Here is a 56412-nt window from a genome sequence, read left to right on the forward strand (position 1 = left end):
GTGCGCCGCCCGGCTCCAGGCGATCGAGCAGCTCCATGGTGCCGTCGCGGAATTCGCGGGCGGAGAGGATCTCCGGGGTGATCGGCGATACCAGGATGTCGGCGGCGAGAACCGCCGCATCCTGCAAGGGTCCGATGGCGCCCTGGGTATCGATCAGTACGCAGTCATAGGCCTCGACCACCGCCGGCGACTGCAGCGCGAAGCGCAGCCGAAAGCCGCGGTCGATGCGATTCAGCAGCCAGTGCGGCAGATTGCCCTCGGGATCGTCGGAGATCACGATGTCAAGATTCTGGTACACGGTCGCCGTGATGCACGACGTGTTGACCGCGCCGCGCACGATCACCTCGGTCAGGCCGGCAGCCGGTTTCGCCACCGCCAACGGGAAATATTTGGATAGCGAGGGTTGCACGTCGGCGTCGATCAGGAGCACGCGCAATCCCATGTCGGCGAGGAGCGCCCCCAGATTAGCGGTGAGCGTAGTCTTGCCGACACCCCCCTTGGTGCTGGTCACAGTGAATTTGATCATCGAATCGGCGCGGTTTCAGGTCATGGTTCAGTCATACGGAATTCCTCGGCAAAGTGTCGAATCAGGGCTGCAAATAGTCGTCCAGACCATGCTGGGCGAAGATCTTGCGGATGCGTTTGATTTCCTCGTAGAGCGTTGCGCGCGGGATTCGGAGCTTTTCTGAGGCCTCTTTGATGGACAGGCCTTGTGCGCCAAGCAGTTCGCACAGGCGCCGCTGCTCGGGCGTGAGCCGGTTCATGACCTCCGTAACGTCGATACGAATGTCAGCCGGATCGAAAGATTCTTGCCCACCCGACTCGCGCCCCTGTTCGGCATCCACCAGATCGGCATAGGTGGGTGCATCCTCGGAGTCACCCACCGTATCGTCTAGGGAAACGGTTTCCTGGTCACCCCGTCGCTTGTCGGTCTCCCGCTCGCGCGCCATATCGATCAGTTTGTTGCGCACGACCCGCGCCATGTAGGCGATGGGCGGACCGCCCGGATCGGGGACTAGTTGCCGCCGCACTTCAAGCCAGTGCATCAGGCATTCCTGTAGGAGGTCGTCGAATTCCTCCCGATACAGACTTCGTGACCGCCGGCGGAATTCTCCGATGAGTTTCTTGGTGACCGCGATTTCCCAACCCTGTAGACCATTGCCCTGTTTGAGCGCCATGGCGCCCCCCTTTCGTCAGATGAAAGGGCGGCAATGTGACCAATGACGTTGCTATTTAGCTAAATGGCATTGAAATAAATGTATCTATATGACCTAGGGCATAGGCGCCGACAGTTTTGAAGGCAATTCCGTATTCATGAGTCAACGCCTGCCAAGGTCACTCTGGTAGAGACACCCGCTGGGTGTCTCTAGAAGGGGCTATGGCAGATCTGCTGTGACAGCCCGATTAGCCGCGAACGCGCTGCCAGTACCGGGGTAAACCTGGCGAGCACAGCAATTAACTAGCGCGGGTACAAGGGTGGGAGCGGCGAGCTATGCGCAATACATCAACCAGACGATCACCCCAATACGTCGTATGGCCAGGTCCCACGGTGATGCTCTGCAAAGATCCGCTGAAGCGGAACAGCCAGACCGCGAAACCACAGGTTCTTTCGAGGGATTCGGTATGAGTCCCGTAATGACCGTGGCCGAAGCCGCCGCATTCCTAAAAGTCAGTGATGACGTTCTCTACCCGATGCTGGCTCGCGGAGAAATACCGGCCGGAAAGGTCAAGGGGCAATGGAGATTGATCGAGGATGACTTACTGAACTGGCTCAGATCGCAGTATCCTGTGAAGGCGAGAGCGCCTTCTGATGTGGAGGTTTTATGCCATACCGAAGGGAAGGAACCCGTAACTGGTGGATCGTTGTCAATGGAGTACGCCAGTCTTCTGGGACTGCCAACTTCGAAGACGCAAAAGCACTCGAAGGGAAGCTAAATCACGAAGACTGGTTGCAGCAAAGAATGGGGTTCAAGAAGCCACGAAGCTGGAAGGAAGCAGTCGTGAAATTTCTGAAAGAGAGTCAGCACAAGGCCAGTTACGACACCATCAAGCAGCGGCTTGGCTGGTGGAATGCGTTGCTGGGCGACCTGGCGGACATTCGGAAGATCGATCGTGACATGATTGACGACTACATCGCCGCCAATCGTCCAGTCACGGGAGTCGCCAGCAGTGCCAACAGCACCGCCAACAAGTATTCAAAGGTGGTGATGTCGATATTGAACCAGGCGCACGACGAATGGAAGTGGATCGATGGCGTACCAAAGCTCCGGTATTACCCAGAGCCGCCGCATCGTCGAGCATGGCTCAAGGTGGAGCAGTGGCGCAAACTGGAAAAACAACTTCCCGATCATCTGCGGCTGGCGGCAACCTTTGCGCTGGCGACAGGACTCCGAAAGGGAAAAGTGTTTGGGTTGGAATGGTCGCAGGTAGACCTTTCCGAGCGCACGTTAACGACCTACGGTAACGATGTGAAGCTGGGAGTCGTCATACCTCTCAACGACACGGCCATGAGCGTTTTGCGGGAGATTGCAAGCGAGCCTGTACGGCATCTGACGCGAGTGTTCTCCGTCAACGGAGAACCCATAAAGGGGTATGGGAAGGCGTGGTTCAAAGCAATGCACCGCGCCGGACTTGGCGAATACAAGCTATGGCGCGTCGATGGAAAGCTGAAATCTGAATGGACGGGCTTTACCTGGCACGGACTACGTCACACATTTGCATCGTGGCTCGGTCAGGCTGGAGTAGCAGAGATGTACATCGATCAGTTGTGCGGATGGGCAGAGAAGGACACGCGGGGAATCTACACGCATCTGGATGTAGAGCATCTGCGGCCATACGCGCAAATCATCGATGCCAAGCTCGCCGCCCTTCCTGCGCTATCGATTGCACAGTTTGCTACACAGTCGCAACACAGCGGAGTAGTTACTCTCGCTGCCACTGCCTGAAACTGGCCCGCCCGACAGGACTCGAACCTGTTACCCCCGGCTTAGAAGGCCGGTGCTCTATCCAGATGAGCTACGGGCGGTACTCGTTGATTGCACTGGACGAGTTTAGCGCAGGACGGAACAAACAGCGCTGACCGGGGCATAATTGCGCCTGTTACCCCCGGCTTCCGGTTTATTCCCATGGCTACCGATCAGACCTATTGCTATCACTGTCGCACGCATCATCCTCGCAACGAAATGCGTCTAATCGTTACCAAGACCGGCAAGCGCTGGCGCTGCATTCGCAGCATAGAAGCGACCCAACAGGGTCCGGAAGCACGCGAAGCCTATGGCCGCCAGGTGTCCGAGATCAACAAAGCGGAATCCAAGAGCCGGGCACAGCGCATGAACAATCTGCTGCAGGAAAAATAGCGTGCATGAAGCCGGGTAGCCCGTCGAAGCTCGACAATATCGTCGCCGACGCACGCCGTGCGGCCGAGGCGCGCGAGCGGGGCTACCGTGATCAGGCGCTCAATATCTACCCCTGGATTTGCGGTCGCTGCGCGCGCGAATTCAACCGCGCCAACCTGCGCGAACTGACGGTACACCACCGCGACCACGACCACAAGAACAACCCGGCAGACGGCAGCAACTGGGAACTCCTTTGTCTTTACTGCCACGACAACGAGCATCAGCGGCATATGGAGGCAGCCGGTTGCGGACCATCTGGGCAATCCAGCGAACCGGGAGCAACGCACTCACCGTTTGCCGACCTGAAGGCATTGTTGGCACGAAAAGACTGAACAGACCGGCGAACGCCGGCATGAAGCCAGAATTGGATCCCTGAGGTTTCAGGAGGTCGTTCCGCGCGGAGCCCTCGGAACAGGAAGAAGGGATGGTCGGGGTGGAGGGATTCGAACTCTCGACATCTTGCTCCCAAAGCAAGCGCGCTACCGGGCTGCGCCACACCCCGAACGGTTGCAATTTTACAGACCCCGCCCCATCGCGGTCAATCAGTTGGCACGGCGTTGCGCCGTGAAATGAAGTGTCGGGGATTCTGGACAGCAATTGATTGCACAGCACGCGGCAAGCCGTGCCGGACTCGCCACTTGCGGTCATCGTTCGTTTCGTTTATAAAGCCGATTCTCCGAAATCAGGAATGCTCCGCGATGGCTGAAGACCTGCTGCACAAGAAGCAATTCCCGCCCTACACCCCGAAAAAGGGCGAGGACTACATGAGCTCGAAACAACTGGCTCACTTTCGCGACATACTGATGTCGCTCAAGGATGAATTGAGCGAAGACATCGAGCGTACGGTGCATACCATGCAGGACGAGGCGACGGTGTTCGCCGACCCGAACGATCGAGCCAGCCAGGAGTCCGACATCGCCCTGGAACTGCGAAATCGCGACCGCGAACGCAAACTGATCAAGAAGGTGGAAGAATCGATCGCCCGCATCGAGTCCGGCGAATACGGCTACTGCGATTCCTGCGGTGTCGAAATTGGATTGAAGCGCCTCGAGGCGCGACCGACGGCGACACTTTGCATCGACTGCAAGACGCTTGAAGAACATCGAGAAAAACAGGTTGGAAAGTAATTCCAGCCTGTTTTCGGTGCAGGCTAACGTGAGCGCAGCGAACGTTACGCGTAGCGGCCGAAGCCAAAAGCAGGTCGGAAAATAAGGTACCGACACCAGAGGTCAACGAAAAAGGACGCCGAGGCGTCCTTTTTCGTTGACTGACAGATCCGTATTACTGCGTCGTCGCTGGAGCGGATACCTCGGCGGCAATGGCCTTCATCGACAGGCGCACGCGGCCCTTGTCATCGGTTTCGATGACCTTGACCTTCACAACCTGGCCTTCCTTGAGGTAATCGGAAACGGCATTGACCCGCTCGCTGGCGATCTGCGAAATGTGCAGCAGTCCATCCTTGCCGGGCAGCAGGCTGACGATGGCGCCGAAATCCAGCAGGCGCAACACGGTGCCTTCATAGATGCGGCCGACCTCGACCTCTGCGGTGATATCCTCGATGCGCTTTTTCGCGACCTGGGCCGCATCGGCATTCACGGACGAAATGGTGATCGAGCCATCGTCTTCGATGTCGATCACGCAACCCGTCTCCTCGGTCAGCGCGCGGATCACGGCGCCACCCTTGCCGATCACGTCGCGGATCTTCTCCGGGTTGATCTTGATGTGGATCATGCGCGGAGCGAAGGTTGAAACCTCCTCGCGATGAACGGACATCGAACCCTTCATTTTGTCCAGAATGTGCAGGCGAGCTTCCTTGGCCTGAGCCAGAGCAACCTGCATGATTTCCTTGGTGATGCCCTGGATCTTGATGTCCATCTGCAGGGCGGTGATGCCGTCTTCGGTGCCGGCAACCTTGAAGTCCATGTCGCCGAGGTGATCTTCGTCGCCGAGGATATCGGTCAGCACGGCGAAACGACCGCCGTCCTTGATCAGTCCCATGGCGATGCCGGCGACGGGCGCCTTGAGCGGAACGCCGGCATCCATCAGGGCCAGTGAGCCGCCGCAAACCGAAGCCATCGACGACGAACCGTTGGACTCGGTGATCTCGGAGACAACGCGCATGGAATAGCCGAATTCCTCGGGCGAGGGGAGTACGGCAAGCAGCGCGCGCTTTGCGAGTCGACCGTGGCCGATTTCGCGACGCTTCGGCGTACCGACACGACCGGTTTCCCCCGTGGCGTAAGGAGGCATGTTGTAGTGAAGCATGAAACGGTCACGGTACTCGCCCTGCAGGGCGTCGATGATCTGCTCGTCGCGACCGGTACCCAACGTGGCAACTACCAGGGCCTGGGTCTCGCCACGGGTAAACAAGGCCGAGCCATGAGTGCGTGGGAGGACGCCATTGCGGATAACGATGGGGCGCACGGTGCGGGTATCGCGGCCGTCGATGCGCGGTTCGCCATTGAGGATCTGGCTGCGCACGATCTTCGCTTCGAGTTCGAATACAGTGTTGCCGACGAGATTGGAGTCCGGGGGATTCTCAACGCTTTCGGTCAGCGCGGCGATGGTCCTCTTGGTGATTTCCCGTGTTCTCACCGTGCGGGCCTGCTTGCTGGTGATGCGATAGGCTTCGCGCAGTTCGGCTTCCGCCAGTTCGGCGACACGCGCGATCAGCGGTTCGTTCTTGGCGGGCGCCTGCCAATCCCATTCCGGCTTGCCGGCCGCTTCCACCAGTTCGTTGATCGCCTTGATCGCGGCCTGCATCTGGTCGTGACCAAAAACCACGGCGCCGAGCATGACTTCTTCGGAAAGCCTTTTTGCCTCGGACTCGACCATCAGCACTGCGGCCTCCGTTCCGGCGACAACCAGGTCAAGCTGGGTGCTTTCCAGTTGGGTCTTGGTCGGGCAGAGTACGTATTTACCGTCAATGTAACCGACACGGGCAGCGCCGATCGGGCCGCTGAAAGGAATTCCGGACAATGACATCGCGGCTGATGCACCGAGCATGGCCGGAATGTCCGGATCGATCTCGGGATTGCAGGACATGACGGTACAGACCACCTGCACTTCGTTGTAGAACGCATCCGGAAACAGCGGACGCAGGGGGCGATCGATCAGGCGCGAGGTCAGGATTTCCTTTTCCGAAGGACGGCCTTCGCGCTTGAAGAATCCCCCGGGGATGCGACCGGCGGCATAGGTTCGTTCCTGGTAGTCCACTGTCAGCGGGAAAAAGTCCTGCCCCGGCTTCGCATTGAGCGCCCCCACCACGGTTGCCAGCACCACCGTGTCATCCATTGTGACCATGACGGCCCCACCAGCCTGGCGAGCAATTTCAGCGGTTTCAAGGGTGACGGTATGGTCACCATAGGCAAAGCTCTTCTTGATCGGATTCAACACAACGATTCCTTTCGGCAATAAATAAAAGCCGGTACAGCCATCATGGCTGTACCGGCCTGTTCAGCAAGCCTGCGCAACACAAGGCGCAAAGCACATCGCGCGTTCGGGACAACCCGGACCGGCATCAGGTAAAAACTACTTGCGCAGGCCGAGTCGCTCGATCAGCGAACGATAGCCATCGGCGTTCTTGCGCTTGAGGTAGTCCAGCATCTTGCGACGCTGGCTGACCATCTTCAGCAGACCGCGCCGCGAATGGTGATCCTTGGTGTGGGCCTTGAAATGGCCGGTCAAATCGTTGATGCGCGCCGTAAGCAGCGCTACCTGTACTTCGGGAGAGCCGGTGTCACCCTGGGCACGCTGGTAGTCGGTGACGATTTTGGCTTTGTCGTTCGTGGAAATTGCCATTGTGGTTTCCTTGCTGATCCTGTGATGTTGGGCTCTTGGAGAACCGTGGATTATAGCGATTTGAATGCAATCTAATCAAGCATTGGTGACCAATCTACGTCAAACCCCCGCAACCAGCCGCTGCGGTCGCAACCACCCGTCGCCAGACTGCCGACAAAGGCCGATAAAACGCTGTTCATGGTCATAGACGCGCAATCGCGTGCCGCCTTCCGCCGACCAGCGAACCGCCTGACCTTGGCGCAGTCGTGCCGAGTCGTCCGGGTCCAGACACGCGGACGACAGGCCGGCCAGCAAGGCGTCCGGCGGCTTCAGAAGCGCATCACGCGCATCGCCGGACAACGCCGCGAGCGCCTCCAGGGAATGTGCCTGGGTGGCACCGAGGTCGCCGATGCCGGTACGGCGCAAGGCCGCGAGGTGCGCACCACAACCCAACCGGGCACCGATGTCGGCAGCGAGGGTGCGTACATAGGTCCCCTTGCTGCAGCAAACTTCGAAAACAAAACGATCGCCGGCAGGATCCGCCATCCATTCCAGAAGCCGTAATTCATGGATGCTCACACGCCGCGTGGCACGTTCCAGTTCGATTCCCGCGCGGGCGTATTCATATAGCGGCTTGCCGTCGCGCTTCAATGCCGAATGCATCGGCGGAACCTGCTCGATCTCGCCGACAAAGGCCTCCATTACCGCTGCTGCGCTATCGCGCGAGACGTCAACCGGACGACGTTCCAATACCATCCCCTCGGCATCCGCGGTATCGGTGGTGACGCCGAGCTGCACGGTTGCCACATAGCGCTTGTCGGCGTCGAGCAATTCGCCCGAAAATTTGGTCGCCTCGCCGAAACAGAGGGGAAGCAGACCGGTGGCGAGCGGATCGAGGGTCCCGGTATGCCCGGCCTTTTCCGCGTTGAACAGGCGGCGCGCCGCCTGCAGGGCGTGATTCGACGAAATGCCGAGCGCCTTGTCGAGCAGCAGCACGCCATCGAGGCGCCGTCGCGGGGGGCGACGAAACTGGACTCGAGGCTCGCTCACTCGTCACGCAGGTCCTTGTCCGACTCGACCGCCTCGTCGATCAGTTTCGACAGTCGTGCGCCCTCCTGAACGGAAGGATCAAAGACAAAGTGCAGTTCCGGAACATGGTGAATGCGGACCCGGCGCCCCAATTCACGACGCAGGAAGGTGGCCGAATGCCGCAGGCCCTGGGCGATCAGTTCGTTCGACGCCGGATCCGCCATGGAGGTATAGAACACCTTGGCATGTGCATAGTCGGGCGTCAGTTCGACCGCGGTAAGGGTTACCAGCATCAACCTGGGCGCAATGCGCAGATCCTTCAGGTGAAACCGGAGCAGATCGGCCAGCTCCCGGCGAATCTGCTGCGCAACGCGGTCGGACCGCTCGAATCCGTGACCCGTTCCGCGTCTGGTTGCCATCGTCGATCAGTTCAGGGTACGGGCGATTTCCTGGACTTCGAACACTTCGAGCTGATCGCCTTCATTGATGTCGTTGAAGTTCTTCAGGCTCAAACCGCACTCGAATCCTTCCTTGACCTCGCGCACATCGTCCTTGAAACGCTTGAGCGAATCCAGTTCTCCGGTATGGATCACCGTATTGCTGCGCAGCAGTCGAACCGATGCGTTGCGCTTGACGACGCCGGAAAGCACCATGCAGCCGGCCACGGCACCGATGCGCGAGATGCGGAATACCTGGCGTATCTCGACAATGCCAAGCACGACTTCCCTCTTCTCGGGCGCCAGCATTCCGGACAATGCGGCCTTCACTTCGTCTACCGCGGCATAGATGATGTTGTAGTAGCGGATATCGACACCAAGACTTTCCGCGGCCTTGCGCGCGCCCACGTCAGCACGGGTATTGAAGCCAATTACAACCGCCTTCGATGCCGCTGCCAGGTTGATGTCGGACTCGCTGATGCCACCCACGCCGGCATGAACCACCATGACCTTGACTTCGGCAGTGGACAACTTGTTCAAGGACTGCACGAGGGCTTCCTGCGAGCCCTGAACGTCGGCCTTGATGATCAACGGCAGGGTGCGGATTTCGCCCTCGGCCATCTGCTCGAACATATTTTCGAGTTTGGCGGCCTGCTGCTTCGCCAGTTTGACGTCGCGGAACTTGCCCTGGCGGAACAGGGCGATCTCGCGCGCCTTGCGCTCGTCAAGAATTACCATGCCCTCGTCGCCCGCGGCCGGCACATCGGTAAGACCCTGGATCTCGACCGGAATCGACGGGCCCGCAGAGTCGATCGACTTGCCGTTCTCGTCGATCATGGCGCGTACCCGACCGAACACAGCGCCCGCCAAGAGCACATCGCCACGGCGAAGCGTTCCCGACAGCACGAGTATCGTCGCCACCGGTCCCTTGCCCTTGTCGAGTCGCGCCTCGATCACGAGCCCCTTGGCCGGTGCGTCGACCGGTGCCACCAGTTCCAGCACCTCGGCCTGCAGCAACACCTGCTCCAGCAGGTCGTCAATACCCTGGCCGGTCTTGGCCGAGACGCCGACGAACGGTGAGTCACCGCCGTATTCCTCGGGAACCACCCCCTCCGCCACCAGTTCCTGTTTGACCCGATCGAGGTTCGCATCCGGCTTGTCGATCTTGGTGACCGCCACGATCAGTGGTACGTCGGCCGCCTTGGCATGGTGAATCGCCTCGCGGGTCTGCGGCATGACTCCGTCATCCGCCGCCACCACGAGGATCACCAGGTCGGTGGCCTTCGCACCGCGTGCCCGCATCGCGGTAAAGGCCTCGTGACCCGGCGTGTCCAGAAAGGTGATCATGCCGCGCGGCGTTTCGACGTGATAGGCGCCGATGTGCTGCGTGATGCCGCCTGCCTCGCCATGGGCTACCCGGCTCTTGCGAATGTAATCGAGCAGCGAGGTCTTGCCGTGGTCAACGTGACCCATTACGGTAACAACGGGCGCGCGCGGCAACTGCACCACGTCCTTGTGCTCGCCCTCGTCGGCTAGGAAAGCGTCCGGATCGTCGAGCTTCGCGGCGAAAGCCTTGTGCCCGAGCTCCTCGACCACGATCATTGCCGTTTCCTGATCGAGCACCTGGTTGATGGTGACCATCGATCCCATTTTCATCAAGGCCTTGATGACTTCGGTGGCCTTGACCGTCATCTTGTGCGCCAGATCGGCGACGGAAATCGTTTCCGGCACATGCACTTCGCGCACGATCGCCTCGACCGGTTGCGGTGCCTGGATCTCCTCGGTGTGGCCGTGTCGCCCGCCGTGACGGCCGCCTCCCTTCGAACCGCGCCAGCCGGACGTACCGGCATCGCCACGAGTCTTGATCGCGCGCCGCTTGGCGGCATCGTCCTTCCAGGCGTCCTTCTTGGCCGGCTTCGCCTTGCCGTCATCCGCCTTGGTCGCCGGTTTGTGGATGGTTCCCGACACGCCTGCGGCTGCAGCCGCCTGTTCCTTGGCTTTTGTCGCCTCGGCAGCGGCCAGTTGCGCCTGTTGCTCGACCAGACGAGCCTCCGCCTCGGCGCGGGCCCTTGCCTCGCGCTCGCTCTTTTCCTTGAATTCCGCCGCCTGGATCGCCGACAGCTTGCCTTGGCGCCTCGACTCGGCCTCCCTCAGGGCCTGCTGTGCCGGATCGATGTGCAATCGGACGGACGCGACTGGAGCCGCGACCGGCGTCTCGGGAGCAAGCTCGGCGACCGGAGCCGGCACGGAAACAGGCGCCTCTTCAATAGCGGGAGTCGGCGCTGGCGCTACGGCGACGGGCTCGGCCGTCACAACCGGAGCCTCGACAGGAACCTCGGCTGACGCTTCGGCAACAGCTTCTGCCGCGACTTCGGCCGCGAGTTCACTGGCATCGCGTTTGACGAACACGCGCTTCTTGCGGACCTCGACCTGGATTGTGCGTGCCTTGCCGGTGGAGTCCGAGGCCCGTATCTCGCTGGTCTGCTTGCGGGTCAGGGTGATCTTGGCCTTGGGCGCGGTTTCGCCATGCGACTTGCGCAGGTAGTCGAGCAGCCGCGACTTGTCCTGTTCGGACAGAGTGTCGTTGGAGGCTTCCTTGCTGACGCCGGCCTTGGCCAATTGCTCCAGCAGGGCCGGCGCCGGCATTTTCAGTTCGGTCGCGAATTGTGAAACTGTCATCAAAGCCATGCGGTACCTCTCATTCTTCTTCGGCGAACCAGTGCGCGCGCGCCAGAGTAATCAGCGCCGTCGCCCGCACGGCATCGATGCCGGTCATTTCCATCAACTCGTCGGTCGCCAGGTCCGCCAGCGCATCGCGATTGGTAACGCCGTTCTTGGCCAGCTTCGCGGCGAGCGGCTTGTCCATTCCCTCGATCGAGAGCATGTCATCGGCCACCTTTTCCATCTGTTCTTCGTCGACGATCGCTTCGGTCAGCAGCACGTTGCGTGCGCGCTCGCGCAGTTCCGTCACCGTGGCCTCATCGAACGCCTCGATTTCCAGCATTTCGGCCAGCGGAACATAGGCTATTTCCTCCAGCGTCGAGAAACCTTCCTCGATCAGGATATTGGCTACCTCCTCGTCGACGTCGAGTTTCTCCATGAACAGGGCGCGGATCGTGCTGTGTTCGGTCTCGGAGCGCTTCTGCGACTCCTCGATGGTCATCAGGTTGATGGTCCACCCTGTCAGTTCGGAAGCGAGCCGTACATTCTGCCCGCCGCGGCCGATGGCGATAGCCAGGTTGTCCTCATCGACCACTACGTCCATCGCATGCTTCTCTTCATCGACCACGATGCTCTGCACTTCGGCCGGGGCCAGCGCACCGATGACGAACTGGGCCGGATCGGCGGACCAGAGGATGATATCGACGCGTTCGCCAGAAAGCTCGTTGGTCACCGCGGTCACGCGCGAGCCGCGCATGCCGACGCAGGTACCGATCGGATCGACCCGCGGATCGTTCGACTTGACGGCAATCTTGGCGCGCATCCCGGCATCGCGGGCAGCGGCCTTGATTTCGAGCAGGCCGTCCTCGATCTCTGGCACTTCGAGTTCGAACAGCTTCATGATGAATTCGGGTGCCGTGCGCGACAGGATCAGTTGCGGCCCCCGCGCCTGCCGGTCGATCTTCATCAACCAGGCGCGCACCCGGTCGCCCGGACGCAGGTTTTCCTTGGGGATCATCTGGTCGCGTGGCAGGAGCGCCTCGATGCGGCCGGCCTCGATGATGGCGCTGCCACGCTCCATGCGCTTGACCGTACCGCTGACGAGGAATTCCTTGCGATCGAGGAAATCGTTGAGCAACTGTTCGCGTTCGGCATCGCGGATTTTCTGCAGGATGACCTGCTTGGCGGCCTGGGCGCCGATGCGACCGAAATCGATCGGTTCCAGCGCTTCCTCGATGTAGTCTTCAAGCATGATGTCGGGAATCTGCTGCTGCGCGGCAGTAAGTCCGATCTGCTGCTCGGGATCCTCGACCATGTCATCGGCGACTACCAGCCAGCGACGGAAAGACTCGTATTCGCCGGTATCGCGATCGATGTCCACACGCACGTCGGCTTCGTCGTTGGTGCGCTTCTTAGTGGCAGACGCCAGCGCCATTTCGAGGGCGCCAAAAACGATGTCCCGCGGAACATTCTTTTCGCGGGCCAGGGCATCGACCAACAGCAGCAATTCACGGCTCATGTGAGTTCTCCGGCATTTATCAGAACCTCAGCTCCGGCGTCACGCCCGCTCACGCGGGCATCAACCTTCACTGAAACTCAAATTCACAGTTCTAGCTCCGGCGTCACGCCCGCTCACGCGGGCATCAACCTTCACTGAAATTCCACTACAGTTCTAGTTCCGGCATAACGCCCGCTGACGCAGGCGGGCCTTCACTGAAACTCCACTACAGTTTTGGCACCAGGCGCGCCCGATCGATATTCTCGAACGCGAACCGATGCAGTGTTTCATTCACTTTCAGGCAGACCAATTCAACGCCGCCCTCTTCCTGCAATCCTTCAAGCACGCCGCTGAAATTCCGCTGGTTGCCCAGCGGCACGCGCAACTTCAACTGCACTTCCCTGCCGCTGAAGCGGCGGTAATCTTCTGGCTTCACCAATGGGCGATCCAGGCCCGGCGAGGACACCTCAAGCCGGTCGTAATCGACATTCTCCACCGTGAATACCCGGCTGAGCTGGTTGCTCACCGCAGCGCAGTCCTCAACGCTGATGCGACTCCTTTCCGCCTGCTCCGAATCCGGCCTGTCGATGAAGACGCGCAACAACCGGGCGCGCGGACTGGTTTCGAATTCAACCAGTTCGTAGCCCAAGCCGGTTACAGTCGTCTCAATCAAATCAGACAGTTGCATGAATACTCACAAACGCATCGCACAAATAGAAAATGGGCCAAAAAAGCCCATTCCTTCTCTCTCCCGAGAACGGTGCCAACCAAAGCCGAAAGATTATATCAGAGGCCTCATTTCTCTGCCAAATCAATTCGATCGCTGTCGCCGTCCGGCGCTAGAGCGTCAACGTCAGCTTCTTCGCCGTGCACCGCAAAACCAGCATCGGGTCCGATTCTTCGTTCCGGCGGCAGCAGTTTCAGCAGCGCCTGGACTTCGCCGGGTTCGAGGTCGCGGCATTGGCCGCGTTTCAGCCGCGGGGACAGATGCACCGGCCCGTAGCGAACGCGCATCAGACGGCTGACCATCAGCCCTACCGCTTCGAACATTCGCCGCACTTCACGATTACGCCCCTCGGACAGGACGACCCGGTACCAGTGGTTCGAGCCCTCGCCGCCGGCTTCGGCAATCAGGTCGAAGCGGGCCATGCCATCTTCAAGCTGCACGCCCTGTCGAAGGCGTTCCAGCATTTCCGGAGTGGCCGCGCCAAGCACTCTCACGGCGTATTCGCGATCGATTTCATAGCGCGGATGCATCATGCGGTTGGCGAGGCTGCCATCGTTGGTAAATAGCAGCAGGCCGCAGGAATTGAAGTCGAGTCGGCCGATCGAAATCCAGCGCCCGCTCTTCAGTCGAGGCAGCTTGCCGAACACGCTGGGACGGCCGTCCGGATCGTCACGTGAAACGATCTCGCCTTCAGGCTTGTGGTAGACCAGCACGCGCGGCAGGCGCGACTGAAACTTGAGCTGGACCAGCTTGCCATTGACGCGAATTCTATCCTCAGGCCCGACGCGCTGGCCAACGTGTGCCGGTTCGCCATTGACGCTGACGCGCCCGGCAAGGATCCATTCCTCGAGTTCGCGGCGGGAACCGAATCCAGCATCCGCGAGCGCCTTGTGCAGCTTCGGCGGATCGGCAAAGACTGCATCGCCACGCCGGGTCGGCCGCCGGGAAGCGACCGCCGCTTCACCACCGCTACGCGAATCAGTTGCCGGTTTCGTCGGTCCCCTGGGCGGACGGAAGGGGGTCGCCTTGCGCGGCTGGCGGCTCGATTTGCCGCGTTTCGGTTTCGACGAGGTCGAGTTGTCCGTCCCCTGACCGGGCTGGCCGCGGCCCGGCGTCGAGGCCGCCGGCGTCCGGTTTGTCGGTGACCGGCGGCCCGGCCGGGGAGGCTTCGGCGATTGCGGTTTGTCCAAGATCGATCACCCTTTCAATTTCAGTAAGTGGCGGCAGTTCGGTCAAACTGCGCAAGCCGAGGTCATCGAGAAACTTTCGCGTCGTGGCATACAAAGCCGGACGTCCTGGTGCGTCGCGATGCCCGACGGCATCGATCCAGCCGCGTCCTTCGAGCGTCTTCAAAATGTTCGGCGACACGGCAACACCGCGCACGTCCTCGATGTCGCCGCGCGTCACCGGCTGGCGATAGGCGATGATCGCCAAGGTTTCCATCACGGCACGTGAATATTTCGGCGGCTTGTCGTTCTTCAGCCGGTCGATGTAGGACTGGTATTCGGGACGGGTCTGGAAACGCCAGCCTGAGGCCAGTTGCACCAGTTCGGCTCCCCGACTCGCCCAATCGCGACGCAGGTCGTCAAGCAGCGTGCGCCAGGTGTCGTCGTCAAACTCCTGATCGAAAAGTTTCTTCAGCTCGGACAGGGGCAACGGTTCCGCCGCCACCAGAAGGACGGTTTCCAGCACTCGCTTGTAGTCGTCGGGCTTATATAGCGGCAGCATCGGGCAACTTCACGTAAATGGGCGCCATGGCCTCGTTCTGGGTAATCTCGACAAGCGACTCGCGCGCCAGTTCCAGCATCGCCAGAAAACTCACCACTAGGCCCTGCGTGCCCAGCGTCAGGTCGAACAACTGATCGAACATCACGTAGCCACCGCCCTGCAGGCGCCGCAGAATGATGCTCATGTGTTCGCGCACCGAGAGCTCCTCGCGGTGGATCTTGTGGTGCTGATGCACCCGCGCCTGTTTCATCAGCGACAGCCAGGCCACCTGCAGGTCGTGCAAGCTGACTTCCGGCTGGCGCTCGGCCACCTTGTCGGCTATCCACACCGTGAACCATTCGAAGTCGCGCCCGGCTTGCGGCATCTCGTCCAGCCTGGCCGCGGAAGCCTTCATGCGCTCGTATTCGATCAGGCGCCGCACCAGTTCCGCGCGCGGATCTTCGGGCTCGCCGTTTTCCGCCTTGGGCGGACGCGGCAACAGCATTCGCGACTTGATCTCGATCAGCATCGCGGCCATCAGCAGGTATTCGGCGGCGAGTTCCAGATTGCCCTTGCGCATCGCTTCGACGTAAACCAGATATTGCGCGGTGAGCGGCGCCATCGGGATGTCGAGCACGCTGATGTTGGCGCGGCGGATCAGGTACAGCAGCAGGTCAAGCGGACCCTCGAAGGAATCAAGGATGATCTCGAGCGCGTCGGGCGGGATGTACAGGTCGCGCGGCAACTCGGCCATCACCTCGCCATAGACCTTCGGCAGGTGATGCACCAGGGCCTCCCCTGGCGCAAAAGTCGGCGCGGGCAGAACGGCGGGCGGAACGACGGCGGCCCCCAAGTTGGTGTTTTCGATCACGTGTAATCGAGCCCGATTGCCTCGCGCACATCGCGCATGGTTTCCTGCGCGAGTTTGCGCGCTTTTTCGCAGCCGTCGGCAATGATGTTCTTGACCAGTTGAGGATCATCCTCGTACATCTTTGCCCGTTCCCGCATCGGCTCCTGTTCGCGCAACACGCCTTCGATCACAGGCTGCTTGCATTCGATGCAGCCAATGCCGGCCGAGCGACAACCGGTCTGAACCCAGCCACGGACCTCTTCACTGGAATAGATCAGATGGAACTGCCACACCGGACATTTTTCGGGGTCGCCCGGATCGGTACGCCTGGCGCGCGCCGGGTCGGTCTGCATGGTGCGGATCTTCTTGCTCACGCTTTCAGCATCCTCGCGCATCGTGATGGTATTGCCATAGGACTTGGACATCTTCTGCCCATCCAGTCCCGGCATGCGCGAGGCATGGGTGAGCAAGGCATCCGGCTCGACCAGGATCATCTTGCGGGTGCCCTCCAGCCAGCCGAAGAGCCGCTCGCGGTCACCCAGCGACAGACTCTGGGCCTCGTTCAGCAACCCGTGGGCCTGTTCCAGCGCGTCGTCTTCGCCCTTTTCCTGATAGCGGGTGCGCAACTGGTCATAGAGCTTGGCGCGTTTGCTCCCGAGCTTCTTGACCGCCTCGCGCGCCTTGTCCTCGAACCCGGGCTCGCGCCCATACAAATGGTTGAAACGGCGTGCGATTTCCCGGGTGAACTCGACGTGGGGTACCTGGTCGTCACCGACCGGTACGCGGTTGGCGCGATAGATTAGAATATCCGCCGCCTGCAGCAGTGGATAGCCGAGGAAGCCGTAGGTGGATAGATCCTTGTGCTCGAGCTTTTCCTGCTGGTCCTTGTAGGTCGGGACCCGCTCCAACCAGCCCAGCGGCGTCATCATCGACAGCAGCAGGTGCAATTCGGCGTGTTCGGGCACCTTGGACTGGATGAAAATCGTCGCCTGAGACGGGTCGACGCCCGCCGCCAGCCAGTCGATCACCATGTCTGTCGCATTGTCCGTGATGGTGCCAGGCTCATCGTAGGCGGTGGTCAGCGCATGCCAGTCGGCGACGAAAAAGAGGCAGGGATACTCGTGCTGGAGCTTGATCCAGTTGGCCAGCACGCCGTGATAGTGGCCGAGGTGGAGGCGCCCGGTCGGGCGCATGCCGGATAGAACTTTTTCCGCGTACATGTCAAAAACCAAATAGGGAGCGAATCAGGGTGTTGAACACCCGCAACAAGGGTCGCAGGATGGTATCCAGCACCCCAAGGAACAGCAGCGCGAGCAGGATGGGGAAACCCCAACGCTCGAGCTGTGCAAATTTCCAGGCCGCACGGGCCGGCAGCAGACTGACCGTGATCCGACCGCCATCCAAGGGCGGTAGCGGCAGCAGGTTGAGTACCATCAGCACGCCATTGATGCTGATGCCGACCCTCGCCATTTCCTTGAGCGCCTCCGAATACGCATGCTCGGGACCTCCTATCGCCAGTTTAAGCACCAGCGCCCAGAACAGCGCCATGACCAGATTCGCCCCGGGACCGGCAGCCGCCACCCAGAGCATGTCCTGCTTGGGGCGTCGCAGGTTGCCGAAATTCACCGGCACGGGCTTGGCCCAGCCGAACAATAGCCCGCCCGCTGAAACCAGCAGGATCAGGGCCGGAACCAGCAGTGTGCCGACCAGATCCACGTGCCGCAGCGGATTCAGGCTGATGCGCCCCATCTGCCAGGCGGTCGGATCACCAAAATGCCGTGCCGCGTAGCCATGCGCCGCTTCATGCAGTGTGATGGCAAATATGATCGGCAGGGCGGAAATCGCCAGCGTCTGGATGAAATTCATGGGAGTCGTCGATTTTAGCAGACCGGCTCACTCCAGCCCGAAGGGCGCCAGCGACCCCTGCCCGGCCCGGACCAGTTCCGGCTGCGCGCCGGTCAGGTTGATCACGGTCGTCATTGCCGTGCCGCACTGCCCGGCGTCGATCACCAGGTCAAGCAGCTTTTCCAGGTGTTGGCGAATTTCGTCGGGATCCGCCAGTGGTGCCTCGAAGCCCGGCAGGATCAGGGTCGAGGTCAATAGCGGCTCGTTCAACTCCTCCAGCAGCGCCAGAGCCAGCGGATGGTTGGGAACCCGCAGGCCGATGGTCTTGCGCTTCGGATGCAACAGGCGGCGCGGCAGTTCGCGTGTGCCTTCGAGGATGAAGGTATAGCTTCCAGGCGTGGTGGCCTTCAGCTGGCGGTACTGGGTGTTGTCGACTCGGGCATAGGTGGCGATTTCGGACAAGTCGCGGCACATCAGGGTGAAATGATGCCGTTCATCGACGCCGCGTATGCTGCGGATGCGATCCAGCAGCGGCGCATAGCCCGTCACCCCCGCCAGGGAATAGGCGGCATCGGTAGGCAGCGCGATCAAGCCCCCGCTTCGCGCGATCTCCGCGGCTTGTTTGATCAGCCGCGGCTGCGGATGCTCGGGATGGATATGAAATAGTTGGGCCATGCGGGCGACTGCGGACTATAGACGGAACCGGGAATTTTACCGGCGCTTTGCGCCGCTTTCACTACCCGTGCGAGTCTTTCCTCGTCACAACTGGGACCAGACCGGAACCAGATTGTCCGGCAGGTCAGGCAGGCGGCCAAGGTCGATCCAGCTTTCGCCCGGTCCGTGAAAATCCGAAGCGCGCGAGGCAAGAAAGCCGAATTCACGGGCGATTCGTGCGAATTCGCTTACTTCTTCGTCCTTCTGCGAGCCCGAGAGCACCTCAATGCCGCGCCCGCCCAGATCCTTGAACGCGCCGAACAGTTCCCGCCGCTCGGTGCGCGACAATCGGTAGCGCCCCGGGTGGGCGATCACCGCGATGCCACCGGCGCCGACGATCCAGTTCAATGCATCTTCGATCGTCGCCCAGGTGTGCGACACGTAGCCGGGCTTGCCCTTGGCGAGCCAGTAGTCGAACACCGACTTGGTGTCCTTGGCGTGGCCTTGCTCGACAATGAACCGGGCGAAATGCGAGCGGCTCACCAGCGCCGGATTGCCGGCATAACGCAGCGCACCCTCATAGGCGCCATGAATGCCTACCTTGTCGAGTTCCTCCGCCATGAGTCCGGCCCGGGCGTCACGTCCGCTGCGGATCTGCCGCAACCCCTCGCCCAGCGCCGGATTGGTCGGATCTATGCCAAGGCCCACGATGTGCACAGTCTGGTCGTCGCCCCAGGAAATCGACACCTCGACCCCGTCGACAAAACCCAGGCCGACCTCGTCGGCCGCAGCCCGCGCCTCGACCAGGCCGCCTAGTTCGTCGTGATCGGTCAGCGCCAGCAGCTCGACACCGTTGGCGTCGGCGCGCCTTATAAGGTCCGCGGGCGCCAACAGTCCGTCGGAGACGGTCGAATGGCAGTGCAAGTCGGCATTGAGCGGCTTCATGCGCGAAAGTGTTCCTCGACCAGGCGCGCCACCTGCTCCGGCTGGTCGTGATGCAGGTTGTGCCCGCAAGCGGCTATCGAAACTTCGCGTATATCGCGGAAACAGGCAATGCGCTCCCGATAGTCGGCGGAGTCATGGGTGAACAGCTGCTTGAAGACGAAAGAGTCCGGCGCAGTTACCCAAAGCACCGGCGCCGTGATCCGGCGCCATAGCGCCATGGCTTCCTCGACGCGGTAGATGATCGGGTTGACCCAGCGATGATAGGGATCGGCGGCAAGGCGCACGCCGCCCGCGCCATCGTCTTCACCCATGAATTGCGCCAGCAGCGCCGCCTTCTCGTCGGACAGCCGGGGGTTTTCCTGCTGCAAACGCGCGGCGAAGGCTCGCAGATCCGGATAGGAGCGGAAACTCGGCGTATCGCGCAACTGGTCCAGCCAATTCGCATACCTCTCGGGGGCTTCGTCGGATTGATAGCGACGCAGCCCCAGCCCTTCAAGATTGACCAGCCGCGAAACCCGCTCGGGCCTGATGCCGGCATAGATGCAGGTTGCGTTGCCGCCCAGACTGTGGCCGACCAGGCGCACGGGATCCCGTGGCGAATAATGCAGTAACAGGGCATCGAGGTCGGCGATGTAGTCGGGGAACCAGTAAACGTCGTTGTTCCATTCGGACAGGCCGAACCCGCGCCAGTCAGGAGCAACCACGCGCCAGTCTCCCCGCAGGGCATCGACCACGAACTGCCAGGATGCGGAGACGTCGCACCACCCGTGCAACAGCACCATCAACGGTGCCGAGTCGCTGCCCCAGATGCGAACGTGCAGGCGGCGGTCGCGAATCTGCAGGAACTCGGAATGGCTTTCTTTCATTGCGGCATTTTAGCTCCGGCCGCCGCGCTTAACGTCGATATGACTGACGTTGGCCTCCACCAAAACCTCGTTTTGGCAGCAAGACCCATTCAATCCGGGATGACGGCGGTGGCCTCGATTTCGACCCTGGCCGCATCCTCGATCAGCCCCGCCACCTGCACTGCGGTCATCGCCGGAAAATTGCGTCCGATGACTTCGCGGTAGGCGCGCCCCAATTCCGGATAGCACGCCAGGTACTCGCGCTTGTCGATCACGTACCAGGTCATGCGAATGATGTGTTCCGGCCGCCCTCCCGCCTCGGCCAGCACCGCGACGATGTTCTGCAGCGCCTGCTTGGCCTGCCCGGCGAAATCGCTGGTGTGAAAGCGACACTGGGCGTCCCAGCCGACCTGTCCGCCGACCACCACGGTGCGGCCACGCGCCGCGATTCCATTCGAATAGCCCTTCGGGGCCGCCCATCCAGCCGGTTGCAGTATCTGGATGGCCGGCTCGGCGGCGACTTCCTGTCGGTCGTTCTTCACTACTGTCTCCTTCTCAAGATCAAGGCCGGGAGCCGGTCGCGCCGTCCTTCAGCAACTCGCGGGCGATGATCAGTTTCTGCACCTCGGTGGCGCCCTCGTAGATGCGTAGCGCCCGGATATCGCGGTAGAGGCGCTCGACCGGCACCTCGCTGACCACGCCCAGTCCGCCGAAGATCTGCACCGCGGCATCGATCACCTGCTGCGCCGACTCGGTGGCCACCATCTTGGCCATCGCCGCCTCTTTCGTCACCGTCCGCCCCTGGTCGCGCAGCCAGGCCGCGCGATACACCAGCAGGGCGGCGGCATCGATGGCGGCCGCCATGTCAGCCAGCTTGGCCTGGGTCAGCTGGAAGTCGGCCAGGGTGTGGCCGAACATCTTGCGCGCCGTGGCGCGCTGCACCGCTTCGTCAAGCGCACGCCGGGCGAAGCCCAGCGCGGCGGCAGCGACCGAGGTGCGAAAGATGTCGAGGGTGCGCATGGCGAGCTTGAAGCCCTGCCCCGCCGCGCCGAGTCGTTGCTTGCCCGGAATCCGGCAGTCGTTGAAGCGCAGCCGTGCCAGGGGGTGCGGCGCGATGACTTCGATGCGTTCGGCGATTTCCAGGCCCGGCGTATCGGCATCGACGATGAAGGCGCTGATGCCACGCACGCCCGGTGCCTCGCCGGTGCGGGCAAACACCACGTAAAAGTCCGCAATGCCGCCGTTCGAGATCCAGGTTTTCTCGCCATTGAGGACGTAGCCGTCGCCGTCCGGGTGCGCGGCGCAGCTCATGGCCCCGACGTCCGAGCCGGCGTCCGGCTCGGACAGGGCGAAGGCGGCCACGGCGGTCCCGGCCACGACGCGCGGCAGGTAGTTGCGCTTTTGCCCGTCGCTGCCGTCCAGCGTGATGGCGCCGCTGCCCAGGCCCTGCATGGCGAAGGCAAAGTCGGCCAGGCCACAGTGGCGGGCCAGGGTCTCGCGGATCAGGCAGATGGCGCGCGTGTCGATGGTCTCGGCGCTGCCGCCCCAGTCCTGGCCGCCGACGGCGTAGCGAATCCAGTTCGCGGCGCCCAGGGTGCGCACCAGGTTGACGCAGGCGTCGTCGGTTTCCCGGCCGCGCCCATGGGGCGAGTCGTCGATGTGCTCATGCGCCCAGCGGTCGAGCGACAGGGCGAGTTCCTTGTGGCGCGGTTCCAGGAAGGGCCAGTCGAGATAGCTCGTGTCGGCCATCTCAGTCGCCTTCGAACACGGGCTTTTGTTTGGCGACGAAGGCGTGGTAGGCGCGATGGAAGTCGTTGGTGGCCATGCAGATGGCCTGGGCCTGGGCTTCGGCTTCGATGGCTTCGTCCACCCCCATGTTCCATTCCTGCTGCAGCATCTTCTTGGTCATGCCGTGGGCGAAGGTGGGGCCGGTCGCCAGGTCATGGGCCAGCTTCGTTGCTTCGGCCTGCAGGGCATCGGGTTCGCACAGGCGGTTGAAGAAGCCCCAGCGTTCGCCCTCTTCGCCGCCCATGACGCGACCGGTCATCAGCAGTTCGCTGGCGCGGCCCTGGCCGATCATGCGCGGCAGCATGGCGCAGGCGCCCATGTCGCAGCCAGCGAGGCCGACGCGCGAGAACAGGAAGGCTGTCTTCGAGCGCGCCGTGCCCAGGCGCAGGTCGGAGCCCAGGGCCAGCAGGGCGCCGGCGCCGGCGCAGATGCCGTCGATGGCGGCGATCACCGGTTGCGGGCAGGCGCGCATGGCTTTGATGACGTCACCGGTCATGCGGGTGAAGGCGAGCAGGCCGGGCATGTCGAGCTGGGTCAGCGGACCGATGATGTCGTGCACGTCGCCGCCGGAGCAGAAGTTGCCGCCCTCCCCGCTCAATACCACGGCCTTGACGTCGTCGGCATAGACCAGGTCGCGGAACAACTCGCGCAGTTCGGCGTAGGAGTCGAAGGTCAGCGGGTTCTTGCGTTCGGGTCGGTTGAGCGTGATCTGCGCCACGCTGCCTTCCATGCGATAGCTGATGTGGCGCGCCTGGTAGGACTTGAGTTCCTGCCGGTTGCCCGGCAGGGTGTGGGGTTTTCCGGAAAGGTGTTTCATCTGCTTCTCCTCACATGACTTCGCCGCCCGCGACGGCGATCGATTGCCCGGTAATGCTGGCCGCACCTTCGCCGCATAGCCAGCGCACCGTGTCGGCCACCTCGTGCGGCATGACCAGTCGCTTCATGGGATTTCCCTTGGCCAGTTCGCCGCGTGCTTCCTCTTCGCCACGGCCGGTCTTGGCGACAATGTTCGCCACGGCGCTCTTGACGATGTCGGTTTCCGTGTAGCCGGGACACACCGCATTGACGGTGATGCCCTTGGTCGCATATTCCAGTGCCAGCGCACGGGTGAGGCCGATGACGCCGTGCTTGGCCGCGCAGTAGGCAGACACGTAGGCATATCCCACCAGGCCGGCGGTGCTGGCGATGTTGATCACGCGCCCCCATTTAGCGGCAAGCATGTCGGGCAGCACAGCCCGGGTGCAATGAAACACGCCGCCGAGATTGATCGCCAACATGCGCTCGAAGAGGCCGGTATCGGTCCTGGCGAAGGGGGCGCTTTCCGCTTGGCCGGCGTTATTGACCAACACCGCGACTGGGCCGAAGCCTTCCCTGGCGACCGCCATCGCACGTTCCACGTCGGCACCATCGGCAACCTCCATGGTGACGGCCCGGCAGCGCTGGGCACCGCCCAACCGTGATGCGACTTCGGCAAGTGCCGTCGCGTCGCGGCCGGTGACGGTGACACGGAAGCCCGCACCGACCAGGGTGCCGGCGATTGCGGCACCGATGCCGCGGCTGCCACCGGTCACCAGCGCATGCCGCGTCACCGCGGAGGCGGTTTTCATGCGTTCAGCGCCAGTTGGCCCGCGCGCTCCAGATTGCGTTCGAGCTGGACCTTGCCACCCACGTACTGCTTCGGCCAGACGATGTCCTTGACGCCCTGCTCGGCCGCGGCATGCAGCGTCCAGGCCGGGTCGGCCAGATGCGGACGCGCCAGCGCACAGAGGTCGGCGCGGCCGGCGGCGATGATGGTGTTGACGTGGTCGGCCTCGAAGATGTTACCCACGGTGATGGTCGGCACATCCAGTTCGTTGCGGATCTGGTCGGAGAAAGGTACCTGGAACATTCGGCCATACACCGGCTGCTCTTCCTTGACCACCTGCCCGGAGGAGACGTGGATGATGTCGGCGCCGGCGTCCTGGAACAGTTTCGCCACCTGCGTCGCGTCGTCCGGGGTGGTACCGCCCGGCGCCCAGTCGTGCGCCGAAATGCGTACCGACATGGGCTTGTCCTGCGGCCAGGCTTCGCGCATGGCCTTGAACACTTCCAGCGGATAGCGGCAGCGGTTCTCAAGCCTGCCGCCATACTCGTCCGAACGCCGGTTGGTCAGCGGCGAAATGAAGGAGGACATCAGGTAGCCGTGGGCGGCGTGGAACTCAATCATGTCAAAGTCGGCGCTGGCGGCACGGCGCGTGGCGGCGACGAAGTCGGCCTTGACCCGGTCCATGTCGGCGCGCGTCATTTCCCGCGGCACCTGCGAGGTGCCGGCAATGTAGGGCAAGGCCGAAGGTGCGATCAGCGGCCAGTTGCCGGCGGGGAGCGGCTGGTCGATGCCCTCCCAGGCCAGCCTGGTCGAACCCTTGCGCCCGGCATGGCCGATCTGCAGCGCCATCTTCGCCTGGCTGTTGGCATGGACGAAAGACACGATGCGCTTCCAGGCGGCCATCTGCTCGTCATTCCAGATGCCGGCGCAGCCCGGCGTGATGCGGGCATTGGCGGATACGCAGGTCATTTCGGTCATCACCAGCGCCGCGCCGCCGAGGCCGCGTGCCGTGTAGTGCTGGAAATGGAAGTCGCCGGGCATGCCGTCGGTCGCCGAATAGGTGCACATCGGCGAGACCACGACGCGGTTGGACAAGGACATGCCGCGCAACTTGAACGGCGTGAACATCGGCGGCAGCGGCTTTTCGCCGGCGGGCGTGGGCACGCCGCAGCGCGCGGCGAACCAGCGGTCGTAGTCCTCGGTGTAGGCCGGGTCGCGCAGTTTCTGGTTGGCGTGGCCGACGCGCTGGCTGCCGGTGAGCAGCGCAAAAGCGAACTGGTCGGGTTCCATATCGACGTAGTGATCGACCTCCTCGAACCAGGTCATGCGGTTGCGCGCGGCACTTTGCAGCTTGAGTGCCTCGATTTCGCGTTCCGCCTGGTAGCGGGCCAGACGCGCCGGCACGTCGCCATCGGTGCTGGTCAACACCTTGACCAGCGCCGCGGCATCCTCCATCGCCAGCTTGGTGCCGGAACCGATGGAGAAATGCGCGGTGTGGGCGGCGTCGCCCAGCAACACGATGTTGTCCTTGAACCAGCGCTCGCAGAGCACGCGGTTGAACTTGAGCCACACGGCCGAGCCGCGCAGATGGCGGGCGTTGGAAATCAGGCGGGCGCCGTCGAGCATGTCGGCGAACAGTTCCTCGCAGAAGGCAATCGACTGGTCCGGGTCCATTTTGTCGATGCCTGCCTTGAGCCAGGTTTCCTCCGGCGTTTCGACGATGAAGGTGGCCCATTCCTCGTTGAACTGGTAGGCATGGAGGTTGAACCAGCCCGCCTTGGTTTGCTTGAAGGCGAAGGTGAAGGCGTTGAGCTTCTTCCTGGTGCCGAGCCAGATGAAGCGGCACTTGCGTACGTCGATGCGCGGATTGAAATGCTCGACGTACTTGCTTCGGGTCAGCGAATTGACGCCATCGGCGCCGATGACCAGGTCGTATTCCCGTGAATAGTCGTCCGGATCCTTGAATTCGGTCTCGAATTTCAGATTGACCCCGAGTTCCCGGGCGCGGGCCTGGAAGATCTGCAGCAGTTTCAGGCGCCCGATGCCACAGTAACCGTGGCCGCCTGAAATGATGCGCCGGCCCTTGAAGAAGACATCGCAGTTGTCCCAGTGGTGGAAATTGCGCTCGATCTCGGCGACCACCTGGGGATCGTCCCGGCGGAAGCCGTCCATGGTCTTGTCGGAGAACACGATGCCCCAGCCGAAGGTGCTGTCGGCCTGGTTGCGTTCGAGCACGGTGATGTCGGCCCCCGGATTGGCCTGCTTCATCAAAATCGAAAAATACAGGCCGGCAGGGCCGCCGCCCAAGCACACGATGCGCATTGCTATCTCCTCGACTGGCCAAATTACACAGAGTTTGTATATTTTATATCTAAAGCTTTTATTGTCAACGCCCCCCTCCAGAGCCGATATTTTGATCGAATACAATAGCGCACCGGATCTGCCGCAAGACCTCGCATCTTCTGCATCTATTTCCCAACAGACATGACAGCCATCCTTGTTACCGGCGGCGCCGGGTTCATCGGCTCCGCGCTGATTCGCCAATTGATAGAAGCCACGGATTGGCGTGTAGTCAATGTCGACAAACTGACCTATGCCGGTAACCTTGAGTCCTTGGCCGACCTGGTCGGGCATCCGCGCCACGTCTTCAGCCGAACCGACATTTGCGATCGCGCCGCGCTCGATGCACTTTTCGCCACCTACAAGCCCTGCGGCGTGATCCACCTAGCGGCGGAATCGCATGTCGACCGTTCGATCCATGGTCCCGGCGACTTCATTTCGACCAACATCACCGGCACCTATACCCTGCTCGAAGCCGCGCGCGCCTGGTGGTCGTCGCTCGATCCCGAAGGCAAGGCCAAGTTCCGCTTCCATCATGTCTCGACCGACGAAGTATTCGGCTCGCTCGGTGATACCGGCCTGTTCCTCGAATCCAACCCCTACCGGCCGAATTCCCCCTACTCCGCCTCCAAGGCGGCTTCAGACCACCTGGTGCGCGCCTGGCACCATACCTATGGCCTGCCGACGGTCCTGACCAACTGCTCCAACAATTACGGCCCCTGCCAGTTCCCGGAGAAGCTGATCCCGCTGATGATCCACAACGCCGTTTCGGACAAGCCGCTGCCGATCTACGGAAAGGGCGACAACGTGCGCGACTGGCTCTACGTTGACGACCACGCCCGCGCGCTACAGCTCGTTTTCGAACAAGGCAGGCCCGGCGAGACCTACAACATCGGCGGCCACAACGAGAAAACCAACCTCGAAGTGGTCGACACTTTGTGCGCCCTGATCGACGAACTCAAGCCACGTCGTGACGGCAGGAGCTACCGCGAGCAGAAGATTTCGGTCGCGGACCGGCCCGGCCACGACAAGCGCTACGCGATCGACGCCGGCAAGATCGAGCGCGAACTGGGCTGGACGCCGCGGGAAAGTTTCGAGACCGGCATGAGGAAGACCGTGCAGTGGTATCTGGACAATCCGGCCTGGGTGGCCCACGTCGTCTCCGGCGAGTACCGCCAGTGGATGGATCGCAACTATGGAGACCGCCAATGAGCATCCCGACCACCCACGGCATCATCCTCGCCGGCGGCTCCGGTACGCGGCTGCATCCGGTCACGCTGGCGGTGTCCAAGCAGCTCCTGCCGATTTACGACAAGCCGATGATTTACTACCCCCTGACCACGCTGATGCTGGCAGGGATTCGCGAAATCCTGCTCATCTCGACACCGCTCGACACGCCGCGCTTCGAGCAACTGCTGGGGGATGGTTCGCAGTGGGGCGTCCGGATCGAGTACGCAGTGCAACCCAGCCCCGACGGACTGGCCCAGGCGTTCATCATCGGCCGCGACTTCGTCGGCGAGAACCCATCGGCCCTGGTACTGGGAGACAACCTGTTCTATGGCCACGATTTCGCCGCCCAGTTGCAGCGCGCCACGAAAGTCGGCGCTGGCGCCACGGTGTTCGCCTATGCGGTCAGCGACCCTGAACGCTACGGCGTAGTCGCCTTCGACGAAGCAGGGCACGCCGTCAGCATCGAGGAAAAGCCGAAAACACCAAAGTCGCGTTACGCCGTCACAGGACTCTACTTCTACGACAACCAGGTCTGCGACTTCGCCGCCAGGCTCAAGCCCTCGTCGCGCGGCGAACTTGAAATCACCGACCTCAATCGGATCTACCTTGAACGGGGCCAGCTCAAGGTCGAAATGATGGGGCGCGGCATGGCCTGGCTCGATACCGGTACCCACGAGTCGTTGCTCGAAGCCGGACAATTCATCGAGGTCATCGAAAAGCGCCAGGGCCTGAAAGTCGCCTGCCCCGAGGAAGTGGCCTGGCGCCAGAACTGGATCGACGACGCACAACTGGCAAAGCTCACGCTGCCGCTGGCCAAGAGCCAGTATGGCCAGTACCTGCAGAAACTGCTGGAACACGGGGTGCAGGGATGAAGGTCATTCCCACCGCAATCCCTGACGTGCTGATACTGGAGCCGAAGGTATTCGGCGATGATCGCGGCTTCTTCTTCGAGAGTTGGAACCGACGCAGCCTGGCCGAAGCCGGCATCGATGCGGATTTCGTGCAGGACAACCACTCCCGCTCGCAGAAGAACGTGCTGCGCGGCCTGCACTACCAGATCGAGCATGCCCAGGGCAAGCTGGTGCGCGTCACGGCTGGCGCCGTGTATGACGTCGCGGTCGACCTGCGCCGTTCCTCGCCCACCTTCGGCCAGTGGGTCGGCTTCGGGCTTTCCGCGGCCGACCACCGCATGGCTTGGATACCTCCGGGTTTCGCCCATGGCTTCTACGTCATTTCGGACGCTGCGGAATTCCTCTACAAGACCACCGATTACTACAGCCCGGTGCACGAACGCACCCTGCAATGGAACGACCCGCAACTGGCGATTCCCTGGCCGCTCGATGGCGAGCCGTTGCTGGCTGGCAAGGACAAGACGGGTACGCCATTGGCGTGTGCGGAGACCTTCGGGTGAAGATGCTGGTCACCGGTTGTACCGGACAACTCGGTCGCGAATTGAAGCGTTCGCTGGCCTGCCTGGGCGAGGTAGTGGCCTGCGATCGGCAGCAACTTGACCTCGCCGATCCGGACGCACTGCGCTCCTCGGTCCGCGCCATTGCGCCGGACGCCATCATCAACGCCGCTGCCTACACGGCGGTCGACAAGGCCGAGAGTGATCCGGCGGCGGCGGACGCAATAAATGCCCTGGCGCCCGGCATCCTGGCTGAAGAAGCCAAGCGTCTCGGCGCGCTGCTGATCCACTATTCGACCGACTACGTTTTCGACGGCATCAAAGCCGCCGCCTACAACGAGGAAGACACTCCCGCGCCACTGTCAGCCTACGGCCGCAGCAAGCTGGCCGGCGAACGGGCGATCACCGCGAGCACTGCCCGCCACCTGATCTTTCGCACCAGCTGGGTCTATGGCCTGTATGGCGCGAACTTCATGAAAACCATGCTGCGCCTGGCACGCGAGCGCGACGAACTGCGCGTGGTCGACGACCAGGTCGGGGCACCGACCTGGTCCCGCCACCTGGCCGATGCCACGGCCCTGCTGCTCTCCCGCAGGGAAATACCCGACGGCCTGTTTCATCTCGCCGCTGCCGGCGAGACCAGCTGGCACGGTTATGCCGAAGCCATTTTTCGGGAAGCGCAGCGTGGCGGCCTGCTCGACAGGTCACCCGTCGTTCACCGTATCGCCAGCGCCGACTATCGCCTGCCGGCGCCACGCCCGGCCAACTCGCGCCTCGACTGCAGGCGCTTCCGCGTCACCTTCGGCGTCGCCCTGCCAGACTGGCGCATCGGCCTCGCCGATTGTCTCGCCGACGCACGATTCTGAATCCTTCCACTGCCTCAAGGGAAACATGGCTGCAAGCCCCGCTTACGACGAATCCTCCTTCCGTGTCCTCAAGGGACTGGAGCCGGTGCGCGAGCGCCCCGGCATGTATACCCGCACCGACTCGCCGGCGCACATCATCCAGGAGGTCATCGACAACTCCGCCGACGAGGCACTCGGCGGCCATGCGAAAAACCTCCACGTGCTGCTCCACCTCGATGGCTCGATTACCGTCACCGACGACGGCCGCGGCATTCCGGTCGGCCTCCATCCCGACGAAAAAATACCGGTGGTGGTGCTGGCCTTCACGCGACTGCATGCCGGCGGCAAGTTCGACAAGAACGCCGGCAACTCGGCCTATGCCTTCTCCGGCGGCCTGCATGGCGTCGGCGTCGCGGTGACCAATGCGCTGTCGACCCGTGTCTCGGTTGAAGTGCGGCGCGAAGGAAAAATCTGGACCATCGAATTTTCCGGCGGCGGCGAAGTCGTCGGCGCCCTCACCTCGGCCGGCACCTGTGGCCGCCACAGCGGAACCCGCGTGCGGGTCTGGCCCGACCCGAAATACTTCGACACGCCGCGGGTGCCGCAGGCGGAGCTGGAACGGCTGCTACGCTCCAAGGCCGTGCTCTTGCCCGGCGTCAAGGTCAGCCTCGACATCGAGCAGGCCGACGGCAGCCTCGCCAGCAAGACCTGGAGCTATCCCGGCGGCCTGGCCGGCTACCTGGCCGAGCTGGCGGGTAATGCCGAAGCGGTCGCCCCGCTGTATGCCGCCGAGAAATACGCCGACGCCGACCACGCCGATTTCGCGCCCGGCGAGGGCGCCTCCTGGGCCATCGGCTGGCATGTCGAGTCGGTCGCCTCCGAGTCCTATGTCAACCTGATCCCGACCGTGGCCGGCGGCACGCACGAAGCGGGGCTGCGCGCCGGGGTCTTCGAAGCCGTCAGGTCCTTCATCGAGCACCGCGCCCTGCTGCCGCGCGGCGTCAAGCTCCAGCAGGACGACGTCTGCGGGCGCATGGCCTATGTGCTCTCGGCGCGCATCCTCGACCCGCAGTTCCAGGGTCAGGTCAAGGAAAAACTGAATTCGCGCGAAGCCGTCAAGCTGGTCTCCAGCATGATCCGCGACCCTTTCGAGATCTGGCTCAACCAGCATGTCGAGGCCGGCAAGGCGATCGCCGAGCTTTCCATCAAGCAGGCGCTGGCGCGGCAGAAGAATGCGCAGAAAGTCGAGAAGCGCAAGCAGTCCGGCGTCGCCGTGTTGCCGGGCAAGCTGTCCGACTGCGAATCGACCGACATCGCCGAGAACGAGCTGTTCCTGGTCGAGGGCGATTCCGCCGGCGGCTCGGCCAAAATGGCGCGCAACAAGGAGACCCAGGCCATCCTGCCCCTGCGCGGCAAGGTGCTCAATTCCTGGGAGGTGGAAGCCGGGCGTCTGTTCGCCAACAACGAGATCCACGACATCGCGGTGGCGCTGGGCGTGGACCCGCACGCCGCCGATGCCGAACCGGATTTCACCAATCTGCGCTATGGCAAGGTCATCATCATGTCCGATGCCGACGTCGACGGCGCGCACATCCAGACCCTGCTGCTGACGCTGTTCTACCGCCACTTCCCGGCTCTTATCCGCCACGGCCATATCTACATCGCACAGCCGCCGCTGTATCGCATCGACGTCCCCGCTTCGGGCAAGAAACGCCCGGCACGCCGGCTGTATGCACTGGACGAAGGCGAACTCGTCGCCATCAAGGATCGCCTGGTCAAGGAAGGCATCCGCGAGGATGCCGTCGAGGTCGGCCGCTTCAAGGGCCTGGGCGAAATGAATCCCGACCAGTTGCGCGAAACCGCGATGGCGCCGGCCACGCGCCGCGTCCTTCCCGTCACCGACCTCGCCACCGCGCGCGAGGACACCATGAAACTCTTCAACCTGCTGATGGGCAAGGGCGAAGCCTCCTCGCGCCGGACCTGGATGGAAGCCAACGGCCACCTCATCGAAGCGGATATCTGAGAAGGTGCCGATCAAGTGCCAAATTGTCATTCCGGCGAACGCCGGAATCCAGGAGAACCAAGGTGCTGGACACCGGCTTTCGCCGGTGTGACGGCTTAAACAGTTTTTCCAAAGCAGCAATCATGAACAACGAAACCCCCGATATGTTCGACGAGCCTCCCGGCGCCGAAACTCCACCACCCGCCGTACCGCCAGCGCCGACTCTTGATTCACCCATGGGCGACGGCAGTTCGCTGCCGCTGGCCGCCTATGCCGAGCGTGCCTACCTGGCCTATGCCATGAGCGTAGTACGCGCGCGCGCCCTGCCCCAGGTCGAGGACGGCCTCAAGCCGGTGCAACGGCGGATCCTCCACGCCATGAACGAGATGCGCTTGGCGGCCAGCGCCAAGCATGTCAAGAGCGCGCGCGTGGTCGGCGACGTGATCGGCAAATACCACCCGCACGGCGACACCAGCGTCTATGACGCCATGGTGCGCGTGGCACAGGACTTCAGCCTGCGCTACCCGCTGGTCGACGGCCAGGGCAACTTCGGCTCGCGCGACGGCGACGGCGCCGCGGCGATGCGCTACACCGAATGCCGCCTGACGCCCTTCGCCGACCTGCTGCTGGGCGAGATCGATCGCGGCACGGTGGATTTCATCGCCAACTACGACGGCTCGATGACCGAGCCGCAACTAATGCCGGCGCGCCTGCCGATCGTGCTGCTCAATGGCGCCTCGGGCATCGCCGTCGGCATGGCCACCGAGATCCCGCCGCACAACCTGCGCGAAGTTGCCGAGGCGGCGCGCCTGCTGATCAGGAAGCCGGAAGCCATGCTCGAAGAGGTACTGGCGGTGATGCCGGGACCGGATTTCCCCGGCGGCGGCCAGCTCATTTCGACCTCAGCCGACATCCGCGACGCCTACGCCAACGGTCGCGGTTCATTGCGCATGCGCGCGCGCTGGCGCATCGAGGAGCTCGCGCGCGGCCAGTGGCGCGTGATCGTTTACGAACTGCCGCATGGAGTCTCGGTCGCCCAGGTGCTGTCGGAAATCGAAGGCCTGACCAACCCGCAACCGCGCGCTGGCAAGAAGGATGTCAGCCAGGAACAGAAAAACCTGAAAACGCTGGTGCTCGGCGTACTCGACAGCGTGCGCGACGAATCCAGCGACCAGCAGGCGGTGCGCATCATGCTGGAGCCGAAGAGCTCGCGCATCCCGCAGGACGAGTTCATGGCCGTGCTGCTGGCGCATACCAGCCTCGAAGCCAGCGTGTCGGTCAACCTGACCATGGTCGGCCGCGACGGACGGCCGCAGCAGAAGAACCTGCTCAACATCCTCCACGAATGGATCGCCTTCCGCTTCGCCACGGTCGAGCGGCGCAGCCGCCATCGCCTCGCCGAGGTGCTGCGCCGCGTGCATATCCTCGAAGGGCGCATGACGGTGTTCCTGCGCATCGAGGAAGTGATCAAGTGCATCCGCGAATCGGACGAACCCAAGCCGGACCTGATGGCGCGCTTCGGCCTTACCGAAGTCCAGGCCGAGGACATCCTGGAAATCCGCCTGCGCCAATTGGCCCGCCTTGAAGGCATCCGCATCGAGAAGGAACTGGGCGACCTGCGCACCGAACACGGCCAGCTGAACAAGCTGCTCGACTCGCGCAGCGAAATGACGAAGCTGATCCAGAAGGAAATCAACGACGACGCCAAGCGCTTCGGCGACGAACGGCGTACCTTGCTGGAAGCCGTGACGCCGATCTCTCAAGGCGAAATTTCCGTGCCCGACGAGCCGGTCACCGTGATCATCTCGAAGAACGGCTGGGTACGCTCGCGCCAGGGCCACGGCATCGACCCGGCCAGCATCACCTACAAGACCGGCGACTTCCCCTGGCTGGTGGCGGAGGCCCGCACCGTCTGGCCGCTGATCGTGATCGACAGCAACGGGCGCAGTTACAGCGTCAAGATCTCCGACCTGCCGGGCGGCCGCGGCGACGGCGCCCCGCTCAACACCATGATCGACCTGCAGGAGGGCGGCAAGCTGGCCCAGGTGCTGACCGCTGCGCCGGATAGCAAGTACCTGGTGGCCGGCACCCAGGGCTACGGTTTCGTCGCCACCGTCGGCGACATGGTCTCCCGCAACAAGGCCGGCAAGGCCTTCCTGTCGCTCGAGAAAAGCGAGGCGCCGCTGCCGCCGGCCGCGGTCATCGGCGCCAGCGTGGCCGTGCTCACCCGCGCCGGCCGCCTGCTGATCTTCGCGCTGGCGGAGCTCAAGGAAATGGGCAAGGGCAAGGGCCTCATGCTGATCGACCTGGTAAAGGACGACGAGGTGGTCGGCGTTGTCGTGAGCAACGGCCAGGCGCTATCGATCGGCGGCAGCGGTCGCGGCGGAAAGCCCGCGCAGCAGGCGCTCGATGCGCGCTCCCAGGCGGGCTACAGGGCTGCGCGCGCACGCCGCGGGCAGGAAATTTCGCTCAAATTTAAACCCCTGAGCCTCCTGCTTGACAGTTAGTCGTTGATGCTAGAATCCTCAACGAACCAGCCTAACGGTCTCGCTCCGCGGTCGCCCGCGACGCGCACCGCCCACGGAGAATAAAAAATGCTTTTCATCCTTTACTACGTCATCGCCATCGTCGTGCTGGTCATGCACTTCACCGGAGCGCTGGCCCGCTACAACATGGAATGGCTGATCCTGGTTCTCGCGGTCACGGTTTTCCCGGCGGTCATCTACCTCTAGCCCCGGATCGCCGTAGCGCCGGCGCCGACTTCCTGCAGCGCCGCCCGCCTCAGCAATGGCGGACAATGATTGCCTTGACCTGATCCACCTCGGCGTCGACCACTTCGACGCGTTGCGGCAGGTCCTCGATGCCCTCCAGCTCCTTAGGCCGTACCGGTTCGCGGCCCAGCGCCTCGAGTATCGTTTCGGTGAACTTGACCGGCTGCGCGGTCTCCAGCACGATCATCGGCAGCCCGGGTTCGCGATGCTCGCGCGCCACCTTTACGCCATCGGCGGTGTGCGTGTCGATCATCACCTGATGGCACTTCCAGACGTCGCGGATGGTCGCGATCCGGTCCGCATGCAGGCTGCGTCCGGAAACGATGCCATAGTCCGGCAGGGCGGAAAAATACGGCGTGCCCCGCAGGTCGAAGGAGCCGCCGGCATCCACCGCGCGCCACAGGTCGCGCACCTTGCCGGCATCGCGGCCGACCAGGTCGAAGACAAAGCGCTCGAAGTTGGAGGCCTTGGAAATGTCCATCGACGGGCTCGAGGTGACATGTGTTTCCGCCGTCACGCGCGGCCGATAGACCCCGGTGCGGAAGAACTCGTCGAGCACGTCGTTTTCATTGGTCGCCAGCACCAGGCGGGCGATCGGCAGGCCCATCATGCGCGCGATGTGGCCGGCGCAGATGTTGCCGAAATTGCCGGAGGGCACGCAAAACGCCACTTCCTGGTCGTTCGACGCGGTGGCGGCAAAATAGCCCTTGAAGTAATACACCACCTGGGCCATGACGCGCGCCCAGTTGATCGAGTTCACCGCGCCGATGCGGTAGCGCGCCTTGAATCCGGCATCATTCGACACTGCTTTGACGATGTCCTGGGCGTCGTCGAACATGCCGCGCACGGCAATGTTGAATATGTTCGGATCCTGCAGCGAGAACATCTGCGCGCGCTGAAAGGCGCTCATCTTGCCCTCGGGGGACAGCATGAAGACCTTGACCCGCTGCTTGCCGCGCATCGCGTACTCGGCGGCCGAACCGGTGTCGCCCGAGGTGGCGCCGAGGATGTTGATGGTCTCACCGCGCTTTTCCAGCACGTACTCGAAGAGGTGGCCGAGCAGCTGCATGGCCATGTCCTTGAACGCCAGTGTCGGCCCGTTGGACAGTTCGAGCAGGTGGAAGCCGGGTTCCAGCGTGGTCAGCGGCGTGATGTCGCCGGCGTCGCGACCCGGCCGGCAGTGGCGGTAGACGTTGGCCGAATAGGTGCGATCGGCCAGCATCTTGAGGTCGCAGGCCGGAATGTCGTCGACGAACTTCTGCAGGATCGACAGGGCCAGCGCATGGTAGGGCAAGCCGCGCCATTCGGCGAGCTCGGTCGCGCTGACCTGCGGATAGATGCCAGGCAGGTAGAGCCCGCCGTCCGGCGCCAGGCCGCCCAGCAGGATGTCGCAGAAGCTTTGTGCCGGCGCCTCGCCGCGGGTGGAGATGTATTTCATCTCAGCCCAGTTCTTCCATGCGCAGCCGGATCACCTTCTTGCTTACCACCGGCAGAGCCTCGATCTTCACGATGGCCGCATCGACATTCCTTTCGCGCGTGACGTGGGTCAGCATGATGATGTCGGTCTGCGATTCACCCTCGCCCGGTTCGCGCTGGATCATGGCATCGATCGAGATCTGCTGGTCGGCCAGTATCCGGGTGATGTCGGCCAGCACTCCCGGCTTGTCCTCGACACGCAGGCGCAGGTAGTAGCTGGTTTCCACCTCGGACAGCGGCAGGATAGGCGTGTTTTCCATGGCGTCGGGCTGGAAGGCCAGGTGCGGCACGCGGTTTTCGGGGTCGGCGGTATGCATGCGCGTGACATCGACCAGGTCGGCAATCACCGCCGAAGCGGTCGGCTCGGCGCCGGCGCCCTTGCCGTAGTAGAGCGTGGCGCCGACGGCATCGCCCTGCACCAGAACCGCATTCATGGCGCCCTCGACGTTGGCGATCAGGCGCCTGGCCGGGATCAGGGTCGGATGCACGCGCAGTTCCACGCCCTCCGCACGGCGGCGCGTGATGCCGAGCAGCTTGATTCGGTAGCCGAGCTGTTCGGCGTACTTGATGTCGTCGGCATCGAGCTTGCTGATGCCTTCCACGTGCGCCTTGTCGAACTGCATCGGGATGCCGAAGGCCAGCGCCGAGAGGATGGTGATCTTGTGGGCGGCATCGACGCCCTCGATGTCGAAGGTCGGATCGGCCTCGGCATAGCCCAGGCGCTGCGTCTCCTTGAGCACGACGTCGAAGGGCAGGCCCTTGTCGCGCATTTCCGACAGTATGAAGTTGGTGGTGCCGTTGATGATGCCGGCGATCCACTGGATGCGGTTGGCGGTCAATCCCTCGCGCAGCGCCTTGATGATCGGAATCCCGCCAGCCACCGCCGCCTCGAAGGCAACCATGACGCCCTGCTTGCTGGCCGCGGCGAAAATCTCGTTGCCATGTACCGCGAGCAGCGCCTTGTTGGCGGTCACCACATGCTTGCCGTTGGCGATGGCCTTCAGCACCAGTTCCCGGGCAATGCCGTAGCCACCGATCAGTTCGATGACGATGTCGATCTCCGGGTCGGACACCACCGAGAAGGCATCGTCCGTCACCTGTGCCCGGCCGGCCGTGACCTGGCGCGCGAGTTCCAGGTTCTTGTCGGCGACCTTGGTGATGCGGATCGGCCGCCCGGCGCGGCGGGTGATCTCGGCTTCGTTGCGCGCCAGCACGTTGAAGGTACCGCCACCGACGGTGCCGATGCCGAGGAGTCCTACGCTGATAGGTTTCATGTCAAGTTTTTCCTGAAGCAGAAAGCCGGGATCACCATGCCTTCGCGAAAATAGAAGCGGTGGGCACCGGTCCGCTGGGTGCCCGAATCGAGTGCCAGAACATCGCACTGCAAGTTGCGCGCATGTCGCTCCAGATGATGAAACAACGCCCGGCCGACTCCCCGCGAGCGATGCGCCGCATCGGTCACCAGGTCATCGACATACAAGCGGCGCCCCTCGTAGGTGTTCTCGATCAGACGCCAAACTGCAACGCCGCGCACGGCCTGCGCCTCCGTCGCCACGCTCATGCGCCCGCCGTTGGCAAACACCACGCGCAAGCGCCCGGCATAGTCGGCCGGCAGCCCGTCACGCAGTTGCCGATGCACCGGCTCGGCACGCGACAGCCATTCCTGCTCGACCAGGCTGCCATCGCCGCCGGTCACGTCGAGCACGGCCAGCTCAGGTGCCATGACGCTTGCGATAGCCTTCGAGAAAGCGTGCGATGCGGCCGACGGCTTCGCGCAGGTCGTCCTCATGCGGCAGGAAGACGAGCCGGAAATGGTCGGGATGCGGCCAGTTGAAGCCCGTGCCCTGGACCAGCAACACTTTTTCCTGCGCCAGCAGCTCGGCGATGAACTCCTGGTCATCAGAAATCGGATACAGCTTCGGATCCAGGCGCGGAAACATGTACAGGGTGGCCTTGGGCTTGACGCAGCTGACGCCGGGGATCGCGGTGATCAACTCATGGGCGACGTCGCGCTGGCGGCACATGCGACCGCCCGGCGCGACCAGGTCGTCGATGCTCTGGTAGCCGCCCAGGGCCGTCTGGATGCCCCACTGGCCCGGCACGTTGGCGCACAGGCGCATCGAAGCCAGCATGTCGAGGCCGTCGATGTAGTCGCGCGCATGCTTCTTTTCGCCGGAGACGATCATCCAGCCGGCACGGTAGCCGCAGGAACGGTAATTCTTCGACAGGCCGTTGAAGGTGATGGTCAGGACATCCTCTGACAGGGCACCAATCGACGTATGGCTCGCGCCGTCGTAAAGCACCTTGTCATAGACCTCGTCGGCATAGATGATCAGGTCGTTCTGCCGCGCGATCTCGATGATCTCCTTCAGCACTTCGTCGGGATACAGCGCCCCGGTCGGGTTGTTGGGGTTGATGATGACGATGGCGCGGGTCTGCGGCGTGATCTTGGCGCGGATGTCGGCCAGGTCGGGCAGCCAGCCGGCGCCTTCGTCGCACAGGTAATGGCGCGGCGTGCCGCCGGACAGGCTGACGGCAGCGGTCCACAGCGGATAATCGGGGGCCGGGACCAGGACCTCGTCACCGCTGTCGAGCAAGGCGTTCATCGCCATCACGATCAGTTCCGAGACGCCGTTGCCGATGTAGATGTCCTCGATGCCGACGCCCTTGATGTGCTTCTGCTGCGTGTAGTGCATCACCGCCTTGCGTGCCGAGAAAATTCCCTTGGAATCGACATAGCCGGCCGCGTTGGGTAGGTTGCGGATCATGTCCTGCTGGATTTCCTCGGGGGAATCGAAGCCGAAGGCGGCGAGATTGCCGATGTTCAGCTTGATGATCTTGTGACCTTCCTCTTCCATTTGCCGCGCGCGGGCCAGCACGGGCCCGCGAATGTCGTAACAGACGTTGGCGAGCTTGGCGGATTTGTTTACTGGCTGCATCGGCAACCGTCCTTTCGATTGGAGCGCCGGGCGCGGGACACGCCATTGGCGGAGAGACAAAGCATCACCTTACGAACGTGGCGCGGAAACCGGGTGCCCCGATCCGACGGCGACGCGCTCGCTTCGGCGAACGTTATGCGGAAACTAAAAGGTATAATGTTACCGAAGCCGTTGCTGCACCGCAAATCCCGATTTGATGCGGCTTCCAGCCGGTCTTGCCCCACCCCGCCCCAGGTCGATATCGCCGCCCCGCATGAAGCTGCATTCCACTGTCACTCCCGGTCTGCTTGCGATCACCGCCTATGACGCGAGCCGAATTGCCGTGAATGGCCGAGCCCTGAACCGAAGTTTCCTCCTCACCCCGCGACACCTGGTCGACGACTGGCCGCCGCTGTCGTTCGACGCCCTGACGGAAGCCGACATGGCCGCGATCGCCGCCCTCGAATGCCCCATCGTGCTGCTCGGCACCGGCCTGCGCCAGCGCTTCCCGTCCCCCGCGCTGCTGCGTCCGCTGATCGAACGGCGGATCGGTGTCGAGGTGATGGACAGCCACGCCGCCTGCCGCACCTACAACATCCTGATGGCCGAAGGACGCGACGTCGCCGCCGCACTGATCGTCGAATGCGCGGGCTAGTTCAACCGCGTGACCTGAGCGGCGGCACGCTGCTGGCGCTGCTGCTGGCCTTCGGCCTGCTCTGGTTCGGCACCCTGGAACAGCGACGCCTGATCAACCCCGACGAGGGCCGCTACGCCGAAATTCCGCGCGAGATGGTGGCTAGCGGCGACTGGATCACGCCCCGGCTGAACGACATCAAATACCTGTACAAGCCGCCCCTGCAGTACTGGGCGACGGCAACCGCCTTCACGGCATTCGGCGAGCACCACTGGACCGCCCGCCTTTGGCCGGCGTTGACCGGTTTCCTCGGCGTGCTGTTCACCGTCTTCGCCACCACCCGCCTGTTCGGCCGGCAAGCCGGGCTGATCGCCGGCGCAGTGCTCGGTGGCAGCCTGCTGTGGAACGTGATCGGCCATCTCAACACGCTGGACATGGGTGTCAGCTTCTTCCTGTCCGCCGCCGTATTCGCCCTTTGCCTGGCGCAACGCGACGACGCAAGTTTGCGTCAGGACCCGCGGGAAAGTCGGCGCTGGCAGGACGGCGCCTGGGTGCTGCTGGCGCTCGCCGTGCTGTCCAAGGGGCTGATCGGATTGGCGCTGCCGGCTTTCGTCGTCTTCGCCTATGCGCTGTGGCAGCGCGACCCGGGCTTCATCCTGCGCATCCGTCCCGGGCGCGGGCTGGCGATCCTGCTTGCCATCACGGCGCCGTGGTTCGTCGCGGTATCGCTGGCCAATCCCGAGTTCGCCCGCTTCTTTTTCATCCACGAGCATTTCGAGCGCTTCCTGACCAAGACCCACGGCCGCTACCAGCCCCCGTGGTATTTCATCCCGATACTGCTGGCGGGCATGCTGCCCTGGCTTGGTGGCCTGGCCCAGGGCCTGATCGCCGGCGTCCGACGCGAACCCGGCCGGCGCTTCCAGCCGCGCCGCTTCCTGTTCCTTTGGGCGGTTCTGGTTTTCGCCTTTTTCTCGGTTTCAGGGTCCAAGCTATCCTCCTACATCCTGCCGATCTTTCCGGCCCTGGCGGCGCTGATCGGCCTCTACCTGTCCGAAGGAGCCGGTACCCGCCGCATCGGCTGGCTCACCATGCCCGCCACCCTGATCGGGGGCGTTTGCCTCCTGCTGGTTCCCTTCGTCACGCGCTTCGCCAGCGAAAAGGTTCCCGTGGCCCTCTACGAGGCCTACCAGCCCTGGCTATATGGCGGCGCGGCGGCGCTGTTCCTGGCCGGTCTGGCGGCGTTCCGCCTGGGACGGCAGGGACGCAGTGTCGCCGCGGCGTATGCCCTGGCATTTGGCGGCTTTGGCTTCGGCCAGGGCATCCTGCTCGGCCACGACAAGCTCGCCGTGGCCAACTCGGCGCACGACGTCGCAGCGACCATCCGCCCCCAACTCGCGCCGGACACTCCGTTCTTCAGCGTGGACACCTACGACCAGAGCCTGCAGTTCTACCTGAAGCGCACCACCACCATGGTCGCCTACCGCGACGAACTCGCATTCGGCATTTCGCGCGAACCCGAAAAATTCATTGCCGACCTGGCCGGATTCGAGCGCACCTGGCTTGCCACTCCAACCGCCTGGGCGCTGATGTCGCCGGCAACCTGGCAGGAAATGCAGCGCAAGGGATTGCCGATGACCGAAGTCCTGCGCGACACGCGCCGCGTAATTGTCCGCAAAGGCCCACCCCCCAACCCCCGCCCCGAGGGCGGGGATGACGATTGTTTCGCCGCGCGCGGCGCGTCGTCCGCATCGAACGACCGCCCCGGCTTGGGGCGGCCCTGCGCCGGAGCCAAGCCATGAACGCCATCAGCTTCTCCCTGATCCTCGCCGGGGTGCTGCTCAACGCCGCCGCGCAACTGCTGCTCAAGGCCGGCACCAACGCCGTCGGCCATTTCGAATTCCATGCCGACAACATCCTTCCGGTCGGCCTCAAGCTGGCCTTCCAGCCCTACATCATGTCCGGCATGGCCTGTTACGCTGTGAGCCTGGTGGTCTGGATCATGGCGCTGTCGCGGGTACCGGTGTCGATCGCCTACCCGATGCTGTCGATCGGCTACGTGATCAATGCCTTCATCGCCTGGCAATGGTTCGGCGAGGCGCTCGCCGCGCAGAAGCTGCTGGGCATCGGCTTCATCGTGGTCGGCGTCGTGCTGGTGGCGCGGTCGTGAACCAGGACTTTCTACCGTTTACGCGGCCCTCGATCGACGCGGAAACCATCGCCGCCGTGGGCGACGTGCTGCGTTCCGGCTGGATCACCAGCGGGCCGAAGGTGCAAGCCTTCGAGACGGCGCTGTCGGCCTGCTGCGGCGGCCGCAGGGTGCGTGCCTTCAGTTCCGGCACGGCAACCCTCGAAACGGCCCTGCGCCTTGCAAAAGTCGGCGCCGGCGACACGGTGATCACCACGCCCCTGACCTGGGTCGCCACCGCCAACGTAATCCTCGAAGTCGGTGCGCGACCCATCCTGGTCGACATCGACCCGGTCACGCGCAACATCGACCTCGACCGCATCGACGCCGCGATCGCGCCGGACACCAAAGCCATCATCCCGGTAGACCTGGCCGGCCTGCCGGTGGATCGCGACCGGCTATACGCCATCGCCCAAAGACGCCAGTTGCGCGTGATCGAGGATGCCGCGCAATCCTTCGGCGCCTCGTGGAACGGGCGGCCCATCGGCAACTCCTTCGGCAAGGACCGGGACTTCGTCTCCTTCAGCTTCCACGCCAACAAGAACCTTACAACGGGTGAAGGCGGCGCCCTGGTGCTGCCCGCCGATGTCGATCCCGGCCTGTGCGAACGCCTGCGCCTGCAGGGCGTGCGCCGCTTTCCCGACGGCGGCATGGAGGTCGACGTACTGGGCGGCAAATCCAACATGACCGATATCGCGGCCGCCATCGGCCTGGGCCAACTCAAGCACCTGGCCGATTTCACCGCCCGCCGCCGCGACCTGGCGCGGCGCTACTTCGAATGCATCGACCGCGACCTTGGACTGGAACTGCCTGTGGCCGACTTCACCCAGTCGAACTGGCACATGTTCCAGGTCCTGCTGCCCGCCGGCACGGATCGCGGCCGCTTCATCGCCCGCATGAAGGATCTCGGCATCGGCGTCGGTGTGCACTACCCGGCGCTGCACCTGTTCTCGCTGTACCGCGCGCTGGGCTTCAAGCCGGGCGACTTCCCCCATGCGGAACGGATCGGTGCCACCACCGTGTCCCTGCCGCTGTTTCCCTCGATGCTGGACAGCGACGTCGACCGCGTCTGCAGCGCGCTGGCCGATGCATTGAAGTCGAACTTGCGGCCCACAACCTAACCGGCTACCATATGGTCATCGACATGACCAATTACTGACCATGAACACCTGCACCGTCGCCGAAGCCAAGGCCCATCTTTCCGAACTGCTTGCGCGCGTCGAAGGCGGTGAAGAGCTGGTTATCACTCGTCGCGGCCACCCGGTGGCACAGTTAACACCGATCCGTCCGGCCAAACAGCCGCCCGACTGGCAGGCGATACGCGCATTCCGTGAATCGATGCCCGCTCAGGAAACGTCCGCAACCGACCTGGTCCGCGACATGCGCGACGCCCGCTACTGATGCTGTATCTGGACACGGCGATTGTCCTGACTCTGTTCGTTCGCGAACCGGCTTCGGAGTCTGTCGGCAAGTGGATCGCCTCCCGCCGCCAGCCCCTGGCCTTCAGCGATTGGGGGCTGACCGAATGCGCATCGGCCCTCGGCATCCGGCTGCGCCGCGGCGAGCTCGACGCCGACTTCGCTACCCGGGCCTTCGACGCGATAAAGACTTTCGCCAACGAGTCCTGCGAGCTGGTTTCCTGCGCTGGCCACCACCAAAAGGAAGCTCAAGGACTGCTGACACGCTTCGACCTGCCCTTGCGCTCCGGCGATGCCTTGCATCTGGCGATCAGCCAGCATGTTCAAGCCACCCTGGTGACTTGCGACAAACAACTCGTCGCCGCCGCCAAGGCAATCGGCGCCAAAGCCCGGGATCCGCTTGCTCCCTGACGGACCCTTTTCCACGATGACGACAATTCACGCTTCGCCAGATGGATCATTTGACGTTTGAGTCGAAAGATGGAGAACGCCTTCGAGTCCGAACCCAAAAGGCAATGGATAGCCGCATGAGTTCCGATCCTGCGCTCGACATCACACCCGTCAGTCGCTGGACGCTGCGCGATAAAGCCGCGCAGCGCCGGTCCGCTCCACTTTGAACACTGCCGCCATGATCAGCCCCACCCTGTCCATCGTCATCCCCGTCTACAACGAGGAATCAGGCCTCGAAACACTGTTTGCCCGCCTCTACCCGGCGCTCGACGCGCTCGGCGAACCCTACGAGATCGTCTTCATCAACGACGGCAGCCGCGACCGCTCGGCCGCGATCCTGCGCCAGCAGTACGAGGCCCGGCCGGACGTCACCCGCGTCATCCTGTTCGCCGCCAACGCCGGGCAACACATGGCCATCATGGCCGGCTTCGAGCATTGCCGCGGCGAGATTGTCGTCACGCTGGACGCCGACCTGCAGAACCCCCCCGAGGAAATCGGCAAGCTGGTGGCCAAGATGCGCGACGGACACGATTACGTCGGCAGCATCCGCGCCAACCGGCAGGACAACCTGTTCCGCACCTGGGCCTCGAAAGCCATGAACCTGCTGCGCGAGAAGATCACCCATATCAAGATCACCGACCAGGGCAACATGCTGCGCGCCTATTCGCGCGGCGTGGTGAATGCAATCAACAGTTGCAAGGAAGTCGCCACCTTCATCCCTGCGCTGGCCTATACCTTCGCCCGCAATCCGGCCGAAGTCGTGGTCGGGCACGAGGAGCGCGCGGCGGGCGAGTCGAAATACTCGATCTACAGCCTGATCCGGCTCAATTTCGACCTGATGACGGGATTCTCGCTGGTACCATTGCAATGGTTTTCCATGCTCGGCATCCTGGTCTCGCTCGGCTCGGCCGCGCTGTTCGTGCTGCTGATCGTGCGCCGCCTGATCATCGGCCCGGAAGCCGAAGGCCTGTTCACCCTGTTCGCCCTGATGTTCTTCCTGATCGGCCTCGCGCTGTTCGGCATCGGCCTGCTCGGCGAGTACGTCGGCCGCGTCTACCAACAGGTACGCCACCGCCCGCGTTACCTGATCGAAGCCATCCTCGAGCGCAAGGAATGAGCGCCCCGCACGGCCGCCCGAAGGGGCGCCAGCCAAAACCCGGAGCCGCGCAGCGGCGAACCACCGTCACCCCCTCCCGCCGGGAGGGGGTTGGGGGGAGGGTTGTTCAATGACTCGCGCCGTCGTCTTTGCCTACCACAACGTCGGCGTGCGCTGCCTGTCGGTGCTGCTGGCGCATGGCATTGACGTGGCCTGCGTGGTGACCCACGCCGACGACCCGGCCGAGACCATCTGGTTCGACAGCGTCGCCGAACTTGCGGCGCGGCACGACATACCGGTGATCACACCGGAAGATCCCAACGCGCCGGAGGTGGTCGCCGGACTTGCCGCCCTGCGCCCCGATTTCCTGTTTTCCTTTTACTACCGGCTGATGCTGAAGCCTCCCTTGCTGGCCCTGCCGCCACAGGGGGCATGGAACATGCACGGCTCCCTGCTGCCCCGCTATCGCGGACGGGTTCCGGTGAACTGGGCGATCATCCATGGCGAGCGGGAAACCGGCGCCACCCTGCACCGCATGCTGGAAAAGCCCGATGCGGGCGAAATCGTGGCACAGCAGGCGGTGCCCATCCTGCCCGACGACACCGCTCTCGAAGTCTTCAACAAGGTCACGCTGGCCGCGGAGCTGGCCCTCGACAGGGTTCTCCCCGACTTGCTGGCCGGCCGTGGGCACGCGACGCGACAGGATCTCTCCGCCGGGAGCTATTTCGGCGGACGCAAGGCCGAGGATGGCCGCATCGACTGGTCGCGGCCGGCCCTTGCGGTACACAACCTGATACGTGCCGTCGCCCCGCCCTATCCGGGTGCCTACTCGGATACCGCCAAGGGCCGCCTCAGGGTATTGCGCAGCCTCCATCCGACGGTAAAAGCCGGCCCGTTCGGCGGCCGCCCGACCCTGTTCACCGATGACGGCAAGCTGTATGCCGAATGCGGAGACGGAGGAGTTTTGCGTCTGCTCGCGGTAGAATTCGACGGTTTGCCGCTGCTGTCGTCACAGGCCACGATGTCAGCAGGCGACCGGCTCAACGCTATTTTCGGAACCCCGGCACTCCCCCTGACATGAAGAAGATCCTCATCCTCGGCGTCAACGGCTTCATCGGCCACCATCTCTCCCAGCGCATCATGGAAACGACCGACTGGGAGGTCCATGGCATGGACATGAATTCCGACCGCGTCGCCGACCTGATGACCGCGCCGGATACGCGCGGCCGCTTTCATTTCTTCGAAGGCGACCTGATGATCAACAAGGAGTGGATCGAGTATCACGTCAAGAAATGCGACGTGATCCTGCCGCTGGTCGCCATCGCCACGCCGGCCACCTACGTCAAGGAACCGCTGCGCGTCTTCGAACTGGACTTCGAGGCCAACCTCCCGATCATCCGCCAGGCGGTCAAGTATGGCAAACGCGTGGTGTTTCCGTCCACCTCCGAGGTCTATGGCATGAGCCAGGACGCCGAGTTCGACCCGGAGAACTCCAACCTCGTACTGGGGCCGATCAACAAGCCGCGCTGGATCTATTCCTGTGCCAAGCAGATGATGGATCGCGTGATCCACGCCTACGGCCAGCAGGAAGGCCTGCAATACACGCTGTTCCGTCCCTTCAACTGGATCGGACCCGGCCTCGATTCGATCCACACGCCGAAGGAAGGCAGTTCGCGCGTGATCACCCAGTTCCTCGGCCACATCGTGCGCGGTGAATCGATCAAGCTGGTCGATGGCGGTGCCCAGAAGCGTTCCTTCACCTACGTCACCGATGGCATCGACGCCCTGATGAAAATCATCGAAAACCCCGGTGGCATCGCCAACGGCAAGATCTACAACATCGGCAACCCGCGCAACAATTATTCGATCCGCGAACTGGCGACCTTGATGCTCGATCTGGCGCGTCAGTATCCGGAATATGCCGAAGGCGTCGCCAGGGTGAAGGTCCTCGAAACCACCTCGGGCGAGTACTACGGTAGCGGCTACCAGGACACGCAACACCGGGTGCCGAAGATCGCCAACACCATGGCCGACCTCAAATGGGCACCCAAGGTCGGCTTCGAAGCCGCCCTGCGGGGCATTTTCGAGGCCTACCGCGACCATGTCGCCGACGCGCGCGGCCTGATGGATTGAGCGAATAATATGGCCCCCCACGCTCGCATTGCTCGCGGAGGGCTCGCCTTGCACGGATCGCCCGTTTCGGCGGCGCAATGCCGTGCTTTGCGAAACCCCGCCAGAACCCCCACCACGGGGGGGCGGCTGCCCCCTAGGGGCGGCCCGTCGAGGGCAGCATGAAGCTCGCGCTGAAAATCGACGTCGATACCTGGCGCGGCACCCTGCAGGGCGTGCCGCGGCTGGTCGAGATCCTGCGGCGGCACCGGGCCGACGCTAGCTTCCTTTTCTCGCTCGGGCCCGACCACACCGGACGCGCCATCACGCGCGCCTTCCGCCCAGGTTTCCTGAAAAAAGTGAAACGCACCTCGGTGGTCTCGCATTACGGCGTCAAGACCCTGATGTACGGCACCCTGTTGCCCGGCCCGGACATCGGCCGCCGCGGCGCCGACATCCTTCGTGCCACGCGCGACGCCGGCTTCGAAGCGGCGATCCACTGCTGGGACCACGTCAAGTGGCAGGACGGCGTCGGCACCGCCGGCGCTACGTGGACCGAAGACCAGATGCGCCGCGCGCAGCAGCGTTATGTCGAGATTTTCGGCGGCGAAGCGCCGGGGCACGGCGCCGCCGGCTGGCAGATGAACATCCATGCGCTGCGCCTGACGCAACGACTGGGCTACCGCTGGGCCTCCGACTGCCGCGGCACCCATCCCTTTATCCCCGTGTGGAACGGCGAGATCGTCGCCTGTCCGCAACTGCCCACCACCCTGCCGACGCTCGACGAACTGGTCGGCACCGACGACTTGACGGCCGACAACGTGCACCTGCACCTGTTGCGGCTCACGCAGCCGGCCACGCAGGACCACGTCTTTACGCTGCATGCCGAACTGGAAGGACTCAACTTCGGCGATACCCTCGAACGCCTGCTGACCGGCTGGCGCGAGCAGGGCTATGAAATGGTATCGCTGGGCGGCATGCGCGACACGCTCGACCCGGCGCTGCTGCCTCGCCACGAAGTCGTCCGGGGCGAAATCCCCGGCCGCAGCGGATGCCTGATGCTGCAGGGCGAGGAGTTTCTGTCAACCTGGAAGGAAGCTGCATGACCGAGATATTCACCGCCAACCCCGCCCCCCCGTCAGCCATCGGCCTGCGTGTTCCTGATTTCAGCGTCCCCGCCACCGGCGGCGAGTTCACCTTGTCCGCCTTTCTTGGCAAGCCGCTGGTGCTGTACTTCTATCCCAAGGACAACACGCCGGGCTGCACCACGCAGGCGCAGCAATTTCGCGATTTGCACGCCGAGTTCGCCAAGGCCGGCTGCGTGGTGATTGGGGTCTCGCGCGACTCGCTGAAATCCCATGAAAGCTTCAAGGCGAAGCTCGGGCTGCCCTTCGAACTGATTTCCGACATCGAGGGCGTGCTCTGCCGGATGTTCGATGTGGTGAAGAACAAGATGCTCTACGGCAAGAAGGTGCTCGGCATCGAGCGCAGCACCTTCCTGATCGACGCCGACGGCATCCTGCGCCGGGAATGGCGCGCGACGAAGGCGGATGGCAACGCCGCCGCGGTGCTCGACGCCGTACGCAGGCTGTAACGCAAACAGGGACGGTATTCCGGCCCTGCCCTGCCCCTTACGCAACAAGGCGGCTGGTTATCTTGACCCAGCCCCTCCCCAGCACCGAGGCTTCCATGAACGCCAAGCGCACCAAGCCCGCAGGAAATACGGTCACCAAGCTCTTCGTGCTCGACACCAACGTCCTGATGCACGATCCGCTGAGCCTGTTCCGCTTCGAGGAGCACGACATCTACGTACCGATGATGACGCTGGAAGAACTTGACGCCAACAAGAAAGGCATGTCCGAAGTCGCGCGCAATGCGCGTCAGAGCAGCCGCCTGCTCGACGAGATCGTCAGCGGTGCGGAACACAACATGGCGCAGGGTATCGCCTTGACCGAACCGTCGCGCGAACTGGCGACCGGCCACCTCTTCTTCCAGACCGAAGCCATCAATGGCATCCTCCCCAGTTCGCTGCCGACCGCCAAGGCCGACAACCAGATCATCGGCGTCGTCATGCACCTGGGCCAGAAGTTTCCCGGGCGCCCGGTCATCCTGGTGTCCAAGGACATCAACATGCGCATCAAGGCCCGCGCGCTGGGCCTGGAAGCGCAGGACTACTTCAACGACAAGGTCCTCGAAGACACCGACCTCCTCTATACCGGCACGCGAGAACTGCCAGCGGACTTCTGGGATACCCATGGCAAGGGCCTCGAATCCTGGAAGAAGGAGAGCCGCACCTATTACCGCATCAAGGGTCCGCTCTGCCCGGAATTGCTGGTCAATGAATTCGTTTGGCAGGAAGGCCCGCAACCACTGCAGGCATGGGTGAAAGTCGGCGCTGGCAAGACGGCGGAACTTGAAACCCTGATCGACTACAGCCATGCCAAGAACGCGGTATGGGGCATCACCGCGCGCAATCGCGAGCAGAACTTCGCGCTGAACCTGCTGATGAATCCGGAAATCGACTTCGTCACGCTACTGGGCCAGGCCGGCACCGGCAAGACCCTGTTGACGCTGGCCGCCGCCCTGACGCAGACCATGGAGACCAAGCTCTTCGCCGAGATCATCATCACCCGCGTCACGGTTCCGGTCGGCGAGGACATCGGTTTCCTGCCCGGCACGGAAGAAGAAAAGATGACGCCGTGGATGGGCGCATTGGAAGACAACCTCGACGTGCTCAACAAGCCCGCGGAGTCGCCGGGCGGCGGCCCCGGTGGCACCGCGGGTGGCTATGGCGGCGACTGGGGTCGCGCGGCGACCATGGACCTGATCCGCAGCCGGATCAAGATCAAGTCGCTCAACTTCATGCGCGGGCGCACCTTCATGAACAAGTTCCTCATCATCGACGAGGCGCAGAACCTGACCCCGAAGCAGATGAAGACCCTGATCACTCGTGCCGGCCCCGGCACCAAGGTGGTCTGCCTGGGCAACATCGCCCAGATCGACACACCCTACCTCACCGAAGGCAGTTCGGGCCTGACCTACGTCGTGGATCGCTTCAAGGGCTGGGGACATTCGGGCCATGTCACGCTGCAGCGCGGCGAACGCTCGCGCCTGGCGGAACACGCGGCGGAAGTGCTGTAGCCAGGTTCCGTTGGGTGGACCGCAGGGAGGACTTCAGTCCGCCATCAAACTCTGGCAGACTGAAGCGGGCCCTGCATATCTCGCGTCAGGCCCTATAAGACGAGCCTGAGCATCGAATTTTAGTTCCGGCCGCTCCCGGTGGTCGCTTGACATCGCGATGCGATGTTAGCCTTCACTAAGAATTTCACGTCAGGCCCTATAAGACGAGCCTGAGCATCGAATTTTAGTTCCGGCCGCTCCCGGTGGTCGCTTAACATCGCGATGCGATGTTAGCCTTCACTAAGAATTTCACTTCAGGCCCTATAAGACGAGCCTGAAGCGAAATTCTCGAACTTGGTGTATTCGCCGAGGAAGGTCAGGCGCACGGTGCCCACCGGGCCGTTGCGGTGCTTGCCGATGATGGCTTCGGCCGTACCCTTGTCCTGGGTGTCGGGCTTGTAGTACTCCTCGCGGTACATCATCATGATGATGTCGGCATCCTGCTCGATGGCGCCGGATTCGCGCAGGTCGCTCATCAGGGGCCGCTTGTCGGTGCGCTCCTCGACCTTGCGCGAAAGCTGCGACAGGGCAATGATCGGTACCTGCAACTCCTTCGCCAGCGCCTTGATCGAGCGCGAGATCTCGGAAATTTCCGTGGCGCGGTTCTCGCCCACGCGATTGGAACTCATCAGTTGCAGGTAATCGATGATGATCAGGCCGAGCTTGCCGAACTGCCGGTGCAGGCGCCGCGCGCGGGCACGCAGGTCGGTCGAATTGATGGCCCCGGTCTCGTCGATATGGATCGGCGCCTCGTGCAGCTTGCCCAGCGCCACGGTCATCCTGTCCCATTCGTCGTCGGTGAGGCGCCCGGTGCGCAGCTTGCTCTGGTCGATGCGGCCCACCGATGAAAGGAAGCGGGTGGCCAGTTGCGGCCCGGACATTTCCAAGCTGAAGATCGCCACCGGCAGGCGCAGTTCCACTCCGACGTGCTCCGCGATGTTAAGGGCGAACGCGGTCTTGCCCATCGACGGCCGGCCGGCAACGACGATCATGTCGCCTGCCTGCAAACCGGAAGTCATGCGATCGAGATCGGCGAAGCCGGTGGCGACGCCGGTGATGTCGGACTGGCTTTCGCGCGCGAGCAGGGTTTCCATGCGCTCGACGACTTCGCCGAGCAGGGGCTGGATCGCGACGAAGCCGTTGTTGCTGCGATTGCCTGCTTCCGCGATCTGGAAGATGCGCTGCTCGGCATCGTCGAGCAGTTGCTTGACGTCGCGTCCTGCCGGATTCAGCGCGTTGCCGGCGATCTCGTCGCCGACCGTGACCAGTTGACGCAGGATGGCGCGTTCGCGGACGATCTCGGCATAGCGGCGGATGTTGGCTGCCGACGGCGTCGCGTTGGCGATCTCGCCGAGGTAACCGAGACCGCCGGTCTGGTCGACTTCGTTCGATTGCTCGATGGATTCATACACGGTCACCACGTCGGCCGGTCGGCCCATCTGGATCAGCTTGCCGATGTGGCGAAAGATCCGTCGGTGGTCGTCGCGATAGAAGTCGGTCTCGCGCACCACGTCGCCAATGCGGTCCCATGCCGCGTTGTCGATCAGCAGTCCGCCGATCAGCGACTGCTCGGCTTCAATGGAATGGGGTGGAAGCTTGAGTGCGGCGACTTGGGAATCGACCGGCTGGGGGGGGTTGAAGGCACGTACCTGGGCCATTGCCGTCTCCGAAATGAAGCGGAGAGTCTACCCGCCGGGGCGTCGGATGATAAGTGCACAAGCTGTGGAAATCTTGTGGGCAAGCTGTGTAAATGCAGTGCATGGTTTTCCCGCAGTGCAAGAAAAACGGGCCGCCGACTTGTGGTCGGCGGCCCGTTCAGGTTTGAAAGTGCTCCGGCTTACTGCTCGCCGAGTACCGATACCGTCACCGTCGTCACCACGTCGGTGTGCAGGGCGATCTGCACCGGCGAGTCGCCAATGGCCTTGAGCGGGCCTTCCGGCAGGCGGACCGCGGACTTCTCGACCTTGAAGCCCTGGGCGGCGAGCGCCTCGGCGATGTCATGGGCCGACACGGAACCGAACAGGCGGCCATCGACGCCGGTCTTGCGCGTGATCTGCAGCAGCAGACCTTCCAGCTTGGCGGCATCGGCCTGGGCGGCGGCAACCGCTTCGCCATGGATACGTTCGAGTTCGGCGCGCTTTTCCTCGAAGATCTTGCGGTTGGCTTCCGTCGCGCGCTTGGCCTTGCCCTGCGGGATCAGGAAGTTGCGGGCATAGCCGTCCTTGACCTTGACCACGTCGCCGAGGCCGCCGAGGTTCACCACTTTTTCCATCAGAATGATTTGCATGGTTTCGTCCTCGCTTACTGGTGCAGATCGGTATAGGGCAGCAGCGCCAGGAAACGCGCACGCTTGATGGCGGTCGACAACTGGCGCTGGTAGCCGGTCTTGGTGCCGGTGATGCGCGCCGGCATGATCTTGGCGTTTTCAGCGATGAAATCCTTGAGGATCTCGACGTCCTTGTAATCGATCTCTTCGATCTTTTCCGCGGTGAAGCGGCAGAACTTGCGGCGCTTGAACAGGCTGCGGCCCTTGTCGTCCTTGCGCTTAACTCCGGTCTTGCTCTTGGGCTTGAATGCCATTTTCAGTTCCTTCCACGAATTCGACTGTATTCACATGCAGTATCGGACTGCGTCGCTTGAGACTCCTGGCGGCCAGAAAGCCTGCCAGTCTGACCCTGTCGCCCGGTTTGGCTGCCAGCAGCACCTGGGCCGGCCGGCCCATGGCCACACAGGCCATCTCGCATTCCACCTTCCGTTCCACATCCGCTTCGACCTGGGTCGAGACGTGTGCGAGGAGAAACTCGAGAACCGGTATTCCGGCGGGGGTGCGGCGCAAGGCGCCGCGCTCAAGCAAACGACCCGACAACCGCGTCAGGTTGCTCGGCTTGTCCTCAGGCGGCAACGGCAGCAGCCGGAGCCTCCACCTTGGCGTCACCCTGGGTCAGCGAGCGCGACTTCTCTTCCTTCATCATCGGGGAAGGAGTCACCACCGCCTTGCGGGTTTTCACGGTCAGATGGCGCAGTACCGCGTCGTTGAACTTGAAGGCATGCTCGAGTTCCGCCAGGGTCTCACCGTCGCACTCGATGTTCATGAGCACGTAGTGCGCCTTGTGCACCTTCTGGATCGGGTAGGCCATCTGGCGACGCCCCCAGTCTTCGAGGCGATGGATGGTGCCGGAACGCGCGGTGACCAGCGTCTTGTAACGCTCGATCATCGCCGGAACCTGCTCCGACTGGTCCGGGTGGACGATAAATACGACTTCGTAATGGCGCATGCAATCTCCTTGTGGGTTGGTTACAGCCCCCCCGCATGCGTAACGGGTGGAGCAAGGGAACGCGCGATTATACGAGGCCCGCCGCTCTTCGGCAAGGCTTTTCTCGACGGAAATCAAGGCCGTAAGGCCCTGTCAGCCGCAGTAGCGCAGGTTGCTGAAATTGAGCAGCAAATCCGCGCCGCCATAGGCGGCGAAGGCCAGCCCGAGGATGACACCCGCCGCCAGCAGACCGGCAGCCCCCAACCAGCGCCATGCGCGCGATACGCTGGCCGATTGTAGCGTCTGCGGCAGTTGCCTCGGGGTGTCCATCGCGACATCCTGCGCAGGCTGGCGCCCGGAGTCAAGCGCGGTCAAAAGACTTCCCCCTCGCGCAGGAAACGCCACTGGCCGAGCGGCAGGTCGCCCAGGCGCACACGACCGATGCGCACCCGCTTGAGCCCGGTGACGCGCAGGCCGACCAGTTCGCACATGCGGCGGATCTGGCGCTTGCGGCCTTCGGTAAGCACGAAGCTCAACTGGTCGGAATTGGCCCAGGCCACCTTGGCCGGCCGCAACTTCTTGCCGTCGAGCTCGAGGCCGTGGTTGAGCAGCGCCAGGCTGGGCATGTCGAGCGCGCCTTCGACCCGAACCAGGTACTCCTTTTCCACCTTCGAATCGTCGCCGATCAACTGGCGCGCCACGCGGCCGTCCTGGGTCAGGACCAGCAGTCCGGTGGAATCGATGTCCAGCCTTCCGGCCGGTGCCAGCCCCTTCATGTGCGCAAGCTGGAAACGCTGCCGGTCGCCCGCCACCTGGGTTTTCGCCGTAACCAGGCTCGCCGCCGGCTGGTGGCCGTCCTCGGCCTGGCCGGAGACGTAGCCGATCGGCTTGTGCAGCAGGATCGTCGCCTGCCGCGCCTGCGTCGCGCGCGCCTCGGGTGCCAGCGTGATCACCGCGTCGGGCGCCGCGCGCGTACCCAACTGCGACACCCGCCGGCCATCGACGAAGACCAGGCCGCGCTCGATGTAGCCATCCGCCTCGCGGCGCGAGCACAGGCCGCGCTCGGCGAGAAGTTTGGAAACCCGGATTCCCTGCGTATCATCCATACATCAGGATTCTATCGCGCAGCCATGCTCAGCTATCGCCACGCCTTCCATGCCGGCAACCATGCCGACATCCTCAAACACCTGGTGCTGACGCTGTGCCTGCAGCATATGAATGCCAAGGACAAGTCCTGGCTGCTGCTCGACACCCACGCCGGGGCCGGGCTCTATGCGATCGATTCCGACGAAGCGAGAAAGACCGGCGAATACATCGACGGCATCGCCCGCCTGTGGAACCGCGTCGACCTGCCGGCGCCGATGAAGCCTTACATGGATGCACTGCAGGCCTGCAACAGAGGCTTGAAGCTGCGCCGCTATCCGGGTTCGCCCTGGCTGGCCGGCCATTTCGCACGCGAGATCGATACGCTGCGCTTCTGCGAACTGCATTCCACCGATTTCGCCCTGCTGCGGCGTGAGTTCAAGGATGGCGGTCGCCGCGTCATGGTCGAGCAGGCCGATGGCTTCGAAGCCATGAAGGCCACCCTGCCGCCGCCCTCGCGTCGCGGCCTGGTGCTGATCGATCCCTCCTACGAGATCAAGAGCGATTACCCACGCGTCGTCGCGGCACTCGAGGACGGCCTGAAACGTTTTGCCACCGGAACTTATCTGGTCTGGCTGCCCTTCCTGCCCAGCATCGAATCTCGCGGACTGCCGGAGAAGCTCAAGAAGCTCCCCGTGGATTGGCTGTATGCCAGCCTCAATGTGTGCGGTCCGGCGACCAAGGGCCACGGCATGAACGGCAGCGCGATGTTCATCGTCAATCCGCCGTGGACCTTGAAAAATGCGCTGGAGCACTGCCTGCCCTGGCTCGCGCGCGTGCTGGCGCTCGCCGACACGGCTGGCTGGGAGCTTGTGGAATCCAGCGCGATACCCCAATAACCCTAGCAGATGCCCTCAGTCGACCGCATCCCGAGATTCCATATGCGATCGAGGCGAACGAGTCTGTCGGCGGAGAATGTGCTTGCGAAATGCTACTCGCGGTGAATTGGTCTTCGTCGCCATCATGATGCCGTCCGGGCAAAGTCGGGAAGGAGAGCCTCGGCTTTGCCAGCGGCAGCCTCGCCGCCGTCACGCGCATATGCCCTTCGCCGGACCAAATTCAGTGCCGTCAACCGGCCGCGACCTTGCTCCAATTGTCCAGCGTGGCGGCCAGACTCTTCAGGTTAACGGGTTTCGTCAGGAAGTCATCCATCCCGGCGGCGAGGCAAGCCAACCTGTCTTCCTCGTAGGCGCTTGCCGTCAGGGCGATGATCGGCAAGCGCGCCATGCCGTTCTTCTGTTCCCAGGCTCGAATCTGCTTCGTCGCCCCGTATCCATCCAGAATCGGCATCTGGCAATCCATCAGTACCAGGTCGGGCCGATTTCCCGCCATGACACGGTCAACAGCCTCCTGACCATTTTCGACGCTCTCGAAACGTATCCCTAGGCTAGTGAGCATGGCTTCAATAACCAGCCGGTTGGTGGCGTTATCCTCTACCACCAGGACAAATCGCGGCGGCTGGGTCGAGACTGCGGATCCCGTGGGTTCCCGCGCCACGTGCCTGCTATCGTCGGCATCCGCGACCCGCTGCGCCCGGATGCGGAACCAGAAGTGGCTGCCTTTGTCGGGTTCGCTCCTGACGCCAACCTCACCGCACATCAGCAGGGCAAGGCTGCGCACGATGGACAAACCCAGTCCGCTGCCGCCGTACTCCCTGGTGGAGGAGGAATCGACCTGGGAGAATGCCGTGAACAGCGCGGACTGCTTGTACTCCGGGATGCCGATGCCGCTGTCGGTAACGGAGAACTCCAGCACGATCTCACCCTCGGTCGTTTCCACCTCCCGACCTTCGACGCGGACGAATCCCTCGACAGTGAACTTGATGGCATTGCTGACGAGATTCGATAACATCTGCCGCAGGCGAATGGGGTCCGCGCGGCAGCGAACATCGTGAGAACCCTGCCAGACCGCTTCCAGGTTCAGCCCCTTGGATCGCGAGACCTCGCCGAACAGGGTCGCGGTCTCGCGAATCAGTTGCTCCGGATGAACGACCGCGATCTGGAGCTCAACCTTGCCCGCTTCAATTTTTGACAGATCGAGGATGTCATTCAGCAAGGTCAGCAGCGTCTGACCCGAGTTGAGAATGACCCGGGCGTACTCGTGGCATTGGCCTTCCTTCAAGCCCGGCATGAGAAGCAACTGCGCCATGCCGAGGACGCCGTTGAGTGGCGTGCGGATCTCATGGCTCATGGTTGCGAGGAAGCGGC

Annotated in this window: 57 protein-coding genes, 2 tRNA genes and 2 pseudogenes (1 of these 61 only partly in view); 25 read left to right on the top strand and 36 right to left on the bottom strand. The window is 63.1% G+C overall.

Translation table 11 applies throughout. From position 1 onward, the window contains the following. Nucleotides 1–526 (bottom strand): ParA family protein (locus tag J0M27_RS05250; RefSeq protein ID WP_294988162.1); only part of this gene is annotated, 526 nt, incomplete at its 3' end. A gap of 61 nt (nt 527–587) precedes the next feature. Then, complete coding sequence (locus J0M27_RS05255) at nt 588–1178, bottom strand: sigma-70 family RNA polymerase sigma factor (RefSeq protein WP_294988164.1); 591 nt, start codon at nt 1176–1178, stop codon at nt 588–590. Nucleotides 1179–1635: 457 nt separating this feature from the next. On the opposite strand from J0M27_RS05255, the gene J0M27_RS05260 reads away from it, so the two are divergent. Together J0M27_RS05260 and J0M27_RS05265 are read left to right on the top strand one after the other, a co-directional pair. Continuing rightward, nucleotides 1636–1935, top strand: a complete 300-nt coding sequence (locus J0M27_RS05260) for a helix-turn-helix domain-containing protein (protein ID WP_294988166.1) — start codon at nt 1636–1638, stop codon at nt 1933–1935. A 65-nt stretch (nt 1936–2000) separates the two neighbouring features. Beyond that, a complete protein-coding gene (locus J0M27_RS05265; RefSeq protein WP_294988167.1) occupies nt 2001–2945 on the top strand; it encodes a site-specific integrase in 945 nt (314 codons plus the stop codon). Nucleotides 2946–2948: 3 nt separating this feature from the next. Here the strand turns inward: J0M27_RS05265 and J0M27_RS05270 are convergent. Beyond that, a tRNA-Arg gene (locus J0M27_RS05270) sits at nt 2949–3025 on the bottom strand. Between the two features lie 100 nt (nt 3026–3125). On the opposite strand from J0M27_RS05270, the gene J0M27_RS05275 reads away from it, so the two are divergent. Continuing rightward, nucleotides 3126–3356 (top strand): hypothetical protein, encoded by a 231-nt coding sequence (locus tag J0M27_RS05275; protein ID WP_294988169.1) that lies wholly within the window; start codon nt 3126–3128, stop codon nt 3354–3356. Nucleotides 3357–3361: 5 nt separating this feature from the next. After that, nucleotides 3362–3727: a YajD family HNH nuclease gene (locus J0M27_RS05280; RefSeq protein WP_294988171.1), complete on the top strand. Its 366-nt coding sequence runs from the start codon at nt 3362–3364 to the stop codon at nt 3725–3727. Nucleotides 3728–3820: 93 nt separating this feature from the next. On the opposite strand, the gene J0M27_RS05285 is transcribed toward J0M27_RS05280, so the two are convergent. Continuing rightward, nucleotides 3821–3897: transfer RNA gene (locus tag J0M27_RS05285), tRNA-Pro, on the bottom strand. A gap of 196 nt (nt 3898–4093) precedes the next feature. Here J0M27_RS05285 and dksA point away from each other — a divergent pair. Then, a complete protein-coding gene (gene dksA, locus J0M27_RS05290; protein WP_294988173.1) occupies nt 4094–4522 on the top strand; it encodes an RNA polymerase-binding protein DksA in 429 nt (142 codons plus the stop codon). 154 nt (nt 4523–4676) lie between these two features. Here the strand turns inward: dksA and pnp are convergent, their stop codons facing one another. The 20 genes and pseudogenes from pnp to J0M27_RS05390 all read right to left on the bottom strand — a co-directional run bounded on the left by pnp (nt 4677) and on the right by J0M27_RS05390 (nt 26068). Beyond that, on the bottom strand, nt 4677–6788 hold the full coding sequence (gene pnp / locus J0M27_RS05295) for a polyribonucleotide nucleotidyltransferase (protein ID WP_294988175.1): 2112 nt from the start codon (nt 6786–6788) through the stop codon (nt 4677–4679). A 138-nt stretch (nt 6789–6926) separates the two neighbouring features. After that, on the bottom strand, nt 6927–7196 hold the full coding sequence (gene rpsO / locus J0M27_RS05300) for a 30S ribosomal protein S15 (RefSeq protein ID WP_294988177.1): 270 nt from the start codon (nt 7194–7196) through the stop codon (nt 6927–6929). Nucleotides 7197–7295: 99 nt separating this feature from the next. Further along, on the bottom strand, nt 7296–8171 hold the full coding sequence (truB, locus tag J0M27_RS05305) for a tRNA pseudouridine(55) synthase TruB (RefSeq protein WP_294988179.1): 876 nt from the start codon (nt 8169–8171) through the stop codon (nt 7296–7298). Between the two features lie 50 nt (nt 8172–8221). Further along, a complete protein-coding gene (rbfA, locus tag J0M27_RS05310; RefSeq protein ID WP_294988181.1) occupies nt 8222–8623 on the bottom strand; it encodes a 30S ribosome-binding factor RbfA in 402 nt (133 codons plus the stop codon). A 6-nt stretch (nt 8624–8629) separates the two neighbouring features. Beyond that, nucleotides 8630–11329, bottom strand: coding sequence for a translation initiation factor IF-2 (infB, locus tag J0M27_RS05315; RefSeq protein ID WP_294988183.1), 2700 nt, complete (start codon nt 11327–11329; stop codon nt 8630–8632). A 10-nt stretch (nt 11330–11339) separates the two neighbouring features. Then, nucleotides 11340–12821 (bottom strand): transcription termination factor NusA, encoded by a 1482-nt coding sequence (gene nusA / locus J0M27_RS05320; protein ID WP_294988185.1) that lies wholly within the window; start codon nt 12819–12821, stop codon nt 11340–11342. A 205-nt stretch (nt 12822–13026) separates the two neighbouring features. Beyond that, nucleotides 13027–13488: a ribosome maturation factor RimP gene (rimP, locus tag J0M27_RS05325; RefSeq protein WP_294988187.1), complete on the bottom strand. Its 462-nt coding sequence runs from the start codon at nt 13486–13488 to the stop codon at nt 13027–13029. Between the two features lie 230 nt (nt 13489–13718). Next, nucleotides 13719–14426 (bottom strand): annotated as a pseudogene (rluB, locus tag J0M27_RS05330) (23S rRNA pseudouridine(2605) synthase RluB); the annotation flags it as partial. A 292-nt stretch (nt 14427–14718) separates the two neighbouring features. After that, nucleotides 14719–15255, bottom strand: a pseudogene (gene scpB, locus J0M27_RS05335) (SMC-Scp complex subunit ScpB); the annotation flags it as partial. Next, complete coding sequence (locus tag J0M27_RS05340; RefSeq protein ID WP_294988482.1) at nt 15239–15988, bottom strand: ScpA family protein; 750 nt, start codon at nt 15986–15988, stop codon at nt 15239–15241. The pseudogene scpB and the gene J0M27_RS05340, both read right to left, overlap by 17 nt. A 113-nt stretch (nt 15989–16101) precedes the next feature. Continuing rightward, nucleotides 16102–17304 carry a tryptophan--tRNA ligase gene (locus tag J0M27_RS05345; protein ID WP_294988188.1) on the bottom strand — a complete coding sequence of 401 codons (1203 nt, stop codon included), beginning with the start codon at nt 17302–17304 and terminating at the stop codon, nt 16102–16104. Between the two features lies 1 nt (nt 17305). Beyond that, nucleotides 17306–17950 (bottom strand): site-2 protease family protein, encoded by a 645-nt coding sequence (locus tag J0M27_RS05350; protein WP_294988190.1) that lies wholly within the window; start codon nt 17948–17950, stop codon nt 17306–17308. A gap of 27 nt (nt 17951–17977) precedes the next feature. Continuing rightward, nucleotides 17978–18604: an L-threonylcarbamoyladenylate synthase gene (locus J0M27_RS05355; protein WP_294988192.1), complete on the bottom strand. Its 627-nt coding sequence runs from the start codon at nt 18602–18604 to the stop codon at nt 17978–17980. 84 nt (nt 18605–18688) lie between these two features. After that, nucleotides 18689–19528, bottom strand: a complete 840-nt coding sequence (locus tag J0M27_RS05360; RefSeq protein WP_294988194.1) for a 3',5'-nucleoside bisphosphate phosphatase — start codon at nt 19526–19528, stop codon at nt 18689–18691. After that, the gene (locus tag J0M27_RS05365; RefSeq protein WP_294988196.1) at nt 19525–20394 is read right to left on the bottom strand and encodes an alpha/beta hydrolase; all 870 of its coding nucleotides are present in this window, start codon (nt 20392–20394) and stop codon (nt 19525–19527) included. Before J0M27_RS05365 ends, J0M27_RS05360 begins: the two co-directional genes overlap by 4 nt. Before the next feature lie 89 nt (nt 20395–20483). After that, nucleotides 20484–20915 (bottom strand): RidA family protein, encoded by a 432-nt coding sequence (locus J0M27_RS05370; protein WP_294988198.1) that lies wholly within the window; start codon nt 20913–20915, stop codon nt 20484–20486. Nucleotides 20916–20934: 19 nt separating this feature from the next. Beyond that, entirely contained in the window at nt 20935–22122 is a 1188-nt protein-coding gene (locus J0M27_RS05375) for an acyl-CoA dehydrogenase family protein (RefSeq protein WP_294988200.1), read from the bottom strand. A gap of 1 nt (nt 22123) precedes the next feature. Further along, nucleotides 22124–22978 (bottom strand): enoyl-CoA hydratase family protein, encoded by an 855-nt coding sequence (locus J0M27_RS05380; RefSeq protein ID WP_294988202.1) that lies wholly within the window; start codon nt 22976–22978, stop codon nt 22124–22126. A 10-nt stretch (nt 22979–22988) separates the two neighbouring features. Next, complete coding sequence (locus tag J0M27_RS05385) at nt 22989–23768, bottom strand: SDR family NAD(P)-dependent oxidoreductase (protein WP_294988204.1); 780 nt, start codon at nt 23766–23768, stop codon at nt 22989–22991. After that, nucleotides 23765–26068: a bifunctional salicylyl-CoA 5-hydroxylase/oxidoreductase gene (locus tag J0M27_RS05390; protein ID WP_294988206.1), complete on the bottom strand. Its 2304-nt coding sequence runs from the start codon at nt 26066–26068 to the stop codon at nt 23765–23767. Before J0M27_RS05390 ends, J0M27_RS05385 begins: the two co-directional genes overlap by 4 nt. A gap of 162 nt (nt 26069–26230) precedes the next feature. Here J0M27_RS05390 and rfbB point away from each other — a divergent pair, with 162 nt between their 5' ends. The 7 genes from rfbB (at nt 26231) to J0M27_RS05425 (ending at nt 34303) form a co-directional block, all read left to right on the top strand. Next, on the top strand, nt 26231–27298 hold the full coding sequence (gene rfbB, locus J0M27_RS05395) for a dTDP-glucose 4,6-dehydratase (protein WP_294988208.1): 1068 nt from the start codon (nt 26231–26233) through the stop codon (nt 27296–27298). Further along, nucleotides 27295–28188 carry a glucose-1-phosphate thymidylyltransferase RfbA gene (gene rfbA, locus J0M27_RS05400; RefSeq protein ID WP_294988210.1) on the top strand — a complete coding sequence of 298 codons (894 nt, stop codon included), beginning with the start codon at nt 27295–27297 and terminating at the stop codon, nt 28186–28188. Before rfbB ends, rfbA begins: the two co-directional genes overlap by 4 nt. Next, nucleotides 28185–28727, top strand: a complete 543-nt coding sequence (gene rfbC, locus J0M27_RS05405) for a dTDP-4-dehydrorhamnose 3,5-epimerase (protein WP_294988212.1) — start codon at nt 28185–28187, stop codon at nt 28725–28727. The genes rfbA and rfbC overlap by 4 nt, the downstream gene beginning before the upstream one ends. A gap of 2 nt (nt 28728–28729) precedes the next feature. Further along, nucleotides 28730–29590: a dTDP-4-dehydrorhamnose reductase gene (gene rfbD, locus J0M27_RS05410; protein WP_294988485.1), complete on the top strand. Its 861-nt coding sequence runs from the start codon at nt 28730–28732 to the stop codon at nt 29588–29590. A gap of 25 nt (nt 29591–29615) precedes the next feature. Then, the gene (locus tag J0M27_RS05415; RefSeq protein WP_294988214.1) at nt 29616–31592 is read left to right on the top strand and encodes a DNA topoisomerase IV subunit B; all 1977 of its coding nucleotides are present in this window, start codon (nt 29616–29618) and stop codon (nt 31590–31592) included. A gap of 122 nt (nt 31593–31714) precedes the next feature. Next, the gene (gene parC / locus J0M27_RS05420; protein ID WP_294988216.1) at nt 31715–34078 is read left to right on the top strand and encodes a DNA topoisomerase IV subunit A; all 2364 of its coding nucleotides are present in this window, start codon (nt 31715–31717) and stop codon (nt 34076–34078) included. Nucleotides 34079–34165: 87 nt separating this feature from the next. After that, nucleotides 34166–34303, top strand: a complete 138-nt coding sequence (locus J0M27_RS05425; protein ID WP_294988218.1) for a hypothetical protein — start codon at nt 34166–34168, stop codon at nt 34301–34303. Between the two features lie 49 nt (nt 34304–34352). Here J0M27_RS05425 and thrC read toward each other — a convergent pair whose 3' ends face one another. Genes thrC through J0M27_RS05445 form a run of 4 tightly spaced genes read right to left on the bottom strand, consistent with a single transcriptional unit; the run spans nt 34353 to nt 38757 of the window. After that, nucleotides 34353–35780: a threonine synthase gene (gene thrC / locus J0M27_RS05430; RefSeq protein WP_294988220.1), complete on the bottom strand. Its 1428-nt coding sequence runs from the start codon at nt 35778–35780 to the stop codon at nt 34353–34355. Between the two features lies 1 nt (nt 35781). Next, a complete protein-coding gene (locus J0M27_RS05435; protein ID WP_294988222.1) occupies nt 35782–37092 on the bottom strand; it encodes a homoserine dehydrogenase in 1311 nt (436 codons plus the stop codon). Continuing rightward, on the bottom strand, nt 37089–37541 hold the full coding sequence (locus J0M27_RS05440) for a GNAT family N-acetyltransferase (protein ID WP_294988224.1): 453 nt from the start codon (nt 37539–37541) through the stop codon (nt 37089–37091). Before J0M27_RS05440 ends, J0M27_RS05435 begins: the two co-directional genes overlap by 4 nt. Next, nucleotides 37531–38757, bottom strand: coding sequence for a pyridoxal phosphate-dependent aminotransferase (locus tag J0M27_RS05445; protein ID WP_294988226.1), 1227 nt, complete (start codon nt 38755–38757; stop codon nt 37531–37533). The genes J0M27_RS05440 and J0M27_RS05445 overlap by 11 nt, the downstream gene beginning before the upstream one ends. 253 nt (nt 38758–39010) lie before the next feature. Here J0M27_RS05445 and J0M27_RS05450 point away from each other — a divergent pair, with 253 nt between their 5' ends. The 12 genes from J0M27_RS05450 to J0M27_RS05505 all read left to right on the top strand — a co-directional run bounded on the left by J0M27_RS05450 (nt 39011) and on the right by J0M27_RS05505 (nt 49769). Then, nucleotides 39011–39391 carry an Mth938-like domain-containing protein gene (locus tag J0M27_RS05450; RefSeq protein WP_294988228.1) on the top strand — a complete coding sequence of 127 codons (381 nt, stop codon included), beginning with the start codon at nt 39011–39013 and terminating at the stop codon, nt 39389–39391. Next, on the top strand, nt 39379–41169 hold the full coding sequence (locus tag J0M27_RS05455) for a glycosyltransferase family 39 protein (protein WP_294988230.1): 1791 nt from the start codon (nt 39379–39381) through the stop codon (nt 41167–41169). Before J0M27_RS05450 ends, J0M27_RS05455 begins: the two co-directional genes overlap by 13 nt. Beyond that, entirely contained in the window at nt 41166–41537 is a 372-nt protein-coding gene (locus J0M27_RS05460; protein ID WP_294988231.1) for an SMR family transporter, read from the top strand. The genes J0M27_RS05455 and J0M27_RS05460 overlap by 4 nt, the downstream gene beginning before the upstream one ends. Continuing rightward, nucleotides 41534–42676, top strand: a complete 1143-nt coding sequence (locus J0M27_RS05465) for a DegT/DnrJ/EryC1/StrS aminotransferase family protein (protein WP_294988233.1) — start codon at nt 41534–41536, stop codon at nt 42674–42676. Before J0M27_RS05460 ends, J0M27_RS05465 begins: the two co-directional genes overlap by 4 nt. Before the next feature lie 40 nt (nt 42677–42716). After that, nucleotides 42717–42956, top strand: a complete 240-nt coding sequence (locus J0M27_RS05470; protein ID WP_294988235.1) for a type II toxin-antitoxin system prevent-host-death family antitoxin — start codon at nt 42717–42719, stop codon at nt 42954–42956. After that, a complete protein-coding gene (locus tag J0M27_RS05475) occupies nt 42956–43384 on the top strand; it encodes a type II toxin-antitoxin system VapC family toxin (protein WP_294988237.1) in 429 nt (142 codons plus the stop codon). Before J0M27_RS05470 ends, J0M27_RS05475 begins: the two co-directional genes overlap by 1 nt. Nucleotides 43385–43601: 217 nt before the next feature. Then, nucleotides 43602–44540: a glycosyltransferase gene (locus tag J0M27_RS05480; protein WP_294988238.1), complete on the top strand. Its 939-nt coding sequence runs from the start codon at nt 43602–43604 to the stop codon at nt 44538–44540. A gap of 109 nt (nt 44541–44649) precedes the next feature. After that, the gene (locus J0M27_RS05485; RefSeq protein WP_294988240.1) at nt 44650–45600 is read left to right on the top strand and encodes a formyltransferase; all 951 of its coding nucleotides are present in this window, start codon (nt 44650–44652) and stop codon (nt 45598–45600) included. Further along, on the top strand, nt 45597–46652 hold the full coding sequence (locus J0M27_RS05490; RefSeq protein WP_294988242.1) for a bifunctional UDP-4-keto-pentose/UDP-xylose synthase: 1056 nt from the start codon (nt 45597–45599) through the stop codon (nt 46650–46652). The genes J0M27_RS05485 and J0M27_RS05490 overlap by 4 nt, the downstream gene beginning before the upstream one ends. 158 nt (nt 46653–46810) lie before the next feature. Beyond that, nucleotides 46811–47734: a polysaccharide deacetylase family protein gene (locus tag J0M27_RS05495; RefSeq protein WP_294988244.1), complete on the top strand. Its 924-nt coding sequence runs from the start codon at nt 46811–46813 to the stop codon at nt 47732–47734. Further along, nucleotides 47731–48222 (top strand): peroxiredoxin, encoded by a 492-nt coding sequence (locus J0M27_RS05500; protein WP_294988246.1) that lies wholly within the window; start codon nt 47731–47733, stop codon nt 48220–48222. The genes J0M27_RS05495 and J0M27_RS05500 overlap by 4 nt, the downstream gene beginning before the upstream one ends. Before the next feature lie 95 nt (nt 48223–48317). Then, on the top strand, nt 48318–49769 hold the full coding sequence (locus J0M27_RS05505; protein ID WP_294988248.1) for a PhoH family protein: 1452 nt from the start codon (nt 48318–48320) through the stop codon (nt 49767–49769). A 293-nt stretch (nt 49770–50062) separates the two neighbouring features. Here J0M27_RS05505 and dnaB read toward each other — a convergent pair whose 3' ends face one another. The 7 genes from dnaB to J0M27_RS05540 all read right to left on the bottom strand — a co-directional run bounded on the left by dnaB (nt 50063) and on the right by J0M27_RS05540 (nt 54168). After that, nucleotides 50063–51466 carry a replicative DNA helicase gene (dnaB, locus tag J0M27_RS05510; protein ID WP_294988250.1) on the bottom strand — a complete coding sequence of 468 codons (1404 nt, stop codon included), beginning with the start codon at nt 51464–51466 and terminating at the stop codon, nt 50063–50065. A gap of 179 nt (nt 51467–51645) precedes the next feature. Beyond that, nucleotides 51646–52095, bottom strand: a complete 450-nt coding sequence (rplI, locus tag J0M27_RS05515; protein WP_294988251.1) for a 50S ribosomal protein L9 — start codon at nt 52093–52095, stop codon at nt 51646–51648. A 14-nt stretch (nt 52096–52109) separates the two neighbouring features. Continuing rightward, a complete protein-coding gene (gene rpsR / locus J0M27_RS05520; RefSeq protein ID WP_294988253.1) occupies nt 52110–52388 on the bottom strand; it encodes a 30S ribosomal protein S18 in 279 nt (92 codons plus the stop codon). Then, nucleotides 52354–52743, bottom strand: a complete 390-nt coding sequence (gene priB, locus J0M27_RS05525; RefSeq protein ID WP_294988255.1) for a primosomal replication protein N — start codon at nt 52741–52743, stop codon at nt 52354–52356. Before priB ends, rpsR begins: the two co-directional genes overlap by 35 nt. Next, on the bottom strand, nt 52700–53083 hold the full coding sequence (rpsF, locus tag J0M27_RS05530; protein ID WP_294988257.1) for a 30S ribosomal protein S6: 384 nt from the start codon (nt 53081–53083) through the stop codon (nt 52700–52702). Before rpsF ends, priB begins: the two co-directional genes overlap by 44 nt. Nucleotides 53084–53215: 132 nt before the next feature. Then, nucleotides 53216–53392: a hypothetical protein gene (locus tag J0M27_RS05535; RefSeq protein WP_294988259.1), complete on the bottom strand. Its 177-nt coding sequence runs from the start codon at nt 53390–53392 to the stop codon at nt 53216–53218. A 41-nt stretch (nt 53393–53433) separates the two neighbouring features. Further along, nucleotides 53434–54168 carry a pseudouridine synthase gene (locus tag J0M27_RS05540; RefSeq protein ID WP_294988261.1) on the bottom strand — a complete coding sequence of 245 codons (735 nt, stop codon included), beginning with the start codon at nt 54166–54168 and terminating at the stop codon, nt 53434–53436. Between the two features lie 24 nt (nt 54169–54192). Between J0M27_RS05540 and rlmJ the strand changes: the two genes are divergently transcribed. Next, complete coding sequence (gene rlmJ / locus J0M27_RS05545; RefSeq protein ID WP_294988263.1) at nt 54193–55044, top strand: 23S rRNA (adenine(2030)-N(6))-methyltransferase RlmJ; 852 nt, start codon at nt 54193–54195, stop codon at nt 55042–55044. A gap of 229 nt (nt 55045–55273) precedes the next feature. On the opposite strand, the gene J0M27_RS05550 is transcribed toward rlmJ, so the two are convergent. Then, nucleotides 55274–56412 carry the 3' portion of a PAS domain S-box protein gene (locus tag J0M27_RS05550; protein WP_294988266.1) on the bottom strand. The gene runs 1786 nt beyond the window's last position, so 1139 of the gene's 2925 nt are visible here — the last part of the coding sequence; the start codon falls outside the window, past its right edge; the stop codon is at nt 55274–55276.

The organism is Sulfuritalea sp., from assembly GCF_017302275.1.
GTDB lineage: Bacteria > Pseudomonadota > Gammaproteobacteria > Burkholderiales > Rhodocyclaceae > Sulfuritalea.

Coding starts and splice junctions, on each gene's coding strand:
- J0M27_RS05255 (WP_294988164.1), bottom strand. CDS start 1,178: ATGGCGCTCAAACAGGGCAATGGTCTACAGGGTTGGGAAATCGCGGTC.
- J0M27_RS05260 (WP_294988166.1), top strand. CDS start 1,636: ATGACCGTGGCCGAAGCCGCCGCATTCCTAAAAGTCAGTGATGACGTT.
- J0M27_RS05275 (WP_294988169.1), top strand. CDS start 3,126: ATGGCTACCGATCAGACCTATTGCTATCACTGTCGCACGCATCATCCT.
- J0M27_RS05280 (WP_294988171.1), top strand. CDS start 3,362: ATGAAGCCGGGTAGCCCGTCGAAGCTCGACAATATCGTCGCCGACGCA.
- dksA (WP_294988173.1), top strand. CDS start 4,094: ATGGCTGAAGACCTGCTGCACAAGAAGCAATTCCCGCCCTACACCCCG.
- rpsO (WP_294988177.1), bottom strand. CDS start 7,196: ATGGCAATTTCCACGAACGACAAAGCCAAAATCGTCACCGACTACCAG.
- rbfA (WP_294988181.1), bottom strand. CDS start 8,623: ATGGCAACCAGACGCGGAACGGGTCACGGATTCGAGCGGTCCGACCGC.
- infB (WP_294988183.1), bottom strand. CDS start 11,329: ATGGCTTTGATGACAGTTTCACAATTCGCGACCGAACTGAAAATGCCG.
- nusA (WP_294988185.1), bottom strand. CDS start 12,821: ATGAGCCGTGAATTGCTGCTGTTGGTCGATGCCCTGGCCCGCGAAAAG.
- rimP (WP_294988187.1), bottom strand. CDS start 13,488: ATGCAACTGTCTGATTTGATTGAGACGACTGTAACCGGCTTGGGCTAC.
- J0M27_RS05340 (WP_294988482.1), bottom strand. CDS start 15,988: ATGGCCGAGTTGCCGCGCGACCTGTACATCCCGCCCGACGCGCTCGAG.
- J0M27_RS05345 (WP_294988188.1), bottom strand. CDS start 17,304: ATGTACGCGGAAAAAGTTCTATCCGGCATGCGCCCGACCGGGCGCCTC.
- J0M27_RS05350 (WP_294988190.1), bottom strand. CDS start 17,950: ATGAATTTCATCCAGACGCTGGCGATTTCCGCCCTGCCGATCATATTT.
- J0M27_RS05355 (WP_294988192.1), bottom strand. CDS start 18,604: ATGGCCCAACTATTTCATATCCATCCCGAGCATCCGCAGCCGCGGCTG.
- J0M27_RS05360 (WP_294988194.1), bottom strand. CDS start 19,528: ATGAAGCCGCTCAATGCCGACTTGCACTGCCATTCGACCGTCTCCGAC.
- J0M27_RS05365 (WP_294988196.1), bottom strand. CDS start 20,394: ATGAAAGAAAGCCATTCCGAGTTCCTGCAGATTCGCGACCGCCGCCTG.
- J0M27_RS05375 (WP_294988200.1), bottom strand. CDS start 22,122: ATGGCCGACACGAGCTATCTCGACTGGCCCTTCCTGGAACCGCGCCAC.
- J0M27_RS05380 (WP_294988202.1), bottom strand. CDS start 22,978: ATGAAACACCTTTCCGGAAAACCCCACACCCTGCCGGGCAACCGGCAG.
- J0M27_RS05385 (WP_294988204.1), bottom strand. CDS start 23,768: ATGAAAACCGCCTCCGCGGTGACGCGGCATGCGCTGGTGACCGGTGGC.
- J0M27_RS05390 (WP_294988206.1), bottom strand. CDS start 26,068: ATGCGCATCGTGTGCTTGGGCGGCGGCCCTGCCGGCCTGTATTTTTCG.
- rfbB (WP_294988208.1), top strand. CDS start 26,231: ATGACAGCCATCCTTGTTACCGGCGGCGCCGGGTTCATCGGCTCCGCG.
- rfbA (WP_294988210.1), top strand. CDS start 27,295: ATGAGCATCCCGACCACCCACGGCATCATCCTCGCCGGCGGCTCCGGT.
- rfbC (WP_294988212.1), top strand. CDS start 28,185: ATGAAGGTCATTCCCACCGCAATCCCTGACGTGCTGATACTGGAGCCG.
- rfbD (WP_294988485.1), top strand. CDS start 28,730: ATGCTGGTCACCGGTTGTACCGGACAACTCGGTCGCGAATTGAAGCGT.
- J0M27_RS05415 (WP_294988214.1), top strand. CDS start 29,616: ATGGCTGCAAGCCCCGCTTACGACGAATCCTCCTTCCGTGTCCTCAAG.
- parC (WP_294988216.1), top strand. CDS start 31,715: ATGAACAACGAAACCCCCGATATGTTCGACGAGCCTCCCGGCGCCGAA.
- J0M27_RS05425 (WP_294988218.1), top strand. CDS start 34,166: ATGCTTTTCATCCTTTACTACGTCATCGCCATCGTCGTGCTGGTCATG.
- thrC (WP_294988220.1), bottom strand. CDS start 35,780: ATGAAATACATCTCCACCCGCGGCGAGGCGCCGGCACAAAGCTTCTGC.
- J0M27_RS05435 (WP_294988222.1), bottom strand. CDS start 37,092: ATGAAACCTATCAGCGTAGGACTCCTCGGCATCGGCACCGTCGGTGGC.
- J0M27_RS05440 (WP_294988224.1), bottom strand. CDS start 37,541: ATGGCACCTGAGCTGGCCGTGCTCGACGTGACCGGCGGCGATGGCAGC.
- J0M27_RS05445 (WP_294988226.1), bottom strand. CDS start 38,757: ATGCAGCCAGTAAACAAATCCGCCAAGCTCGCCAACGTCTGTTACGAC.
- J0M27_RS05450 (WP_294988228.1), top strand. CDS start 39,011: ATGAAGCTGCATTCCACTGTCACTCCCGGTCTGCTTGCGATCACCGCC.
- J0M27_RS05455 (WP_294988230.1), top strand. CDS start 39,379: ATGCGCGGGCTAGTTCAACCGCGTGACCTGAGCGGCGGCACGCTGCTG.
- J0M27_RS05460 (WP_294988231.1), top strand. CDS start 41,166: ATGAACGCCATCAGCTTCTCCCTGATCCTCGCCGGGGTGCTGCTCAAC.
- J0M27_RS05470 (WP_294988235.1), top strand. CDS start 42,717: ATGAACACCTGCACCGTCGCCGAAGCCAAGGCCCATCTTTCCGAACTG.
- J0M27_RS05475 (WP_294988237.1), top strand. CDS start 42,956: ATGCTGTATCTGGACACGGCGATTGTCCTGACTCTGTTCGTTCGCGAA.
- J0M27_RS05480 (WP_294988238.1), top strand. CDS start 43,602: ATGATCAGCCCCACCCTGTCCATCGTCATCCCCGTCTACAACGAGGAA.
- J0M27_RS05485 (WP_294988240.1), top strand. CDS start 44,650: ATGACTCGCGCCGTCGTCTTTGCCTACCACAACGTCGGCGTGCGCTGC.
- J0M27_RS05490 (WP_294988242.1), top strand. CDS start 45,597: ATGAAGAAGATCCTCATCCTCGGCGTCAACGGCTTCATCGGCCACCAT.
- J0M27_RS05495 (WP_294988244.1), top strand. CDS start 46,811: ATGAAGCTCGCGCTGAAAATCGACGTCGATACCTGGCGCGGCACCCTG.
- J0M27_RS05500 (WP_294988246.1), top strand. CDS start 47,731: ATGACCGAGATATTCACCGCCAACCCCGCCCCCCCGTCAGCCATCGGC.
- J0M27_RS05505 (WP_294988248.1), top strand. CDS start 48,318: ATGAACGCCAAGCGCACCAAGCCCGCAGGAAATACGGTCACCAAGCTC.
- dnaB (WP_294988250.1), bottom strand. CDS start 51,466: ATGGCCCAGGTACGTGCCTTCAACCCCCCCCAGCCGGTCGATTCCCAA.
- rplI (WP_294988251.1), bottom strand. CDS start 52,095: ATGCAAATCATTCTGATGGAAAAAGTGGTGAACCTCGGCGGCCTCGGC.
- rpsR (WP_294988253.1), bottom strand. CDS start 52,388: ATGGCATTCAAGCCCAAGAGCAAGACCGGAGTTAAGCGCAAGGACGAC.
- rpsF (WP_294988257.1), bottom strand. CDS start 53,083: ATGCGCCATTACGAAGTCGTATTTATCGTCCACCCGGACCAGTCGGAG.
- J0M27_RS05535 (WP_294988259.1), bottom strand. CDS start 53,392: ATGGACACCCCGAGGCAACTGCCGCAGACGCTACAATCGGCCAGCGTA.
- J0M27_RS05540 (WP_294988261.1), bottom strand. CDS start 54,168: ATGGATGATACGCAGGGAATCCGGGTTTCCAAACTTCTCGCCGAGCGC.
- rlmJ (WP_294988263.1), top strand. CDS start 54,193: ATGCTCAGCTATCGCCACGCCTTCCATGCCGGCAACCATGCCGACATC.